The sequence below is a fragment of the Ensifer sp. GW101-20A05 genome, assembly GCF_059424735.1.
In genome coordinates this window covers 225,268-281,510 of sequence record NZ_JBWKZT010000008.1, presented here as the reverse complement: position 1 = coordinate 281,510, position 56,243 = coordinate 225,268, and the positions used below count along the sequence as shown (strand labels likewise).

The window sequence follows — 56,243 nt, the reverse complement described above, 5'->3', positions numbered from 1 at the left end:
CGCCGAGGCTTCGCAAGAACTCGTGGCAGCTGCCACCAAGGAAGGCACGCTGACAGTCATCGCACTGCCCCACGACTGGTGCAACTACGGAGAGGTGATCGCCGGCTTCAAGGCGAAATATCCGGGCATCGAGGTCAACGAGCTGAACCCCGATGCCGGCACGGCCGATGAGCTGGAAGCAATCCGGGCGAACAAGGGCAATACGGGCGCGCAGGCACCCGACGTCGTAGATCTCGGTCTGGCCTTTGCGCCCGCCGCCGCGCAGGAGGGCCTGCTTCAACCATACAAGGTGGCGACCTGGGACGAAATCCCGGACAACATCAAGGACGAGAAGGGCTATTGGTACGGCGACTACTACGGCGTCATGGCCTTCGGTGTGAACAAGGACCTGCTTGAGACCGCACCGGCCGACTGGTCGGATCTGTCGAAGTCTGAATACTCCGGGGCCGTGGCGCTGACCGGCGACCCGCGGTCCTCGGCGCAGGCGATCCTGGCGCTGATGTCGGCAGGCATCTCGCGCGGCGCCAAGCCTGGAGCGGAATCCGGCGGCAAGGGCCTTGAGCTCTTTGCCGAACTGAACAAGTCCGGCAACTTCGTGCCGGTGCTCGGCAAGGCCGGCACCATCGCACAGGGGCAAACGCCGATCGTCGCTGCCTGGGACTACAATCTGCTGGCCTGGCGCGACGCGCTGAACGGCAATCCGCCGATGGACGTGATCGTGCCGGCAAGCGGTGTCGTCGCCGGCGTCTATGTGCAGGCGATCTCGGCCTATGCGCCGCACCCGAACGCTGCCAAGCTCTGGATGGAATATCTCTATTCCGACGAGGGTCAGACCGGCTGGCTGAAGGGCTACTGCCACCCCGCGCGTTTCAACGCCATGCTGAAGGCCGGCAAGTTCCCGCAGGAGCTGCTCGACAAGCTGCCGCCGGCCGAAGCCTATGAAAAGGCAACCTTCCCGACAGTCGATGAACTTTCCGCCAACAAGACCGCGGTGGTCGAGGGCTGGGACAAGGTGGTCGGCGCCAACGTGAAATAACTCTCCCGGTCGGCGGGAGGCTTACCTGTCAGGAGGCCTCTCGCCAGCCTTTGGCGCAATTTATTCCAGGGACAAATCCGATGACGACAAGCGTCGCATCCCTGCCGGCGGCCTTCAAGCCGCGGCAGGTCCTCAGCTGGCTCGGGGTTGCCCCTTTCTTCCTCTTTGCCACGCTCTTCCTCATCCTACCCACTCTCAACATCGTGCTTGGCGCGTTCCGCGACGCTGAGGGACAGGTGACGCTTGAGAACCTTGGCAAGCTTCTGGCGCCCTCGATACGGTCGGCCTTCTGGATTTCGATCGAGCTCAGCCTGCTGACCGCGGTACTTGGATGTCTTTTCGGTTTCCTGATCGCTGCCGCCATCACCCTCGGTGGCCTTCCGCGCCCGTTGCGCAATGCCATCCTCACTTTCTCGGGCGTCGCCTCGAATTTTGCCGGTGTGCCACTCGCCTTCGCCTTCATCGCAACACTCGGCCGCCTCGGTTTCGTGACCATGCTGTTGCGCCATTGGTTCGGCATCAATCTTTACGGGGCCGGCTTCAACATCGTCTCGTTTCTCGGGCTGGCACTTACCTATCTCTATTTCCAGATCCCGCTGATGGTGCTGATCATCACGCCAGCTCTGGAGGGGCTGCGCCGCGAATGGCGGGAGGCGGCGGAAAGTCTCGGCGCCAGCGGTTTTCAATACTGGCGACTGGTGGCGTTGCCGGTGCTGTGGCCCTCGCTTCTCGGCACGCTCGCTCTGCTTTTCGCCAATGCCTTTGGTGCTGTTGCGACCGCAATCGCACTGACCGGCTCATCACTCTCGATCGCGCCGATCGTACTGTTTGCGCAGATCCGCGGCGACGTGCTCAACGATCCGCATCTGGGCTACGCCATCGCCTTTGCCATGATCCTGCTGACCGCCATTGCCAACGCGATCTACATCCTCCTGCGCATGCGTGCGGAAAGGTGGGTCAAATGACGGAGAGACGCCTCTGGTCCTGGCTCGCCGTCGCCTTGGGCGGGCTCTACTTCCTGCTGCCGCTCGTCGGCATGTTCGATTTCTCCATGCGCATGCAGCGCGATGGCTACAGCTTTGAAGCCTATCGTGTCGTGCTGGCCGATACGCAATTCCAGCAGACCTTCGGCTATTCGGTGGTGCTGGCGCTGCTGACGATCGTGCTCGGTATCCTGATCGTGGTCCCGACCGCCTATTTCGTGCGGCTGCGTTTTCCCGGGTTGCGTCCGATCGTCGAGTTCCTGACGCTGTTGCCACTGGTCATTCCGCCGATCGTCATCGTCTTCGGCTATATCCGCATCTACAACACGTCCTCGGTCCTGCCGCTGACGGGAAGCTGGTGGGGCACCAATCTCCTGCTTCTGTTCGGCTATGTGACGTTGTCGCTACCCTACATGTATCGCTCGGTGGACACGGGCCTTCGCACCATCGATATCGGCAGCCTGACGGAGGCGGCACAGAGCCTTGGGGCCGGCTGGGCGCGCATTCTCGCCGTCGTCATCCTGCCGAACGTCTTCGTCTCGGTACTCTCAGGGGCCTTCCTGACCTTCGCGATCGTCATCGGCGAATATGTCTTCGCCGCCTTGCTCAACGTCGGGTCCTTCGGTCCGTACATGGTCTGGATGGGCGGCAATCGCGCCTACGAGCCATCGGCGCTCGCGGTGGTGGCCTTTGCCATTACCTGGGCCTGCATGGGGCTGATCCAGCTTTTCACCCGCTTTTCCAAATTCTCTACCGTGAGGCGTTGACCATGGCCTTTCTCGACATCCTTCACCTGGAAAAGTCCTTCGGCGCGCAGCGCGTCGTCAAGGATTTCAATCTCGGCATCGAGAAGGGCGAATTCATCTCCTTCCTCGGGCCTTCCGGCTGCGGCAAGACCACGATCCTGCGTATGGTCGCCGGGTTCGAGACGCCGACGTCCGGCGCGATTTGCATCGACGGGCGCGATGTAAGCGGCCTGGCTGCCAACCGTCGCAACATCGGGATGGTGTTCCAGGCCTATGCACTTTTTCCCAACCTTACGGTTGAGCAGAACATCGGGTTCGGCCTGCGAATAAAGGGCGAGGGACAGGCAGCGATCAGCGCGCGTGTTGGTGAAATGTTGGAGATGGTTGGCCTGCCGAAACTCGGCGAGCGCTACCCGTTCCAGCTTTCCGGCGGCCAGCAGCAGCGGGTAGCCTTGGCGCGTGCGCTCGCAATCCGGCCGCAGGTTCTGCTGCTTGATGAACCTCTATCGGCCCTTGACGCGAAGATACGCGTGAGCCTGCGGGAGGAGATCCGCCGCATCCAGCGTGAGCTCGGGATCACCACCATCTTCGTGACGCACGATCAGGAAGAGGCGCTGTCGATGTCGGACCGCGTAGTGGTCATGCATCAAGGCATAGCCGATCAGGTCGGCACGCCATTTGAAATCTACAATCGGCCGGCGACGCGTTTCGTGGCGCAGTTCGTTGGGACACTCAATCTCCTCGACGCCCGCCTCCTCGACGCAGCCGCGGGGCGGGTAGGGTTGGGGGATATCCCGGTGGCGCTGAACCGGGAACTGCCGGGCCGGGTTGGTGACCGGTTGAGCCTGGCGCTGCGGCCGGAAACAGTGGTGCTGGGGCGAAAAGACGAGGGCGGCGTCGTTCTCTCCGGCCATATTGTGGAGGTGCATTTCCTGGGGTCGGTGATCCGCATCCGTGTCGCGGTTGCCGGTCAGTTCGTCTCGCTCGACACCTTCAACCAACCCGACACGCCGCCGCCTTCGGTCGGCACCCCGGTCGAGGTCAGTATTTCTGATCGTGACCTGCTCGTTCTTGCCGCCTGACGAAGCTCGCGAAGGAACCGGGATGGTGACCGATATGCCATGGGAAATGACGCACCGTCCGAACTGGAGGCAGAGGATAGAGGGGCTGTCGGCCGAAAGTCGCGCGCGGCTCGCTGCGCGGGCACGACGCGCGCCGCTGTTTGCCCATGCCTATGCCTTTCACCTGAACTTCCGCTTTGGCGGCATGAAACCCTTGGATCTAGTTGAATTCGCGAGAGAGCAGCGTCTCGCGGGCCTCAAGATTCATGTCGAGGACGGCGAGCAGGCAAGTCTCGCCAGAATGCCGGACGAGGCGTTGAGCGCCTTTGGCGCGGCGGTGAGCGGGTTCAATCTGGAGCTGCATGTCGAAACCAGCACGACGGAGCTTGCCGGGCTCTCGGATGCGGTGCGCATCGCGCTTTTGACCGGAGCCACCTCGCTTCGCTGCTATCCGCGTTACGAGGGGCGTATCTCGCAGATCGTCGAATGGACGATCGCAGATCTCCGGCGGCTCGAGAAACTCGATCCTGAAGGCAGGCTCCGGTTCACGCTTGAACAGCATGAGGATCTCAAATCAGAAGAGTTGATCCAAATCATCGAGGCGGTCGCTAACCCGCGCCTCAGCCTCCTGTTCGATTTCGGCAACATGATCAATGCGTTCGAAGCGCCGATGTCGGCTCTGGCAGCGCAGGCGCCATACATCACCGAGGTACATGTCAAGGACTGTCTCGTGCGGGCGGACCGCGGCGGTTGGGCGCATCTCGCCTGCCTGTCGGGAAGCGGCGATTTGCCGATGCTCGCGATGTTGATGGAACTCTTGCTGCTTGGCGGCGACAGGCCCCAGGTCCTGGCCTTCGGGCTGGAAGAGGAGGAGGGCTACTTCGCGCCTGCACTCCGCTTTGCTTCCGAGGCCCGGGACCCGTTCATTCCCGCCCGCTCGCCAAGCTTCACGACGATCGGAGCGGGCAATCAGGAGACGCGGCTGCGCCAGGAGATAGCGGCCGCCCACAGGCAGGTCGAAACCGTCCGAAGCCTGTTGCAGAAAATCATAACCCAAGCTGAGAAGGTCCACGAATGACGGCCGAACACGTCTGCCCGCCGGCGTTTCTGGCATTCGCCCACGAACTGGCCGATGCCGCCGCCACCGTTATACGCCCCTATTTCCGCCAACGGCTGGAGATCTCAGCCAAAGCGGACAGCAGTCCTGTTACGGAAGCCGATCGTCTTGCCGAAATGTCGATGCGACAGATGATCGAGACGTGCTTTCCTGACCACGGCGTTCGTGGCGAGGAGTTTGGTGCCACCAATGCGGATGCGGAATGGGTTTGGGTGCTCGATCCGATCGACGGCACGAAGTCTTTTGCTTCCGGCTCGCTGGCTTTCGGTACCCAAATCGCTCTCCTGCATCAGGGCACGCCGTTCCTTGGAATCATCGATCAGCCGGTAACAAACGAACGCTGGGTTGGCCAGTGCGGATGCCCGACCCTCTTCAACGGTGTACCGGTCCAAACGAGCGATACGGCCCGCCTCAAGGAGGCGATCGTCTATACATCGGCGCTGGAGCAGTTCGATCTCGATGCCAGAGAGCGTTTCTCGCGGCTGGCCGCCGGGGCGCGCTTCACGCGCATGTCGCACGATTGCTACGCTGCCGGCCTGCTCGCGCTCGGTAGCGTTGATCTCCTGGTCGAGAGCAACGTGTTCGATTACGACATCCTTCCGCAGATACCCATCATCGAAGGAGCGGGCGGTATCGTTACGGACTGGGAGGGCCACCCACTGGCTGACACGCACCGGTACGAGACAGTCCTCATGGCCGCAAACGATACGCTCCATACCGAAGCGCTCGGTCGGTTAAAGCGCGGGAAGGACCCGGCAGCGGCCAGTCGCATTTTCTAACGAGCGGGTTCGGTGGGATGATGCCCTTCGAATAGCGGGCGATGTTTCGCGAGCGCCTGGCCTGCAAACTCGGTAAAGGCGCTGACCCGGGCCGTGCGGCGCAGATCCTCGTGGGTGAGAAGCCAGAGTTCTCTCGTCATTTCAGCAACCGGCGGCCCGATGCGCATCAGGCCGGACGTCGTATCGCCGAGATAGCAAGGGAGAGCGGTAAGCCCGATGCCGGCTGCTGCCGCTTCGCGCGCCGTAACCAGCGAGTCACAGCGCAGCACTGCCGGCGCCGGCAGCGTCGCGCGCATCCATCGTGCGACGCTCGTGGAAGCAAGCGCGTCGCCGAGCCCAACCCAGCGTTCCCTCGCGAAGTCGATCTCGTCGACTGATGCCAAGCCGCGTTCGTGCAGGTAGGAAGGCGCCGCATAAACGGCGAAGGCAACACTCGCGATCCGGCGGCCAACGAGAGCGTCGGGGGAATCGACGGCTGGGCGAATGGCGACGTCCGCGTCGCGGTGGGAGAGATTTGCCAGGGCATTCGACGTGCTCACCTCAAGCAGGACGCCGGGGTGGCGCTGCTGGAAGGCAGCCAGTATGGACGGCAAAATCGAAGCCATGAGGGTATCGGTGGTGGTGATCCGCAGGCTGCCTTCCAGACGCAGATCTTGTCCCGTCAGGCGCCGTTCGAGTTCAGTGACCGTTTCGGCCATCTGCCGCGCCACCGCGAGCAGTTCCTCGCCCCCGGCAGTCAGCGTGTAGCCGGACGGGAGGCGATCAAACAGCCGAACACCCAATTTCTGTTCGAACGATCCGACGCGCCGGAGCACGGTGGTGTGATTGACGCCGAGCGCGCGGGCGGCAGCGGCCAGAGAATTCGCCTCCGCGACCGCCAGGACAAAGCGGAGATCTTCCCAATCGATTTGGTGGTGGCTGTGCATGATTGCACAAACTTACAACAGGGAAGCGGACCGGGCGAGCGAAGTTGCAGCGCTATCCCCGCCATTCTCGATCGGATCGGCAAAGCCGACCCCTCACGATCAGGCGCCTTGGTGTTTGGTCGGCGCGTAGTGGTTGGTGTGCAAATATGCAGCGTCAGACGGCAAAGAGACAGATCGCGCTGCGAGAAAGCACGGTCTAACTAAATAACCACGATCGGGCGGACCGGTCGATGGAGATACGCAAGATGACCCCCATCCAGCTTTACACCTACCAGACGCCGAATGGTCACAAGGCCTCGATCATGCTGGAGGAGACCGGACTGCCCTATGATGTTCACGTCATCGACATCGAGGCCGGCGACCAGAGGACACCGGAGTTCCTGGCCCTCAATCCCAACAACAAGATACCGGTTATCGTCGATCCGGATCAGGATCGCACCGTCTTCGAGTCGGGCGCGATTCTGCCCTATCTCGCCGCGCGATCCGGTGTGCTCTTGCCCGGCTCCGATACCGAGCGCATCCAGGCGCAAAGCTGGACTTTGTTCCAGGCAGCCCATGTCGGGCCGACATTGGGTCAGCTCTGGAACTACAAGGTTTTCGCACCGGAGAAGATCCCCTATGTCATTGGCCGCTTCGAGGCGGAAGCAAACCGTGTCTACCGGGTGCTCGAAGGGCAACTGGCGCGCTACTCCCACATCGCGGGCGAGGCATACGGCATTGCCGACGTGATGACCTGGCCATGGATCCATGCCGGTCTCACCAAGCTCGGCCTCACGCTCGACGCAACGCCTCATCTCGCCCGGTGGTACATGGCGGTCGGTGCCCGCCCAGCTGTGCTGCGCGGACTTGTCGTCCCGCGGCTGCCGGCCCGCGAGAGCATCAGCGCCTGATCCTTTCTCCCTATCCACGCTCAACGTCATTCTCATCAAGGAGGTCCGTCATGGAGACCCTGTTCGTCCCAATGGCTCTGGTTGCGGGCGGTCTGCTCGCCGTTCAGGCCGGCGCCAATGCGCAGCTTTCGAAAGCGGTCGGATCACCGTTCGCGGCGACCACGCTCCAGCTCGCGATTGGCACCGGTTTGCTGTTTCTCGTAGCCCTGTTCACCGGGACCCTCGCCGTGCTTGGCGCGGTTCCGCGGGCCGAGTGGTGGCATCTCATCGGAGGCACTGCCTCGGCCGTCTACGTCGTCTCGACGATCGTTCTATTCCCCCGCCTCGGCGCAGTGGTATCGGTCGGCCTCTTTATCGCCGGGCAGATGCTCGCTTCTCTCGCACTCGATAGCTTCGGCCTGCTTGGTGTGGCGCAAACCGGGCTTCGGGCCGGAGCCGCGGCTGGCACGCTTGTCGTACTCATCGGCGTCGGCATGGTCGTGTTCGGCCAAGGCGGAATGGACAACCTCAAAGCCGACAAGCTTGGATGGATCGCCTTGGCACTCGTGGCCGGCGCGGTCCTCCCGGTCCAGGGGGCCGTCAATGCGCTGCTGCGCCAGGAGCTTGGCGGTGCGCCGTTTGCGGTGGGCGCGATCTCGTTCTTCGTCGCCACGCTCGCCATGGCAGCAGTGATGCTGGTGGCGCTCGCCAGGCAGAAGACACCTCGCCCCAACATCGGCGGCGTGCAGACCATGCCCTGGTGGGGTTGGCTCGGCGGTTTCGCCGGAGCGACCTATGTCACCACGGTGTTTACTGCGATCCCGGTGATCGGCGCTGCCGCAGCCGTTGGTTTCACTGTCGCAGGTCAGCAGGTCGCAAGCGTATTCGTCGATCGTTACGGCTGGTTCCGCCTCCCGCAAAGGTCGGTGTCGGGCTTGCGTCTTGTCGGTGTGGTGCTGCTGCTTGCGGGTGTCGCTCTCATCAAACTCGTCTGAAGCAAGACGCACCTTATCGCAGTCGGCGATCCGCCGACTGCCTGAGAACTTCCATGTCACTCAGTCGCTTGGCTGGTCACACTCATTCCGAGCTGCATTTCCTGCACGGTGGCGCGCGTCGCCTCAACATAGGCATCAACGAGATGGCGATTCTTTGTATCGCGAAGCCAGCAGAGGCTGAGATCAGATGCAATGTTGGGGCGGAAGGGCCTGATCGTAAGGTGATCGCGCTGGCCGTAGGCGAACACCGGGTCGACAATGGCAATCCCGAGCCCGTTGGCGACCATTTCACACACCGCCGGCGCAAGGGTCGCGTCCATGATGTAATTCAGGCGGGTGCCGTAGCCATCAAGTGTGCTTTCGATCTTCTGCCGGATGCGGTTGTCGGCGGCAAAGCCGATATAGGGCTCGCCGTCGATGTCGGCCGGCTCGACCTCTTGTTTCGCCGCGAAGCGATGACCCGCCGGCGCTATGCAGACAAGGTCGCCGCCGCGTAGGGGAACACACTCGATATAGGGGTTGTCCGTATTGCGATTGATCAGGCCGATGTCGACCTGTTTGGAGAGCAGCCATTCAACGATGAATTGCGAACTGCGGATCACCACGGAAATATAGGCATCGCCATACCTGGCAAGAAAGCGCTTGTTGGTGTGGCTGATGAAGGGACCGGACAGGGCCGGCATCACGCCAACGGATATTTGCCCAAGCTCCTCGCGCCGGATGAGGTCGACGGCGCGCTCGATCTGCTTGATACCGGCAAAGACACGATCAATCTCCTTGTAGAGCCGCATCCCGTGTTCCGAAGGGATGAGCCGGCCCTTGACGCGATCGAACAGCGCAAGTTCGGTATCCTCTTCCAAATGCGCTAATAGCTTGCTTACCGCAGGTTGCGAGATATGCAATATCTCGGCTGCACGGCTGACCGTTCCACATTCGATCACGGCCTTGAGGGCCTCGATTTGTCGCAGGTTCGGTGCGCGCTTCATTCCATAACTTCTCAAAAGGGCGGCGGCCTGCAATCACCCTAGCGCCGTCACCGGATGTTGACAATGTGACCGCTCGCTATGCTGGAAAACACCGGCGCCCGGCGCCGCGACGCGAACTGCGATCCTATAACCTTTTGGAATAGAGGCAGACTCAAAAACAATTAGACGGGTCAAAATTGCTGCGCCTATCTATGTGCAGGCTGCAGTCGGATCTATCCGGTTGCGCGATTGGCGATCGGCCCGGTATTGCGCCACGCACGGACCGACGCTCATCAAGTCACGCTGGGAGGCGCGAGGAGGAACAAATGATTATCGGGCAGAAGATCAATCGCAGGAACGCACTCAAGCTGCTGGGAGCTGGCAGCGCGACGCTGCTCGCAGCGCCGTACATCATCCGGCCGGCCAGCGCGCAGAGCTCGGTTCTCAACATCACCACATACGACAAGTTCCTGCCGCAGGACTTCATCGAGCAGTTCCAGAAGGAAAGCGGCATTGAGGTGCGCATCCGTCTGACGGACGACCAGGGCAAGCAGTACAATCTGCTCACGGCAGAAGGCGCAAATCCGACCACCGACATCGTCACCGTTGCGGGCCATCGCTATGGCCAGTTCATCGGCTCGAAGCTGGTACAGGCACTGGACACAGCCAGGCTGCGCAATTGGTCGAACCTCAACCCGGCCTATCAGGACGCGTCCTGGGCGCGTTACGAGGGCAACCTGTGGGGGTTGCCGATCCTGGCCGGCTACGAAGGCCTGGTCCGCAATACGGACTACGTGCCGGAGGCCGACAGCTGGGGCATCATGTTCGACGAGAAATACGAGGGTCTGACCGCGTACCTGGCGGGCGACTTCATGTCGATCACCATGAAATATCTCGGCCACGATGGCGACTTCGTCACCTATACCGACAAGGCCGAAGAGGCCCGCAAGGCCGCAAACGAGGCGCGTGACTTCCTGATCAAGCACAAGCATATGGTTCGCAAATACTACGACGCAGCCAGCGAAGTGCAGCAGATGTTCATCAACGAGGATATCCACCTGGCGCAAGCCTGGTCTGGCCCGGCCGCCAAGTTGATCATGGACGGCGTGCCAGTGAAACTGTCCGTGCCGAAAGAAGGCACCTACGGGTTCTGCTACACGCTGAACATCGTCAACAATGCGCCCAACGCCGAGAACGCCTACAAACTGTTCGATGCTATCCTGGCCAATCCTGAGGTCGGAGCGGCGATGACGCGCACATCCGGTTTCAGCTCGACGATCTCGGGCGTCGACAAGCTGCTCAGCGACAAGGAGCGGCTGGCGTCGACGCTGCCGCAGGACGAACTTGAACGTGTCACCTTCTTCAGCTCGACTAACCGTTCGCTGAAAAACGAAATCATTGATCGCGCCGTCGCCGAACTGAAGGCGGCTTAAGCAACCACAGAGCGGCGACTGGCCCTGACCCCGTTAGCGACGGGGTCAGTACGACGACGCACGTCCGGTCGCCGCCAAACGGGTCAAGGTTTGGGACAATTCAATGGCCGTGGGAACAAGTACAGCGGATGGGGGTATCCCCGCCTATGCCGCTCAAATGAAGTACTCGACAGGCATTGCCCGGGTGATCCACTCGCCGGCCTATCGATATACGTTGGGCGCCGTTGCCGACTGGCGATACGGACGCATCCTTCTGTTGGCCGGCGTGCCGGTTGTCTGGATGCTGATGATGCATATCGGCCCCATCTACGAAATGCTGCGCATCAGTCTTCTGTCTAGCTACCCGCCGCAGCCTGGCGTGGAGGCCAATTTCACGCTCGACAACTACGCGCTGTTCTTCAGCGAGAAACTCTACTGGATGCCGCTGCTGCGTAGCTTCGTCTACGCCTCCATCGCAACTGCCGTAACCCTGATCGTGGTCTATCCGGTGGCCTATTATGTGGCAAAAGTGGTCTCGCCCGGGGGCAGGTCGCGAGCGCTACTCTTGCTCTTGGCACCGTTCTGGGCCGGCGAAATCATCCGCATCTTCTCGGTCATCATGCTTCTGGCCAATCGTGGTGCAGTCAACGTGCTTCTGCGGGAGATCGGGCTCACCGACCGTCCCATCCAGATGCTCTACACCTCATTCTCGATCAGCTTCGGCCTGGTCTACATGGTCTGCCTGTACATGTTGCTGCCGCTCTATTCGGCCATCGAGAAGATCCCGAAATCCCTGCTTGATGCGTCAGCCGACCTCGGGGCAGGGCCGTTCACGCGCTTCCGCCGCATCGTGCTGCCGCTTTCGCGCGACGGTATCGTCTCGGGTTGTTCGCTGGTCTTCCTCACCTGCATGGGCGTGTTTGCTGCCCCCATCCTGCTTGGCGGGCCGACCACCAGCATGTTCTCCGAGACGATCAGCAGCTTCTTCCACGGTGCCAGCAGCCGCTGGCCGGCGGGTGCCGCCTTCGCAATGATCATGCTGGCTGCATCCCTCGTGACCGTGGGTCTGTTCATGCGGGTCGTCGGCGGCTCGAAGCAAAGGACATTCTGATGCGCGCCATGTTTCTCGATTGGCCGGGGCTGGCTCTCAAGTCCTTCTACTGGCTGTTTGTCCTCTATCTGTTTCTGCCGCTGTCGCTCATGGTCGCTGTCAGCTTTAAGGATGCGAGCTTCATCTCGTTTCCGCTCGGAAACCTGACGATCGACTGGTACGCCAAGGTCATTCAGGACAAGCAGTTCCTGGACGCCTGCCTTTACACCATCATGATCGCCGCGGCGACGACAGCCATCGCAACGGTGATCGGGGTTTGGATCGCGATGTTGATCGGATCGCTGCGCGGTGCCGCTCAATACGTGGCCTTCGCCGTGGCCTGTCTGCCCGCCGTCGTGCCGGGCATGATCTCGGCGATCTCGCTGCGCATTTTCATCACGACCATAGATCTTCCGACCGGGACAGTGGCCATCATTCTCGGCCACGTCGTTCATTCCGTTCCTTTTGTGGTGGTCATGGTGCTCACCCGACTGCGTTCCATGCCGGGCAATCTGGTGGATGCCGCGCGCGATCTCGGTGCGGACAGCATCGTCACCTTTTTCCGCGTCACCCTTCCTTACCTGGGACCGGCGATATTCGGCAGCATGATCTTCTGCCTGCTGCTGTCGAGCGATGACTTCGTTCGCACCTTCTTCCTCGGCGGCTATCGCCCGACGCTGCCGATGCTCATCTTCGCCCGCGTACAGTCCGGCATGTCGCCAGAGATCAACGTCATGGCCACGCTCGTCCTGGTCGTGACGGCCGTGGTCGGGCTTTACGCAGAATATCTCACACGTCGTTCGAGGATCCGCTGATGGAACCGGTTGTTCAGTTCGAAAATGTCAGGAAGAGCTTCGGCAGCTTTGTCGCGGTCGATAATCTCAACCTCAACATAGAGCGCGGCAAATTCGTCACGCTGCTGGGCCCCTCCGGCTGCGGCAAGTCGACGACGTTGCGCATGCTCGGCGGGTTCGAGACACCCACGAGCGGCCGCATCCTGCTTTCCGGCCGCGACGTGACCCAGGTTCCGCCGAACCGGCGCAACGTGAACATCGTGTTTCAGGATTATGCGCTGTTTCCGCACATGACCGTCGCGAAGAACATCGCCTTCGGCCTGGAGTTGAAGGGGGTCGACAACCGGCAGGTGCAGAAGCGGGTATCGGAACTTCTGGAGCTCGTACAATTGCAGGAGTTCGCAAGCCGACTTCCGTCCGAGCTGTCGGGCGGTCAGCGCCAGCGTGTCGCTTTGATGCGGGCGCTCGCACCTGATCCTGACGTTCTCCTGCTCGACGAGCCGCTTTCTGCTCTCGATGCGAAGCTTCGCCAGACCATGCAGGTGGAGCTCAAGGCGATCCAGGAGCAGACCGGCAAGACGTTCATGTTCGTAACCCACGATCAGGAAGAGGCACTGACCATGTCGGATACGATTGTGGTCATGAACAATGGCCGGATCGAGCAGATGGGCGATCCGGCGACCCTGTACAATCGGCCGGGCTCCGCTTTCGTGGCGACCTTCCTGGGTGAAACCAATCTGTTGCGTTCCGATGTCGTCGGCACCGAGGCGGGCGAGGCCGCGGTGCGGTGGAACGGTGTGACGATCAAGACCTGCGCCGGCGCGCTGCATCCAAAGCCAGGCGACGCGATCTACGTCGTGTTGAGGCCAGAGGCAATCCAATGCTCGGCGCACGAACCGAGCGTGGCAAACCGGGTGCAGGGGCGGATCCGCCAGCGCGTCTTCAAGGGCAACCACACGTCGCTCAAGGTCGAGATCGGCGATGGACACTTGCTCAACGCGCTCGTCCATCCAAGCGAAGTGGAAGGCCTCAGCCGCGGCGACATCTGGGTTGGCTGGCCGTCCGAAGCGACCACACTCATCCCCTCCCGAAACGCGGCGTCATAGCCGCAGCGTCTTAACGACGGGCGCCTGGCGGCGCCCGTTACCCGATATCAGTTAAAATGGAAAACGACATGCGAGTAGGTATCGCGGGTGCGGGCTCTATTGCCTTTGGCACCGCCGCACTTCTTGAAAAACTGGGACACAAGGCAACGCTCTGGTCGCCATCCGGTACAGGGACGTTGGCGCTCACCGAGGGAGAAAGCCTGACGGCTGAGGGTGCCGTCGAAGGCGTGTTCGATCCGGCGGTCGCTCAGAGCGCAGCAGATCTGGCGAGCGGCGCAGATGCGATCGTCATCGCGCTGCCGGCCTACGGTCACAGGTTCGTGCTGGACGAAATCGCGCCCCATCTCGCTGCTGGGCAAGTGGTGATCTTCAGCTCGCACACTTCGTTCGCAGCGCTCTATCTTTCATCGCTTCTGGCCGCGCGCGGCATAAGTGTGCCGATCGTTGCCTGGGGTACGACGATCGTCAGCGGCAGGAAGCTCGGCCCGGCGCTGGTCCAGGTGAACACGATACGAAAGCAGGTTGATCTGGCGACCGTTCCGGCGTCGGAGAGCGCCCGGGGACACGCGGTTTGCAAGGCGCTCTTCGGCGAACATTTTGTCGATCGCGGCAGCCTGCTGGCGATCGCTCTGTCGAACCTGAATCCGCAAAATCACTTGGGGATCGCGCTTGGCAACATGTCGCGCATGGAACGCGGCGAGAGCTGGATCCAGGCCCAGAACGTCACCCCCAACATCGGCCGACTTCTGGAGACGCTCGATCGTGAGCGCCTCACCATTGCCGAGAAGCTGCAGCTGGAAGTGCGCGATATATTCCAGCATTTCCACCTGTCGTTCCATGTGCCGGTCAGCAACATCTCGCAAATGAACCAGGAGATGCATCAGGCCGGACACGGCGGCACCGGCCCCGCGACAGCGGACAGCCGCTATGTGACGGAGGATGTCCCGTTTGGCTTGGTCGTGACGGCTCAACTCGCGCGCCTGGCCGGATGCCCGGCGGTCCTGCATGAGTCGGGTATCCGCATCTTCTCGGCGATGTACGGTCGGGACTTCGAAGGCGAGAACAACATCCTTCCGGAACTGGGGCTCGAGCGACTGGATCTCGAAGGTCTCGATGCGCTCTGCCGCAGCGGCTTCCCGCCGGTCGCAGCCGAATTGCCCGCAGAGGCGGCGCATCGAGCCGAAGGAAGCGTCTGAATGACCGAACGCTTGCTCTCCCATCTTCGTTCTGAACTCGAGGGCCTGAAGACGGCCGGGCTTTACAAGTCGGAGCGTGTCATCACCTCGAAGCAGGCGGGCGCGATCGAGGTTGCCTCGGGCGACCGCGTGCTCAATTTCTGCGCCAACAACTATCTCGGCCTTGCCAACAACGCGGAACTGGCCGAGGCCGGCAAGAAGGCGCTCGACCGCTACGGCTACGGCATGGCCTCGGTGCGCTTCATCTGCGGCACGCAGGAGGAGCACAAGCAACTGGAGGCGCGCATCTCGTCGTTCCTCGGCCTGGAAGACACCATCCTCTATTCCTCCTGCTTCGATGCCAATGGCGGCCTGTTCGAAACGCTGCTGGGCGAAGAGGACGCGATCATCTCCGACGCGCTCAACCACGCCTCGATCATCGACGGCGTGCGCCTCTCCAAGGCCAAACGCTTCCGCTATGCCAACAACGACATGGCAGCACTGGAGGAGGAGCTGAAGAAGGCGGAGGGCAGTCGCTTCAAGCTGATCGCCACCGACGGCGTGTTCTCGATGGACGGCATCATCGCCAATCTCGGGGGCGTCTGCGACCTCGCCGACAAATACGGCGCCATGGTGATGGTCGACGACAGCCATGCGGTCGGCTTCGTCGGCAAAAATGGCCGCGGTTCGGCCGAACATTGCGGCGTCGAGGGCCGGATCGACATCATCACCGGCACGCTCGGCAAGGCGCTCGGCGGCGCGTCGGGCGGTTATACCTCGGCCAAGGCCGAGGTGGTCGAGTGGCTGCGGCAGCGCTCGCGCCCCTATCTGTTCTCCAACACGCTGGCGCCGGTCATTGCCGCCGCCTCGCTCACGGTCTTCGACCTGATCGAGAACGGCGATGCGCTGCGGCAACGGCTCTATGCCAACGCCGCACTTTTCCGCACCGAGATGTCGAAGCTCGGCTTCACGCTTGCCGGCGAGGGCCACCCGATCATCCCGGTGATGCTCGGCGATGCGGCGCTCGCGCAGGAGATGGCGGCGCGCATGCTGCAGAAGGGCGTCTACGTCATCGGCTTCTCGTTCCCGGTGGTGCCGAAGGGCCAGGCGCGCATCCGCACGCAGATGTCGGCGGCCCACAGCGAGAACGACGTACGCCGGGCGATCGCCGCCTTCGAAGCGGTCGGCCGCGAGCTTGGCGTGATCTGAGGGAGAGACTGATGACGAACATGATGAAGGCGCTGGTGAAATCGAAGCCGGAAGAAGGCCTCTGGATGGAGCGGGTGCCGGTGCCGGAGATCGGCCCGAACGACGTGCTGATCAAGGTGAAGAAATCGGCGATCTGCGGCACCGACGTGCACATCTGGAACTGGGACCAGTGGGCGCAGAAGACCATCCCGGTGCCGATGGTCGTCGGCCATGAGTTCATGGGCGAGATCGCCGAGGTCGGCTCGGCCGTCACCAAGTACCATGTCGGCGAGCGGGTGTCGGGCGAGGGCCATATCGTCTGCGGCAAATGCCGCAACTGCCGCGCCGGCCGTGGGCATCTGTGCCGCAACACGCTCGGCGTCGGCGTCAACCGCCCGGGCTCCTTCGGCGAGTTCGTCTGCCTGCCGGAATACAACGTCGTGCCGATCCCTGAGGACGTGCCCGACGAGGTTGCGGCGATCTTCGATCCGTTCGGCAACGCCGTGCACACGGCCTTGTCCTTCGATCTCGTCGGCGAGGACGTGCTCGTCACCGGCGCCGGGCCGATCGGCATCATGGGCGCGCTCGTTGCCAAGCGCTCGGGTGCGCGCAAGGTGGTGATCACCGACATCAACCCGACGCGGCTGGCGCTCGCCAAGAGCGTCGGCATCGATTACGTCGTCGACGCCTCGACGCAAAACCTCGCCGACGTGATGAAGGCGATCGGCATGACCGAGGGCTTTGACGTCGGTCTGGAAATGTCGGGGGCGGCACCGGCCTTCCGCGACATGATCGACAAGATGAACAATGGCGGCAAGATCGCCATTCTCGGCATTGCGCCGGCCGGCTTCGAGATCGACTGGAACAAGGTGATCTTCAAGATGCTCAACCTCAAGGGCATCTATGGCCGCGAGATGTTCGAGACCTGGTACAAGATGATCGCCTTCGTGCAAGGCGGGCTCGATCTTTCTCCCGTCATCACCCACCGCATCACCATCGACGAATTCCGCGACGGCTTCGAGGCCATGCGCTCCGGCAATTCCGGCAAGGTGGTGATGGACTGGTAGGCCAGTGAGGTGCCCGCACGACGTGATGCGTGGTCCCTGGAACGACCATAGATAGGCGTTCTGGTTTCAACAATCCGGCGTTCATATCGTGCGCAGTTTCGGACGCCGATCCAGATGTCCCGCCCGAAGCTGGCCTGGTCGTCTCGCAAACGCGGGGAGAGGGCGGGCAAGCCGCCCTCTCGTCGGCTCACTTTTGTCAGCGTTTGTGATGAACGCTTTGCAGGCCGTAGACCGGTGTCTGGATACCTTCCAATCGTGCCTTCAGTTGCAGCGAGAGATATTGCGAATAATGGCGCGACTGATGCAGGTTGCCGCCGTGGAACCAAAGCGCCTCCTGTTGCGTCGGCTTCCACATGTTGCGCTGCTCGCCCTCCCAGGGGCCGGGGTCTTTCGGCGTATCGGAGCCGAGCCCCCAGACCTTGCCGATCCGGTCGGCGGTCTCCTGGTCGATGAGGTCCGCGACCCAGCCGTTCATCGAGCCGTAGCCCGTCGCATAGACGATGACGTCGGCCGGGATTTCTTTGCCGTCAGACAGTTTTATGGAGGTCTCGGTGATCTCTTCCACCTGTCCCGCGGCAAGCTTCACCTTGCCATCGATGATCAGCTGTGAAGCGCCGATGTCGATGTAGTAGCCGGATCCGCGGCGCAGGTACTTCATGAAAAGACCCGACCCATCCGCCCCCCAATCCAGCTGGAAGCCGGCTTTCTCCAGCGCCGCGTAGAAGTCGGCGTCGCGCTCGCGCATCTTGTCGTAAAGCGGGATCTGGAACTCGTGCATGATCCGATAGGGCAGCGAGGCGAAGATGAGGTCCGCCTTGCCCGTCGTCACGCCATTTGCCAGCGCCTGTTCGGAATAGAGCCCGCCGAGGCCTATATCCATTAGCGTGTCGGACTTGACGATATGGGTTGTCGAGCGTTGGATCATCGTGACGTCGACTCCCGCTTCGTAGAGCGCGGCGCAGATGTCATGGGCCGAATTGTTCGAGCCGATCACGACAACCTTCTTGCCCTTGTAGCCATCCGGCCCCGGATGCTGCGAGGAATGATGCTGCTCGCCCTTGAAGCGCTCGCGGCCCTTGAAATCCGGGATGTTCGCCTTGCCGGACATGCCGGTTGCAAAGACGAGCTGTTTCGGCCGCAGCACCACGTCCTCGCCGTCGCGGTCGACCACGATCGTCCATTGCTTCGTGGCTTCGTCCCATTTGGCTGATTTGGCGGTGGAGCGTGTCCAGTAGTTCAGCTCCATCACCTTCGTATAGAATTCCAGCCAATCGCCGATCTTGTCCTTTGGCGCAAAGACCGGCCAGTTCTTCGGGAAATCGATGTAGGGCAGGTGATCGTACCAGACGGGGTCATGCAGGCAGAGCGACTTGTAGCGCTTGCGCCAGCTGTCGCCTGGCCGATCGTTCTTTTCAAGGATGATGGTGGGCACGCCCAGCTGACGAAGCCGAGCGCCGAGTGCAATGCCGCCTTGTCCGCCGCCGATGATCACGACATAGGGCTGGTATTCATAGCCGAGCGTGCGCTCCTCATGCTCGCGCTCCTCTTTCCAGGTCTTCGCGCCGACATTCTGGCCGTGCTTGGCGCCGAGGGGGCGGGTAAAGCCGGACTTTTCCTCGTGGCCCTTGAGTTCGGCCAGCGCCGTCAGCAGCGTCCAGATAAGGCCGTTCTTGATGCGCACGAGGCCATAGCCGCGCCCGGTCGCCGTCTCGAACGAGATCCAGCTTTCGAGCACGCCATCGGTCTCGGTCGCTTCCTCGCCGGCGGCGACGCGCCAATTGGAGGGCTTTGCAAAGGCGAGCTGCGCATCAAGCATGTCGCGCACCTGATCCCGGCCCTCGACCGTCTTGATATTCCAGGTGAAGGCGACGAGGTCGCGCCAGTAGCATTCCTCGGCGAAGAGCTTAGCTGCATCGTCGATGCGGCCGGTTTCGAGCGCGTCGCCAAAGGCATCAAGCAGCGTCTGAACGCGGGTGGTGGGGGTCTTCTCGAGCATCGTTTCTCCTCCTGCTCTGTGATGAAGAAGGGACGGCTCCTCAACCGTCCCGCAACGCGGACCGGCCTAACGCTTCAGGTCGATCAGAATTTTCAATTGGGTGCCGGCGGGATCGAGTAGCTTGTCGAACCCTGCCGAAACCGCCTCGCCGAGCGAGACATATTTGGTGACGATGCGGCGGGCCGGAATCTGGCCGCTGGCGATCAGGCGCGCGACACGCGGCCAGTAGTGGGTCGGGTAGGCCCAGGAACCGCGGATATCGATGTCCTTGAAGGTTACGTCGAACCAGTTCAACGGGTTTTCTCCGGGGTGAAGACCGGTCTGTACGACAACACCCTGCTTACGCACGGCGCTTGCGCAGGCCTTGAGCGCATGTTCGTTGCCGACGCATTCGATGGCGACGTCGCAGCCGACACCGCCCTCGGTCTCGGCCTGGACGACGTCGCTGACGTTTTCCATCTTCGGATTGATCGTGCGGACGTCGCCCAGCGCTTCCTTGGCCAGCGACAGTCGCGTCTCGTTGGGGTCGGAGAGGAAGATCTTCGAAGCGCCGGCGGCCCGCGCAGCCATCGCAACGAGAATGCCGATCGGCCCGGCGCCAGTGACCAGCACGCTGCTGCCGGCGGTGACGTCACCGCGGTCGCAGGCGTAAACGGCGACTGCCGTGGGTTCGATCAGCGCGGCCTCCTCATCGGACAGTGCATCGGGAATGGGTTGGACATTGTAGTCGTTGAGAAGGGCTGCTTCCGCCATTCCCCCGGAATGCCAGGAGAGGCCCGCAAGTGCGAGGTTGGCGCTCAGGTGAAACAGACCGCGATCGGCGTAATAGTCGCCACGGCGCGGCATGATCAGCGGTTGGACCGAGACCCGGTCGCCCGGCTTCACATGGCTGACCCCTTCGCCGACTGCCTTCACGATTCCGCCGAATTCATGACCAAGGATCTGTGGTCCATGGGCGCCGGTGAAGGGATGCGGCTCTTTCGGGATGAATATCGGCCCATAGGCGTATTCATGCAGATCGGTCCCGCAGATGCCGCAGAAACGGTTCTCCACCAGCACCTCGCCCGGCCCGGGCTGAGGCGGGGCCTCGACATCGTCAATGCGGAGATTCCTGGCGGCGTGAAAGCGCAGAGCTTTCATTTGTGTTTCCTCCTGTTGTTCTTGCACAGGAGGGGCAGCAAGCAGCATGCCAGATCGCCAAGTTGCCTATTTATTGAGAAATATCAATGGCTTAAAAATAATCGCAGCCGAAAGTCTCGGGGAATGCAACAGTTGCTGCGCAACAGGTGTTGCAGGCGTTGCGTCAGTTGAGACGCTTCAGGCGACGGTGGATGGTCGAGCGGTTGACGCCGAGCTTCCTTGCAAGTGCCGAGATGTTGTCGCCGCAGTCTCGCAGCGCCTGTCTCAATGCATCGTCCTCGCCAGGCAACGAACGGTCGGCGGCGGAGAAGAGACGTTCCGGCAGGCACTCGGTATCGATGAGGCCCCCTTCGGAAAGGGCGGCGGCGACCCGCAGGGCGTTGGAAAGCTCTCGCAGATTTCCCGGCCATTCATGCGCCAGCAAGGCCGCCCGGGCGGCCTTGTCGATGCGGTAGGGCTCGTTGTTCTCCTTCTCGATTCGAGCGAGCAATTGGTCGATCAGCCACCCGAGATCCTGGCGCTCTCGCAAGGCTGGCAGGCAGAGCGTTGCGGCGTTCAGGCGGTAATAAAGGTCTTCTCGGAAACGGCCTTCCTTCACCAGTTCCGCGAGATCGCGGTGGGAGGCGGAAACCACGCGCAGGCGGATCGGGCGCGCCTTCAGGGCGCCGACCGGCTGGACCTCATTTTCCGAGAGCACGCGCAACAGCCGGCTTTGCAGCGAGAGCGGCATGTCGCCGATCTCGTCGAGGAACAGGGTGCCGCCGTCGGCGTCCTCGATCAGGCCACGCTTGCCCTTCTGGCTGGCGCCAGTGAATGCGCCGGGCGCGTAGCCAAAGAGTTCGGACTCGATGAGATGCTCCGGGATTGCCGCGCAATTGACGGCGACGAAATTGCCGGTGTCGCCGCAACTGTCATGGATCGCGCGCGCAAGATATTCCTTGCCGCTGCCCGTTTCCCCTTGAATGAGAATAGGGATGTTGCGGGTTGCAAGTTTCGCCGCGCGGGTCTGCACCCGTTCCATTGCGGCGTCGCCGCGACTGAGATCGCGCAAAGCCCGTGGGAGGCGCGGTTCCGCGCCGGCAGGCGTGCGAAGGCTGACGACGGGCGCGATGGCGCTCGCGAAAAGGACAAGACCACTCTTGGCTCGAAGCAGGCGTTCGCCGTTCGGCCGGCCGCGCATGAAATTTGGCAGGTCGTCCACGTCGATATCGAAAATCTCCGAAACCGGAAGGCCCAGGAAATCGCGTGTTCTGAGGCCGCGAATGTTCATCGAGCGAGCGAGTGCGCCAAAACCACCATGGGTCATGCCGGTGATGCGCCCGCTGCCATCCAGGGCGATGGCGGCGTCCGGGTCGACATCAAGGAATTCCGGGGAGCGCGCAAGCCGCACGACCCAGTCATTGCGGGTACGGGTCATGAGATTGGCGAGCTCGATCCGCCGCGCAGTGGCGGACACCAGATGCAGCGCCAGTTGCTGGCTCGCCTTGGCGGCGGGTGACCGGAGCTGGGAGATGTCGAGCACGGCGGTAAGGTCGCCAAGCGTGTCGAAGACGGGCGCCGCCGTACAGGTCAATCCGATATGGCTGGCGTCGAAATGATCGTCCTGATGAATGATGACCGGTTCGCCGGAGACGATGCAGGCCCCGACGGCACAGGTACCTGCTCGGCTCTCCGACCATTCCGAGCCGAGATAGAGCCCCGCCTTGCGCAGCTGGTTGTCAAAGGTCGGATCCCCCATGAAATCGACGGTGACGCCACGCGCATCGGATAGCAACAAAACATAGTTCTGTTCGGCGACCTGGTTGAACAGCCCTTCAAGGCCGGAGCGGCCGATGCGGATCAGTTCTTCAGCCTGTTCGCGATGCTCGCGCAGCTTCGATCCCGGAACGATATAGGCTTCCTGCGCGATCGTCGGATCCAGCTTGTAATCATTGAGGCAGCGAAGCCAGGATTGGACCACGGGTGCATCGCGCGGGCTCGCAGCGCCCAAGCCAACACGCTCTATCTCACGCATATGCGACAGCGGCGTTATCATCGATCAGCCTCCCAAGCGGGAAGCTGACACACTCTCGGCCCATCGACAATTCATATCTATCAATAGGCAAAGCAGCGACGGGGGAACTTCCCACGAGGTATCGATCGGAATCCGCGCCATCGTGATGCTGCAGCGTGAGCGCTTTCCTTTCTCCATCCAAATATCGCGTCGCCAGCGCATAGGCTGCTTTCCGGCGGGCGCCTCGATCCCCACGGGAGCCTGTCGGCGGCCAGCTGCTGCATCACAGTTGAAGAATGCGCAGGGGCAAAAGAGTTGGAGGTGTGGGCGACAGGCCACAGTCAGAGATGCTAGGGGTGCTCACCGGGAAGGGGCACTCTATCAAGCAGGAGACTTCTCGATGAGCAGAACTGCCATGAACGCCCTAGGACAGCCGGTCTATTACAGCGGAAGTTCGACGGCATGGTATTCCGCAAGCGGATCCGGACCGAGCCTTTACGGCACGCCCGCCAACGATTCCATCTGGGGCGACAGTTCCGTCGACGTAACGATGGTCGGCGGCACGGGCGACGACATCTACTACCTTTATTCATCGACGAACCGGGCCGAAGAGGCCCCCGGCGAAGGCGTAGACACGATCGATACGTGGATGAGCTACACCTTGCCGGAGAATTTCGAGAACCTGACCGTCACCGGCAACGACCGATATGCGTTCGGCAACAGTGCCGACAATATCATCACCGGTGGTTCGGGCAGCCAGACCATCGACGGACGCGCAGGCAACGACGTGCTCATAGGCGCCGGTGGAGCCGATACTTTCGTGTTCGAACATGGCAACGGCAGCGACCTCATCGCCGATTTCAGCTCCAACGACACGGTCCGCCTCGATGGCTATGGCTTCACTTCGTTCGAAGAGGTCCTGGCCAATTCTGCCCAGGAGGGCGACGATCTCCGCCTTCATCTCACCGAAGGCGAAAGTGTGGTCTTCGCAGATAAGACAACCGACCAATTGCAGGAGAGCCAGTTCAAGCTGAGCCTGGACCGGTCCGCCTTCACGCAGACTTTCTCGGATGATTTCGACACGCTTCAACTCCGCAGCGACACAGGCGGTGTCTGGGATGCGAAATACTGGTGGGCGCCGGAAGAGGGGGCAACGCTAACCGAAAACGGCGAGCTGCAATGGTACGTCAATCCGAGTTATGAGCCGACCGCTTCCATCAATCCATTTTCGGTTGAGGACGGCGTGCTGACGATCACCGCCGAGCGCGCCTCGGAAGAAATCCAGTCCGAGATCGGTGGCTATGATTACACGTCCGGGATGCTGACGACCTATTCGTCCTTCGCCCAGACCTACGGCTACTTCGAGATGCGAGCCGACATGCCGGACGATCAAGGCGCCTGGCCCGCTTTCTGGCTGCTACCCGCCGACGGCTCCTGGCCGCCGGAACTGGACGTCGTCGAAATGCGCGGGCAGGACACCAATACCGTGATCACCACCGCCCACTCCAACGAAAGCGGCGAGCACACCGTGAGCCGAGACGGAGTGCAGGTCGCCGATACTGATGGGTTTCACGACTATGGCGTGCTTTGGACGGAGGATGAGATCGTCTGGTACTTCGACGACACGGAGATCGCCCGCACGGACACGCCCGCGGATATGCACGAGCCGATGTATATGCTCGTCAATCTCGCGGTTGGAGGGATGGCCGACACGCCTAATGACGACTTTGCCGACGGCGCGGAGATGAAGATCGACTCCATCGAGGCGTACTCGCTGGACTCCGACTGGGATATCTAAGCGGACGACGAAGGGTCGGCCGCTTCCGGAGCGGCCCACCCTGCCAAACAACCATGACCATGCGCAGCGTCTGTACGGATGGGCTCCGCCTTCGTCGGGTTCCGTGGCGAACCGGATGTCACTACCCGACGCAACGGCCAGGACGCGAGGGACGGCCACATCAGCGCCAGTCTGTGCTTCCGGTTCCTCTATCGTCTTGCAGGGTTTCGAGAAGCAAGCTCATTTCCCCGAGCGCAACGGTTTGGGACATGGCAATGTCCACAAGCGCGTCTCTGAACCGGCTGCGCTGCGAGGCGTCGCGTCGCTGCAAGCCTTCGAAACGCGCTGGGCAAAGGTCACTCTCTGGGTGCAGCACGATTGCTCACCTCCTGCACCACGCCGGACGAATGGCGAACCTGGCGCGCTTGTCGTAGCAGATAGGAACCCAACTCTGCGGCTGCGGCGATATCGGCGAAGAGCAGGCCCGCCTCAGCCATGGTGCCGTCGTCGAGCGTATCTGTTTCCTCCGGGTCGAAATCATCCAGCAGTTCGAGAAGTGCCGCGATCCTACGCCGTTGTTCGCCGGCAGCTGCCAGCAGGCTCCGCTCGACCCGCTCGCGCTCCAGCCTCTCAAGGTCGCGCAGGGCCTCGCCCACGCGGTCACGGCATTCGCAGTCGACGGCGCTGCTCAAGACCGCGCCGTGCATCCGTGCGATCGCACGGCTGATGTCCTCATTTGTCTGGGCCAATGTCGATGTCATCGCGGGTTGGGCTGCTCGCATTACGTTTGTTCCACGTCCAGAGTTGCGTAGCGGCATCTTTCGGCGCTGCGCAATCACGATCCGGCATTTCGACCTCCAGCCTAAAGGCAAGTGCCAGCGGGTTGTTTGAACCAGCGCAAACACTGACGGTTTTCTATTGAAGTGCGGGCCACGGCCGGGGGCCTGGCACCGAAAGCGGGGTGATGCATAGGCGCAACCCCATCGTCGGCGGGAAGCGAGCACCTGGGGGAGGTAGCTGGGAGGGCCTCGACCAGCTAGAGCTTGAGCCCGGCCGCAAACCGCGGCCGGGCAGCCAGGAGGAAGCTATTGCGTCCACTTCCTCCTCGCTCGCGTTAGTCATCCTTGCGTGTCGGCCGGCGTCACTTTCCCGAACCGAGAACGGAGGTGATGGCGCCTGAGGCGGCGTTCACGACGATGTCTGCCTCTTCCTTCGTCAGGCAGAGGGGCGGCGCGAAGCCGAGGATGTCGCCTTGGGGCATGGCGCGGCCGATGACGCCGCGTTCCAGGAGGGCGACGGCGATCTGTGGGCCGACCTTTTTTGCCGGGTCGAAGAAGGCCCGGTCGTCCTTGTCCTCGACGAACTCGACCGCCGCCATCAATCCGTCGCCACGCACCTCGCCGACATGCTTGTGGTCGGCAAGCGCTTTCGCCAGTTCCGAGCGGAAATAGGCGCCGGTTACGCCGGCGTTCTCGACAAGGTCCAGCTCGTCGATCAGTTCGAGATTGGCAACGCCCGCGGCCGCGCAGATCGGATGGGCGGAATAGGTCCAGCCATGGCCGATCGCGCCCAGCTCGTCAGAACCCTGCACCAGCACCTGCCACATCTTGTCGGAGACGATCGTGCCGGAAAGCGGCGCATAGGCAGAGGTCAGGCCCTTGGCAATGGTGATGAGGTCGGGCTTCATGCCGTAATGGTCGGAGCCGAACATCGTGCCGAGACGGCCAAAGCCGGTGACGACCTCGTCGGCGACGAGCAGGATGTCGTATTTTTCGAGCACAGCCTGGATCTTCTGCCAGTAGCCCTTCGGCGGCGGCACGATGCCGCCGGTACCGAGAATCGGCTCGCCGATGAAGGCGGCGATCGTCTCCGGTCCTTCGGCCAGGATCATCTCTTCGAGCTTGTCGGTGCAATGTTGCGAGAACTGCTCTTCATCCATCGACCGGTCCGGGCGGCGGAAGAAGTAGGGCGCTTCCGTGTGCAGGATCGGCGCGCGCGGCAGGTCGAAAGCGTTGTGGAAGAGATGCAAGCCGGTCAGCGAGCCCGTCATGACGCCGGAACCATGATAGCCGCGCCAGCGTGAGATGATCTTCTTCTTTTCCGGCCGGCCGAGGATGTTGTTGTAGTACCAGATCAGCTTGATGTTGGTTTCATTGGCATCCGAGCCTGAAAGACCGAAGTAGACACGGCTCATGCCCTGAGGCGTGCGATCGATGATCATCTTGGACAGCCTGATCGAGGCTTCCGTGCCGTGCCCGACATAGGCGTGGTAGTAAGCGAGGTTCTTGGCCTGCTCGGCGATCGCGTCGGCGATTTTTTGCCGGCCGTAGCCGACATTGACGCAGTAGAGGCCGGCAAATGCGTCGAGGCTGGTGTTGCCGTGGGTATCGGTAATGTAGACGCCTTCGCCGCCGCCGATGACCCGGGTCGGCGTCTCGCCGCGGGCATGCATGCCCATATGCGTAGACGGGTGGAAGAAGTGATCACGGTCCCAGGCGCTCAGTTCGTTGCTTTTCTCGAGCATGGTCTTTCCTTTCGCGTATGAAATCTGGCGCCCGCCCTCAGGCGGCCGTGTCGATGCAGAGATATTTGAGTTCCGTGAAGGCTTCGATGCCGTGGCGGGAACCTTCGCGGCCAAGGCCCGACTGCTTCCAGCCTCCGAAAGGGATGGGTCCGCCGGTGATCTTCACGCGATTGATCGCGACCATGCCGTACTCAAGCGCGCGTCCAAGACGCATCTGGCGCGCCCCGTTCTCGGTGACAACATAGGCGACGAGGCCATATTCGGTGTCGTTGGCACGGGCGATCACTTCGTCCTCGTTGTCGAAGGCCGTGACGGCCGCCACCGGACCGAATGTCTCCTCGCGCATGATCAGTGCCTCGTCGGGCACGTCGGTCAGGAGCGTGGGCTCAAAGAAAAGTGGCCCGGCGAGGTGGCGTCGTCCGCCGACTGCAAGTTTGGCGCCATGCCGCAAAGCGTCCGCAACCTGGTCTTCAACCTTGGCGATCGCTCGTTCGTGCATCAGCGGCCCGATTTCGCTGTCGCAGTCGAGCCCGACGCCGACCTTCAAGCGCGCGATCCGAGCGGCAAAGGCCTCCTCAAAGGCCCTGAGGATCGGCCGCTCGACATAGATGCGATTGGCAGCGAGGCAATCCTGGCCAGAGGTCGCGAACTTGGCGGCGATTGCGATATCGGCTGCCTTCTCCACGTCCGCATCGGCGAAGATGATCAGCGGCGCATGGCCGCCGAGTTCCATGACCAGCCGCTTCATGGTCTGAGTGCACTGGCCGGCAATCAGCTTGCCGATCTCCGTCGACCCGGTGAAGCTCATGGCGCGGATGCGCTTATCGGCAGTCATGCGGCCGACAATTTTGGCGGCGTTCCCTGTCACCACGTTGAAAATACCTGAGGGCAGGCCGGCCCGCTCGCCGAGTTCGGCAAGTGCAAGCGCTGAAAGCGGCGTCTCGCTGGAGGGATGTGCAACGACGGTGCAGCCGGCGGCAAGGGCTGCCGCGGCCTTGCGGGTGATCATGGCGGAGGGGAAATTCCATGGCGTCACGATGCCGACGACGCCGAGGGGCTCGCGGCGCACGATCATCTCGGCTCCGGTAAGATGGCTGGTGACGCTTTCGGCGTTGAGGCGCCTTCCTTCCTCGGCATACCATTCGATGAAAGAGGCGGCGTAGTCGATTTCGCCGCGCGACTCAGCAAGCGGTTTGCCCTGTTCCAGCGTCATCAGCAGCGCAAGATCTTCCCGGGCCTCCAGCATCAGGTCATGCCACTTGCGCAGGATCGCGGCGCGCTGTTGCGGCAGCATGCTGCGCCAGGCGGGCAGCGCGTCGCTCGCGGCCGAGATGGCCTCCCCGGTCTGTTCGGCATCAAGAGCGGCGACCCAGGCGAGCGTCGCCGACGAGGCGGGATCCGTAACCTTGAAACCGGCACCGTGATGGCCGGAAATCCAGCGGCCGCCGACATAGGCGAGTTCCCTGAGCAGGTGCGGATCGGCAAGGCGGGCGAGGGCGTCGTGAAAGGTCGTGCGGGCAAATACGGCGGTCATGGCGGCCTCCTCGGGTTGTCTGGAGGAAGTCTGCCAGAGAGCGGGCGACAGATTGTCTATTGCCGGCGCCGGCACCAGAGACATTGTCCAAAGGCAACGCTGACCGTAGACAATCTCTCTATTCGGAGGCAGGAAGCAGCGTCTCGAGCGGCAGCACGGTCTCCTCCTTCACTGTCTTGGTGACGATGTAGGTGAAATAGCGGTCGATGCCGAGTTCGCGGTCGAGCAGGCTGTCGACAAGGCGCTGGTAGGCATCGATATCGGGCGCCATGAACTTCAGGATGTAATCGACGCCGCCGCCGACCGACCAGCAGGCGACGATTTCGGGCGTTGTAGCAACCGCCCGCTCGAAGCGTTCGAAATCCGCCTGGCGATGATTGGCGAGCGTCACTTCCATCATTACGCTGGCGACCGGTGCCAAGCGTCGCACGGCAACACGCGCGTGATAGCCCGTGACGATGCCCGCCTTCTCAAGCTTGCGCAGGCGCAGCCAGCAGGGGGTCGGCGAAAGGCCCGCTTTTTCCGCCAGCGCCAGCTTGGTGATGCGCCCGTTTTCCTGGATCGCTTCCAGGATGCGCAAGTCGATGGCGTCGAGCTTCATGAGGGCCGCCCTCCGGGCGCAGATCGTGTCAAAGTGGAGGAAAAGACAATGGGAAACCATTTTGGCGTTGTCAATTGAACTGATTTTGAGCACTGTTGAAATCATGACAAATTGGCGACCCGACATATCCCAATTGCGCCGGCCGGCCTATCTCTCCCTCGCCGAGCAGATCGCCCGCGCCATTCAGGAAGGCCATTTGCCGAACGGGACGCGTCTCTTGCCCCATCGCAAGCTCGCCGACAACCTGAAACTCTCCGTGCAAACCGTCAGCCGTGCCTATGACGAACTGATCCGGCGCGGGCTGATTTCCGGCGAGATCGGGCGCGGGTCTTTCGTGCAGACAAGGCCGAAGGAGCCTGAGCCACCCTACCTGCCGGAGCGTCTTGGTGAATTGGTCGATCTCTCGATCCTGAAGCCTGTCTGCGACCAGTTGCACTTGGAGCGCATGCGCGAGGCTTTTGGGTGGCTGGCGGAGAACCTGCCATCGAGTTCGGCGCTTTCCTTCCGGCCGAACATGGTTTTCCCGCGCCATCGCAACGTCGCCGCCGAATGGCTGGGGCGCTGCGGCCTTGATGTGTCGCCGCTCAATATCAGCCTGACGAACGGCGCCACCTCGGGCATGACCGTGGCGCTGATGAGCGTCGCTCCGCCCGGTTCCACCATCGCGACGGAGGCGATCAGCCACCACACGCTGGTGCCGCTCTCCACCTATCTCGGCCTTCATCTTGAAGGTTTGCCGATCGACCGCGAAGGAATGGTCCCGGAAGCCCTCGATGAGGCTTGCCGTACCGGCGTCATCCGCGCCGTCTTCCTGCAGCCTTCAGTGATCAACCCGACTGCGGCGTTGATGGGGCCAGAGCGCCGGCAGGTGCTTGCCGAAGTCGCGCGGCGCCACGATATCGCGATCATCGAGAATGACATCCTGGGACCGCTGGTGGAGGACAGGGCGCCGCCGATTGCGGCCTATGCGCCGGAGCGCACGCTGTACGTCACCAGTTTCACCAAGATCACGGTGCCGGGCCTGCGGATCGGCTATTTGGCCGCGCCGGACCGCTATGTCGCGGCTGTCGCCAACCGCCATCTTGTCACCAACTGGATGGCGACGCCTTCGATCGCGGAGATCGCGACGCTCTGGGTCAGCGACGGCACGGCGATGGAACTCGTCAACTGGCAGCGACGCGCCCTTGGCGTTCGCCACGCGATCGCGCAGGAGGCGCTCGCAGGCTTGCCTTACTGCGCCCATCCACAGAGCCTGCATGTCTGGCTGCCGCTGCCGGAAGGACATACGGAAGAAGGTTTTGTTTCTCAGGCTCGCCTGCGCGGCGTTGCGATTGCGCCTGGTTCTTCCTTCCGCACTGCGGAGCAAGGCTGGCAGCCGGCGGTGCGCATCTCCCTGGGCTCGACGACCGAGCAGGAACTCCGCACGGGCCTCGGCATCCTCGCCTCGCTGGCCAGCGGAAATCCGGAAGCGCTGCTGCTCGCGATTTGAAAGAATTGCTCGCCAATTGGGCAGCGCAGCAATAATTGTACTGATATTATTATTCGGATTGACATGATTTTGATAGCCGCGCATCGTTGCGCCATCACTTGTCTCAATAGGGAGAGACATGCATGGCAGCGCCGATCATCCGCATTGACAACATCACCAAACGCTACGGTCCGCTGACCGTACTCGACGGTCTGTCGATGGACGTGCTGCCTGGCGAAAAGCTGGCGCTTATCGGCCCCTCCGGCTCGGGCAAGACGACGATCCTGCGTATTCTCATGACGCTCGAGGCGATCAGCGGCGGCCATATCGAAGTCGACGGCGATCAGCTCTACCACATGCCGAAGAACGGTAGTCTCGCGCCGGCCGACGACCGTCATCTGCACAAGATGCGCGAGAAGATCGGCATGGTCTTCCAGCACTTCAACCTGTTCCCGCACAAATGCGTACTCGACAATGTCACGCTGGCGCCGAGGCTGACGAAAGGCGTCGCAAAGGCGGCGGCCGAGAAGCGGGCGATGGAGCTTCTCGACATGGTGGGCATGGCCGACAAGGCGAAGAACATGCCGGCGCAATTGTCCGGCGGACAGAAGCAGCGCGTGGCGATTGCCCGCGCGCTCGCGCTCTCGCCAAAGATCATGCTGTTCGACGAAGTGACCTCCGCGCTCGACCCGGAATTGGTCGAAGAAGTGCTGAACGTCATGCGCAAGCTCGCTGTCGAAACCGACATGACCATGCTGCTCGTCACCCATGAGATGGGCTTCGCCCACGATTTTGCCGATCGCATCCTCTTCTTCGACCGCGGCAAGATCGTCGAGGAAGGCAGGCCGGACGAGATATTCCGCAATCCCAAGCAGGAACGCACACAGACCTTCCTGCGCAAGATCATCGCGGCAGGGCACCGCGTCTGAGTGGCTCTGCCGCCCGGAAACAAGGCTCCAAACAACAACCAGGGACAGCCAGAGGAGTTCGGAACAATGAGCATGAGGACGTTATTGACCATGGCCGCCAGCGCGGGCGCCCTGACGGCAGCCGTTGCCGCAGCACCGGCTTGGGCCGACGGCAAACTTGAGGAGCTGAAGGAACAGGGGTTCGCCCGTGTCGCCATCGCCAACGAACCGCCCTTCACCGCGGTCGCCGCCGACGGCAAGGTTTCCGGCGCAGCACCGGATGTGGCGCGCGAAGTCTTCAAGCGCCTTGGCGTTGAAGACATCGTGGCGTCGATTTCGGAATATGGCGCGATGATCCCGGGTCTTCAGGCCGGCCGCCACGATGTCATCACCGCCGGCCTTTTCATGAAGCCGGAGCGCTGCAGTGCCGTCGCCTATTCCGAGCCGATCCTCTGTGACGCCGAAGCCTTCGCACTGAAAAAGGGTAATCCGCTGAAGCTCAAGAGCTACAAGGATATCGCCGACAATCCGGACGCCAAGATCGGCGCCCCGGGTGGCGGCACGGAAGAGAAGCTTGCGCTTGAGGCCGGCGTGCCGCGCGATCGCGTCATTGTCGTGCCGGACGGCCAGAGCGGCCTGAAGATGCTGCAGGACGGCCGTATTGACGTCTATTCTTTGCCGGTACTTTCGATCAACGATCTTGTCGCCAAGGCGAACGATCCCGGCGTCGAAGTCGTGGCGCCGGTTGAAGGCGCTCCAGTCTATTGCGACGGCGCGGCCTTCAAGAAGGGGGAGGAAGCCTTGCGCGATGCCTTCGACGTCGAACTCGCAAAGCTCAAGCAGTCGGGCGAGTTCGCCAAGATCATCGAGCCCTACGGTTTCTCTGCCGCCGCCGCGATGTCGACGACGCGCGAAAAGCTCTGCGCCGCCAAGTAAGCGCTGATCCAAATCGGCCTCTCCCCGACCCGGGGAGAGGCAGTCATCTCTCGCTCGTATATGGAAGAACGATGACCGACTGGTCCGGTTACATAGGGCTGATCCTGCAAGGCGCGCTCGTGACGCTTGAGCTCACCGTGCTCGGCTCCGTGCTCGCTCTCGTCATGGCGTTCGTCGCCGGCCTCGGGCGGGTCAGCGGCTTCCTGGCGGTTCGCGCCCTCGCCACTACCTATATCGAATTCTTCCGCGGCACCTCGATCTTCGTTCAGCTCTTCTGGGTCTATTTCGTGCTGCCGCTTGCCGGCCTCACGCTGTCGCCGCTCCAAGCCGGCGTCCTGGCTCTGGGGTTGAATGTCGGAGCCTATGGAGCCGAAGTCGTGCGCGGTGCGGTCAAGGCGATCGGCCGCGAGCAACGCGAGGCCTGCATCGCTCTCAATCTCTCCCGCTATCAGTCGATGCGTTACGTCATCCTGCCCCAGGCACTGCCGCTCATGCTTCCGACCTTCTGCAACAACGCGATCGAACTTTTGAAGGGCACCGCCGTCGTCTCGCTAATCTCGCTCACCGATATGACCTTCCAGGCGCAGGTGGTGCGGGCCCAGACCGGCAGCACGCTCGTTCCTTTTGCAACGATCCTCGTGCTCTACTTCCTGATGGCGCTCGCCATCTCCCATGGCATGCGCTGGCTGGAACGCCGGGTAACGCGCGGCCTTGATGGCGTGAGGACCTGACGATGGAATGGGACTGGAATTTCGTCTGGGAAATCATGCCGACCCTCATCGAGGGCCTGAAGATCACCATTCTGGCGACCGTGTTCGGCGCAGCACTCGCCGCCGTCATCGGCCTGGTCTTTGCCATCCTGCGCATGACTGCGCCGAAGCCGATCGCGCGGGCCACAGCCTTCATCGTCGAGTTCATTCGCGGCACGCCGCTGCTCGTCCAGCTCTATTTCATCTTCTACGTCCTGCCGGACATCGGCATTCGCCTTCCGGCAATGCTAGCGGGCATCATCGGCCTTGGGCTGCACTATGGTACCTATGCGGCGGAGGTCTATCGTGCCGGCATCGAGAATGTGCCGCGCGGCCAATGGGAGGCGGCGAAAGCGACGAACCTCACCGGCCGCCAGACCTGGATCCATGTGATCCTGCCGCAGGCGATCCCGCCGATGATCCCGGCGCTCGCCAACTATCTGATCGCGATGTTCAAGGAGACGCCGCTGCTCTCCGCCATCACCGTGCTCGAGTTGATGAACCAGGCGAAAAGCGTCGCCAACAGCAGCTATCGCTATATCGAGCCGATGACGCTGGTCGGCGTCTTCTTCCTGATCATGAGCCTGATTTCTGTCGTCTTCCTGCGCTGGCTGGAGGAACGTTACGCACGGGTGGAGGAACGCTGATGCAGACGTTCGACCTTATACTTGCCTCACGTGCACCCAAACTGGACGACCGTCCGATGGACAAACGCATCGGCCTGATCATCCTTGCGACCGATCACACGACCGAAGTGGACTTCCAGCGCATGGTGGCGAGCGAGCGGATCGGTGTCTATGCGACCCGCATTCCCTATGCCAATCCGGTGACGCCGGAGAACCTGCGTGCCATGCAGCCGTCCCTGACATCAGGGGCGGCGCTCATCCTGCCGGACGAGCCTCTCGATGTCGTCATGTATTCCTGCACCTCCGCCTCCGTCATCATCGGTGACGCCGAAGTGAAGGCGGCCGTGCGCGCCGCCAAGCCGAGCGCTGCCGTCGTCACGCCTACTGCCGCTGCCGCCTCAGGCCTCAAGGCATTCGGCGCGAAGCGGATTTCCGTGTTGACGCCCTATACCATCGAAACCAGCAAGCCGATGGCCGACTATTTCCTGGCGCGGGGCTTCGAGATCGCCCGCTTCACCTGCCTCGGCCTCACTGACGACCGGGAGATGGCGCGCATTTCTCCGGACGAAATCGTAACCTTCGCGAGACAAGCGACTGCGCCCGATAGCGACGCGCTCTTCATCTCCTGCACGGCGGTGCGGGCGGCGGGCGTGGCGGCTGAGATCGAGGCCGCCATCGGCAGGCCGGTCGTCACCAGCAACGTTGCCACCGCCTGGGCCTGTCTGCGCCTCTGCGGCGATGAGACGGCGCGGCCGGGTCTCGGCCGTCTCATGACGCTCGCCTATTCGGACCAGTAGCTCATGCCGAACCTTCCCGTGACATTGGCGGATATCGAAAAGGCGGTTCGACGCATCGAGGGCCGGGTGCTGCACACACCCTTGGTGCCTTCATCTTCGCTCTCCGAACGCTGCGGGGTGGCTGTCGGTCTCAAGCTCGAACACCACCAGACGACCGGGAGCTTCAAGCTGCGCGGCGCCACGAACGCTGTGCTTTCTTTGAACCCCGAAGAGCGGGCAAGAGGTGTCGTTGCCGCCTCGACCGGCAACCACGGCCGGGCGCTTGCCCATGCCGCCAAGGCCGAAGGATCGGTTGCGACGATCTGCATGTCCAGGCTCGTGCCCGACAACAAGGTGTCGGAAATCCGCCGGCTTGGCGCCGATGTCCGCATCGTCGGCAGATCGCAGGATGAGGCGCAGCTCGAGGTAGATCGGCTGGTGGCAAAAGACGGTCTCGTCATGGTGGCGCCCTTCGACAACCGGGCGGTCGTTGCCGGCCAGGGCACACTCGGCCTGGAGATCGTTGAGGCTATGGCGGATGTGGCGACAGTGCTTGTGCCGCTCTCCGGCGGCGGGCTCGCAGCCGGTGTCGCCGCGGCGGTGAAAGGACGCTCCCCGAAAACCCGCGTCATCGGCCTTACCATGGATCGGGGCGCGGCGATGAAGGCGAGTCTTGACGCCGGGCGGCCGGTGCAAGTCGAAGAGGTGGCAAGCCTTGCCGATTCCCTCGGCGGCGGCGTCGGCCTCGACAACGGCGTGACCTTCGAAATGTGCCGGGTGCTGCTGGACGACATCATCCTGCTTTCGGAAGCGGAGATCGCCGCCGGCATGCGGCATGCCTATGCCGAGGAGCGCGAGGTGATCGAGGGGGCAGGAGCCGTCGGCATTGCTGCCCTGCTTTCCGGTCGCTTTGGCCAACTGGGCGGGCCGGTGGCGGTGATCCTCTCCGGTCGAAACGTCGACATGGACCTCCACCGGCGCGTCATCAATGGCGGGACCGACCCGTTTGCAGAGGCAGCGGCATGACCACAATGAAGATCCTTACCGAGGCGGAACTCAGGCGGATCGTTCCGCTCGATCTCGATGCCATCGCCTGCGTCGAGGATGCGTTTCATGCGCTCGCCACCAAGGCGGTCTCCATGCCGCCCATCCTCAGGCTCGACATGCCCGAAGAGCGAGGCGAGGTGGACGTGAAGACGGCCTATGTCCCGGGTCTTGACGGTTTCGCCATCAAGATCAGCCCGGGCTTCTTCGACAATCCGAAGCTCGGCCTGCCGAGCACCAACGGCCTGATGGTGCTGCTTTCGACGAAGACCGGCCTGGTGCAGGCGGTGCTGCTCGACAACGGCTATCTGACGGATGTGCGCACGGCGGCGGCCGGCGCCGTTGCGGCTCGACATCTTTCGCGCCCGGATGCCGCGGTTGCCGCCATCTTCGGCGCCGGCATGCAGGCAAGGCTGCAGCTTGAAGCCTTGCGCCTCGTGCGGCCGATCCGCGAGGCGCGCATCTGGGCGAGGGACGCCGCAAAGGCCGAAGCCGCTGCAGCGGAGCTGACGGAAGGGCTCGGCTTTCCGGTCCGCGCGGACGCGGATGGTCGGGCGGTAGTCGACGGCGCCGATATCATCGTCACCACGACGCCTTCCGAAACGCCGGTGCTTCGGGCCAATTGGCTTAAGCTTGGCCAGCACATCACGGCCATGGGGTCGGACGCGGAGCACAAGAACGAGATCGAACCTGCCATCATAACCGGCGCCAGCCTCTATGTCGCCGACAGCCTGAAACAGACGCGCAGGCTCGGCGAGCTGCACCATGCCATCGAGGTGGGCCTCGTGACGGAGAGCGCGATCTTCCCCGAACTCGGCGAGATCATCGCCGGGCGCAAGCCGGGTCGCAGCGGCCCCGACGACATAACCGTGGCGGACCTGACCGGCACGGGCATTCAGGACACGGCCATCGCAACGCTTGCTGCCGCCCGCGCGGCAGTGGTGGGCACCGGCACGATCTTCGAGAGTTGAGACCGGCTTTTCGCCGGGTATAGAGGAAAAACCGATGAAACAAGCGAACCTGAAGTTCTCACTTCCGGAGTATGAAACGCGCCTTCAAAAAACGCGCAATGCCATGGAATCCAAGAGGATTGACGTGCTGATCGTCAGCGATCCCTCGAACATGAACTGGCTGACGGGCTATGACGGCTGGTCCTTCTACGTGCACCAATGCGTCGTCGTGCCCCCATCGGGCGAGCCGATCTGGTACGGTCGCGGGCAGGATGCCAACGGCGCCAAATTCACAGCCTTTCTGAAGCACGAGAACATCATCGGCTATCCGGACCATTATGTGCAGTCCACGGAGCGCCACCCGATGGACTATCTCTCGGCCAAGCTCGCCGAACGCGGCCTCGACAGGCTGACGGTCGGCGTGGAAATGGATAATTACTGGTTCTCGGCTGCCGCCTTCGCCTCGCTCGTGAAGCATCTGCCGAACGCTCGCTTTGTCGATGCAACCGCGCTCGTCAACTGGCAGCGCGCGGCGAAAAGCGAGGCGGAAATCGGCTACATGCGCAACGCCGCAAAGATCGTCGAAAAGATGCATCAGCGCATCTTCGACAAGATCGAGGTTGGCATGCGCAAATGCGATCTTGTCGCCGAAATCTACGATGCCGGTACCCGCGGCGTCGACGGCATCGGCGGCGACTATCCGGCAATCGTGCCGCTGTTGCCTTCGGGCGTGGAGGCTTCCGCGCCGCACCTGACCTGGGACGACCGGCCGATGAAATCCGGCGAGGGCACCTTCTTCGAGATTGCCGGATGCTACAACCGTTACCATGTGCCGCTGTCGCGCACTGTCTTCCTCGGCAAGCCGACACAGGCCTTTATCGACGCCGAGAAGGCAACGCTGGAAGGCATGGAAGCGGGCCTCGAAAAGGCGCGGCCCGGCAACACCTGCGAGGATATCGCCAACGCCTTTTTCGGCGTGCTCAAGAAATACGGCATCGTGAAAGACAACCGCACCGGCTACGGCATCGGCGTTTCCTATCCGCCGGATTGGGGCGAGCGCACGATGAGCCTGCGTCCCGGCGACCGCAGCGAACTGAAGCCGGGCATGACCTTCCACTTCATGACGGGCCTCTGGCTCGAGGACATGGGCTTCGAGACCACGGAAAGCATCTTGATCACCGAGACCGGTGTCGAGTGCCTCGCCAACGTGCCGCGCAAGCTGCTCGTGAAGGATTGAGCCATGCGTCAAGCAACGCTTCGTCCTTCGCCGATCAACCCCACGGTCGATTTTTCAGCCGATGGCGTTCAGCACGGCTTCCTGCGTCTGCCTCACAGCCGCGACGACTCCGCCTGGGGCTCGGTGATGATCCCGCTGACGGTCGTCAAGAATGGGGGGGGGCCGACGGCCCTTCTCACCGGCGGCAACCACGGCGACGAATATGAGGGGCCCATCGCGCTCTTCGATCTTGCCCGCGGCCTGAAGGCTGAAGACGTTACCGGCCGCGTCATCATCGTGCCGGCGATGAACTATCCTGCCTTCCTCGCCGGCACGCGCACCTCGCCCATCGACAAGGGCAATATGAATCGCAGCTTTCCGGGGGCGCCGGATGGCACGGTTACTCAGAAGATCGCCGATTATTTCCAGCGCACCCTGCTGCCGCTCGCAGATATCGTGCTCGACTTCCATTCCGGCGGAAAGACGCTCGATTTCTTGCCCTTCTGCGCCGCTCACATTCTGCCCGACAAGGCGCAGGAGACAAAAGCCTTCGACCTCGTCAGTGCTTTCGGCGCCCCATGGTCGATGAAGATGCTCGAGATCGATGCGGTCGGGATGTATGATACGGCTGCCGAAGAGATGGGCAAGGTCTTCATCACGACTGAACTCGGCGGCGGCGGGACGGCCACGGCCAGAAGCGCCGCCATCGCCAAGACGGGCGTTGCCAACGTGCTGAGAGCGGCAGGTATCCTGAAGGGCACGGTCGAGGGCGTGGAAACCACGTGGCTGAACATGCCGGACGGCAACTGCTTTTGCTTCGCCGAGGACGGAGGTCTTATCGAGCCATTCGTGGATCTCGGCGATGCTGTGAAGAGCGGGCAGATTGTCGCCCGTGTCTATCCCGTCGGCCGCACGGGTGCTGACCCGCTGGACGTGCGAGCGAAGATGGACGGAATCCTCGTCGCCCGTCATTTCCCCGGCCTCGTCAAATCCGGCGACTGCGTCAGCGTTCTCGCGACCATTGTGACGAAATGACCCTTGGCGCGGGCCTACTGGTCCTTCCAGGTGTGAAAGACTGCGGCCTGGCCGACACAGGCGCCGTCGGAGCGCACAAGCTGCCAGACAGTCGCCTCTTCGATCCAGAACCGGCGTCCGGATTTCGCGATCCGAACGCCGCGATAGTTGTCGATGAAACCCTTGGCAGAGACGCCGTCTAGAAGGCGCTGCCTTTCTTCGCGGTCTGGCGCCTCGGCAGAAAGGCGCGACGGCATACCGATGAATTCCTCCCAAGAATATCCGAAACAGGCCTGGGCCGTCTTGTTCGCGTATATGAAACGGGGATCCTCGGACCGGTCATGTGCGAGCAAGGCGAACGGGGCGGATTCATAGAGCCACCTGCCGTCCACGGAAGGATCACCTAAGCTTCTGCCCGTCAACTGGCGGAAGCTTGAGATCATCAGTGCGGAAATCTCTTCGACATCACGCTCGCTCATCATGCCGTTCCCTTTTTGCTGTCGTCGCCATTGGCCGCATCTTGCAGACATCGGCCATGGTGGAGGCGAGAGTCCGCTGTCGCTGCTCCCTTGGTTTCCGGCCAGCCACCTGGATCGCGTGGTGTTCCTGAAGGCGGGCGCCCGGCGAAGAATTCTACGATATCCAGGCTGAGCGCCTCTGCCGATGATTTCTCGAGACTACGTGCGCCTTAGGCGGTCAGTCGTGGATGGCCATCTGCAATTCGGCATCGCGGCCGAGTGTCCTCATCCATTCGGTGAACTCGGGGCGGCTCTTGATCTGCCGACCATAGTGGCGGCCAAGCGCCGCAGTGAGATCACCCCGGCGACCGAGCTGTTCGTCGGCAAAGCCAATCATCTGGGAATTCGGCCACGCTTGCGGGCGGATGGCGACAAGGCGGGCAAAGAGGCTTTCGCCGGGTTCATCCGGGTTTGCCTGCGCCATGAGGGTCAGCATGGCCGCCGTCGAGCGCGATACGCCCATATGGCAGTGAACCAGCACATGGCTCGCGGCTTCCCGATCCTGCCGCATCAGGAAATCCGTACCGAAGCGAAGAACGGCCTCCACGTGTTCCGGGCGGGGCATCACCCGGTTCGGCACCGCGGCAATGATATCGTGGAAACGCAGCGTCGTGCGGTGGTGCTCGCCATAGGCGCCGAAAGCTTCCAGTTCCGGGAGTTCCGGATCGACGATCGACAGAACGTGGGTCACGTTTCGGCTGCTCTGCCCCGGAAGTTCCTCGATACCGCAAACGGTCAGCACGGGAGAAAAGGTCGTTTCCATGTCCACTATCCTTGCATCGGTTTCATGAAGCATCTGCCCGCATTGCGCACGAGCAGGGCAAAAAGCACGTCGAGCATCATACATCGGGGTGCCGCAGATGGGCACGATGAGGGGTGGATCGACGTGCGGCAGGCGTTGAGAATGACGTTTTCATCGGCGGGAGGCGACGACGAAGCCGTCGGGAGAGATGGAAACTATACGTGCGCCGGCCTTCTTGGCAATCTCGATATTCGAGAACAGGGTAACTCTTGCGCCCCAAAAAGGAGAGCACGAAAACCACGCCCTTTCCCGTCAGGCGGGGGACCGCAACCATCTGCAAGGTTGGACATTCACGATACCGGAAGATGCCGTTCTCCAGCCGCTCCACCAACTGGGGGGGCGCCGCGATGGGGTCTGCTCTACGCGCAACAAGGAAGGCGTCGTTCAATGCCCGGTTTAATTAGAAGTTGGCGCGTTACCAGTTGCACCCGTCATCGAATGTGCAATGATTTCCGAATTAAACGACGCCGAATAGCTGCAATCTCGAGACGCCTTTGCGCGACGATCCGTGTCTAGTGCAACTTCCAGCCAACAGGACTTGAACACATCTACACACCAATGAAGGAATGTGATCATGCGTAGAATTCTTGCCTACCTCACGGTCGCTTCGTTCTTCTCGACCTCTGCTTTTGCGGACCCCGCCGTCCTGACGGCAAATGTGAATTTCAGGGTGGGCCCAGGCACGGGATTTGACGCGATACGCGTCATCCCCCAGGGCGAGGAAGTCGATATCAAGGAGTGTGATTCGGAAGCCAGCTGGTGCGCCGTGAGCTATTCCGGCGCTAATGGTTTCGTCGCGGGCAAATACCTCAACCAGTCCGATGCCACCGCGCCCGCCTGGCCAAGGGTATTCACCACCGAAAAGGGCGCGACGATCACGCTCTTTCAACCGCAGATAACGTCCTGGAAGGATTTCAAGGAACTCGAGGCTCTTGTTGCCACCGAGCTTAAATCGTCGTCCGCCGATGCGAAGCCGGTCTACGGTGTCATCGGCCTTTCAGCCAAGACTGTCGCAGACGATGCCTCAGAGAATGTCACGCTGACGGATGTCCGCACCACCCGGCTCGACTTCTCGACGCTGGACCGCCAGCAACTTGCCGATCTCGCGCTCGAAATCGGCAAGCTTGTTCCGACCGATCCGATCGTCGTGTCACAGCAACGGCTGGCCGCAAGCCTTGCGGATTTCGAGCGCCTCGCGGACGTTCCCAATATCAAGGCCGATCCGCCCCCGATCTTCGCGAGTGAGACACCAGCGATCCTGTTGCAGACGGACGGCAAGGCGGTTACGGCCCCGGTCAAGGGCGTTGAGGGCCTGTCGTTCGTGGTCAATACGAACTGGGACCTGTTCAAAGTCGAGCAATCGGGCGATTACTATCTGCGAAGCGATAAGAACTGGCTCACCTCGAAGACACTGGAGACCGGCTGGGCCGAGACCGAAACGGTTCCAGACCTGTTTTCCAAACTGCCTGACATCGAGAACTGGAAAGGGGTAAAGGCCTCCCTTCCGCCAACGCGCTTCAACGAGAACGAAATCCCGAAGGTTCTCTATTCCGAGAAGCCGGCGGAGCTTTTGATCTTTGACGGAAAGCCTGTTCTGGAACCGGTTGCGGAGACTGGGCTTGACTGGGTTACCAACACCACCAGCGCCGTCTTTTTCCATCGCGCCAGCAAGAACTGGTACACCCTTCTCTCCGGGCGATGGTTTTCGTCGGCATCGCTCGAAGGACCCTGGAGCTTTGCCACTCCCGATCTCCCGGAAGATTTCGTGAACCTGCCTGACGACGCGGCCTATTCGGCAGTGCGCGCCTCCATCCCTGGCACGTCAGAAAGCGCGATGGCGCGTCTGAGGGCGAGTATCCCAAAGCTTGCGCGGGTTTCGACCGACGGGTCGTTGAAGATGGATGTACACTACAATGGCGAGCCGAAGTTCGAGCCGATCGAAGGCACGTCCCTGTTTTATGCCGTCAACGCGAATGAGCAGGTGATCAAGGTCGCGGACAAGTATTTCGTCCTCAAGGATGGCATCTGGTTCGTCGGCGATACGCCGACCGGACCTTTTGCCGTTGCGCGCGCGGTTGCCGATGAGATCTACACGATCCCCTCGTCGTCTCCGGTCTATAACGCCACCTATGTTCGCGTTTACGACACGGAGCCGGACGCCGTCTGGTACGGTTACACCCTCGGTTATCTCTACACCTACCTCGCCTGGGATACCGTCGTCTGGGGCTCGGGTTGGTACTATCCGCCCTATTGGGACTATTACGACGACGACTGGCCCTATTATCCGCCTCCGATCAGCTATGGCTTTGGCGCTTCATACAACCCGGCTTACGGAACCTTTGGCCGCTACGGCTACGCTTACGGACCCGAGAGAGGTCTGGCGTTCGGCGCGGCCTATAACCCGGTCACCGGGACGCGGTTCCGCGCTGGGGCGGTGGCGGGGCCGGGCGGCGAACGAGGGTTCATTTCCGCCTATAACCCACGCACCGGGAATGCGATGGTCGCGCGCGGTGGGCAGAATGTCTACGGTGCCTGGGGCAGTGTTGCCGTCAAGCACGGCGGAGAATTCGCGCGTATCAGCGGCGGAACAACGGGCAGTGCCGGCGGTCTGCGCTGGCGCAACACGGAAGGCAACAAGGGCTTTATTGTCGGCAGCAAGGGCGGCGACGTCTATGCCGGTCGTGACGGCAGCGTCTATCGCCGCCAGGACGGGACGTGGCAGAAGCACACTCCGGATGGCTGGCAACCGGTTCAGCGGCCTGACGGAGAGAACCTCCGGAATGCCGCAGCCAACAGACCTCAAGCCGTGCAACGTATTCAGAACCGGGCCGAGACGAGACCCGTGCCGCGCCGCAACCAGCAGGTTCGTCAGCGGGCGCCCGATCATCTTTCCTTCGACCGGGCCGGACGCCAGTTCGGCAACCAGAATGAGCTGAGCCGCAACTATGGCCGCCTCTACCAGGAGTCTGGCCGCAACTTCCAAGGCTTCGACGGCGGCGGTGGCTATCGCGGCGGCGGCTTCCAGGGCGGCAACCGCGGCGGATACCACGGCGGTGGCGGTCGGGGCGGTGGGGCAGCCATCCGTAGTGGCGGTGGCGGCCGGGGCGGCGGGGGAGGCTTCCGCGGTGGCGGTGGTGGCGGACGTGGCGGTGGCGGTCGGCGCTAGGTGCGCAGACGAAACGACCACAACCTCCTTCGTCCAGTCCGATATGTTCCGGAGGAAGCCGCCGGATGCGGCTTCCAAACGACGGAGCGTTAAGCCGTCTGATAATGCAGGTCACACGACAGCCGATGGACAGGATGCGTCGGCTAGAACGGCGTCGGGACCGCGTGGCCTGCGGTTCTGATCATCGGCGAGGCACAAGCGCGCGAATTGTGCTCCTGAGAAGAGCCCATGGGGCGGCGATGTCACTCTGCTCTCGACATGGCACATTTCGCCAGCAAGGCCAGCAAAAAGGGAGACTTAAGATGCGGTTCAGCCGAAACAAGCTAGCAGTGCTTACTTTCATCTGTCTGGCGTCGCCTGCATTTGCCGGCACGACCGTCAAGGTTGTCGAGAGCGGCGAGACGGGCGGCAAGATGACCCTCACACTGGATCAATCGACCATCAAGGCCGGCGAGACGACCTTCATGGTCCACAACGACGCAATGACAGAAGAGCACGAGATGGTGCTGATCAAGCTGAAATCGGCCGACCAGAAGATCGATGTCGTCGCGGCCAAGCACCGCGTCAACGAAAAGCAGCTGAAAAGCCTTGGCGAGGTGTCCGACCTGAAACCGGGTGCCGATGGCCAGATGAAGGCCAAGCTCACGCCAGGGTCCTATGTACTGCTCTGCAATATCAAGGGACACTTCGAAGCCGGCATGCATGCGACGCTGACGGTCACGAAGTAGCCCGCCTCTGACGCAGAGATGACCAATTGCACCGGCGGGTATCGCATGGCCGCCGGTTGCGCAGTGAGATTGGGCAGTGGCAGTTCAGTCGTTGCCTATGCAGACCACTGAAAACGAAAGCGAGGCAGGCGCTTGGCGTCAGCCGGGAGCCAGTTCGTGCTCGACAAGCCCCTCGCGTCGCCCGAAGGAAAGCAGTTCTCGGGTGTAGGGATCGGCCGGCGCGCCGATCACTTCTTTCGTTCTGCCGAATTCGATGACGTCGCCGTGCCGCATGACCAGAAGCGCGTCGGAGATATGTGCGACGACCTTCAGATTATGGGTTACGAAGAGCATCGACAGCCCGCGGCTTTCCTTCAGGTCCGAAAGGAGATTGAGAATCTGCGCCTGCACCGAGACGTCGAGCGCCGATGTCGGTTCGTCGAGGATGAGGAGACTCGGCTCCAGCGCCAGTGCACGGGCGATCGCCACGCGCTGGGCCTGACCACCGGAGAGTTCGCTTGCGCGTCGGTCGAGAAAATCGGCCGGCAGCCCGCAGTCGCAGAGTAGGCCCGCGATCTTCTTCCGCATGGCCGCGTCTTGTCGGCCGCCTTGCGCCAGGATCGGCTCGGCAAGGATATCGGCGATCGTCAATCTTGGGCTTAGCGAGAGGAAAGGGTTTTGCAGCACGACCCCGATCTTCTGGCGTTCTCGGCGCAACGCGCTGCCCCGCAGCGCCAGCCAGTCCTGTCCTTCGAGCCGGATCTGCCCGCTTTCCACCGGAAGGAGCCGAAGGATGGCGCGCAGGAGGCTTGTCTTGCCGGAGCCGCTTTCGCCGACGATGCCGATGGTCTCGCCCTTGGCAAGGCGGAAGCTTGCGCCGTTGACTGCGGGTTTTGGGCGCGCCGCGAAGAGACCGGCGCGGTAGCGGATCACGAGGTTGTCGACGTCGAGTATCGGGGGCGTGGTCATGCAGCGTCCTCCGGCAGGTGGCATAGCCAGCGATGCGCAGCACGGCTGCGCTCCGGCGGTGGCGTGACTGCGCACTCATGGAGCGCCCGGGGACAGCGCGTGGCAAAGGCACAGCCGGCAATTGCCGAGCGCGGCGGCGGTATGGAGCCCTCGATGGCCGCAAGCCGTGCCCCATGCGGTGCAGCGTCCGGAAGCGCGGCGAGCAGGGCACGGGCGTAGGGGTGCCCGGGACTTTGCAACACCGCATCGACGGGGCCGGTCTCGACGGAGCGGCCCGCATAGAGCACGGTCGCACGATCGCAGGCCTCGGCGATGACGTCCATGTCGTGGGTGATCATCAAAACGGTGAGGCCGCGCTCGGTCACCAGCTTGCGCAGAAGCGCCAGAACTTGGGCACCGACCGAGACGTCGAGCGCTGTGGTCGGCTCGTCGGCGATCAGGAAGTCCGCGCCGGTCGCCAGCGCCTGGGCGATGACCACACGCTGCTGCATGCCGCCGGAAAGCTGGTGCGGATAGCTGCGGAGCACTCTTTCAGGATCAGAAAGTCCCGTTGAGGCCAGCAGATCGATCGCCTCCGAGCGCCTCGCCCGATGCGGCAGGTCGCGATGGGCGCGGATCACATCGTCCATCTGGGTGGCGATGCTGAGCACGGGATTGAGGGCGGCGGCAGGATCCTGGGCGATCATGCCGATCCGCCGGCCACGCAGTCGCACCGCATGCTCCCGAAGATCCTCGCCGTCAAAATGGAACCGGTCGGCAACGATGCGGGCACCCTTCGGCGCCAGGCCAAGTGCGGCCATCCCGGTCATGGTCTTGCCGCAGCCGGATTCGCCGATGACGCCGTGGATCTCGCCGCGCTCGACCTCAAGGCTGACCGCACGCACCGCGTGAACGTCGCCTTCTGACGTCGGGATGCTGACCGACAGGTTGCGGATATCAAGCAGAGGCACGGTCAGTCCCTCCTTTGCGCTCGCGCAGGGCGTCGCCAAGGACGCTGAAGGCGAGCGCGATGGCGAAGATGGTGAGGCCCGGCATGGCCGAATACCACCAGCGTGCGGGGAAGAATTTTCGACCGGCATCGACCATCTGGCCCCAGTCGGCGGTCGGCGGCAACACGCCCAGGCCAAGGAAGGAGAGGGCAGCCGCGGTAAGAAGTGCCGGCCCGACATCGAGGGCCGCCTGCACGGTCAGCGGCCTGCCTGTCGCCGGCAGGATGTGGCGCAGGATGATGCGCCAATGCGAGACGCCCGCAATCTGTGCCGCCTCCACATAGGGCTGCCCACGCAGCACCAACACCTCCGCGCGGGCCAACCGCGCATACCAGGGCCACCAGGTGACAGCGACGGCGATGACGCTGTTCAAAAAGCCCGGTCCGAGGGCGGCGGCCATCAGCACCGCCAGCAACAGTGCAGGGAAGGCGAGGAAGACGTCGGTACCGCGCATCAGCGCCTCGTCGACCCAACCGCCGAAGTAGCCGGCGGCAAGACCGATCGGCAGGCCGATCAGCAGCGAGAAGGCGACGATCAGCATGCCGTTCGTCAACGAGACCCGGGTGCCGTAGACGATGCGGCTCAGAATATCCCGACCGAGATGATCGGTTCCCAACCAATAGTCCGCCGAGGGTGGCGAGAGCTTGGCCGCGACATTCGGTCCGCCGGCCCCTTGCAAGGGATAGGGTGCGATCCACGGCGCGAAGAGTGCGACGAGCACGAAGAGAAGGACGATGGCAAGCGCGAGGGTGCCAGGCCAGCCGAGGCGTTGGAGGAGCTTTTTCATGACAGCGCCACCCGCGGGTCGACAAGGGCTTGGGTGATATCGATCAGTAGGTTCATCACCACATAGCAAATGGTGACGACCATGGTGACGGCGGCGATGACCGGAAAGTCCTTGGCGAGGATCGCTTCGGAGACGTAACGGCCGAGACCCGGCCAGGCGAAAATGATCTCGACGAGCACCGCGCCGGTCAGGGCATAGGCAAAGGAGAGACCGATCACCGTCAGTGCCGGCCCCATGGCATTCGGCAGCGCGTGACCGAAGAGGATGCGCGGCTCGGAAAGGCCGAGTGCGCGAGCGGCAACGATATGGCGGCGCTCAAGGATTTCGATCACGGCCGAGCGCGTCAGCCGCATGGCGACGCCCGCAGGATAGGAGGCGAGCGTCAACGCCGGCAGGATCAGATGCGTCAGGGCGTCGCCGAGTGCGTCGAGGCGGCCGGCGATGAGCGCGTCGATCAAGTTGAAGCCGGTCACCATCGGCAGCGGCGCGGAAATCGCGATCTCTCTGGAAAGTCGGCCGGAAAGCGGAAGGATGCCCAGCCATTGCGCAAAGATGAGCTGCAGGATCATGGCCAGGAAGAAGGTCGGCATGGCGACGGCCGCGATGGAGCCGAAACTGCAGAACCGGTCCGCCCAACCGCCTTGCCGCGCCGCGGCGATGACGCCGAGCGGAATGCCGATCAGGAGCGCAAGGCCGGTCGAAAATATCGCGAGCTCCAGGGTGGCCGGAAGATAGGCTCTGAGATCCTCCGCGATGAGGCGCCTGGACTTGTAGGAAATGCCGAAATCGGCGGACGCCATGGCGCCGGCGAAAGTCGCGAAACGGGCCGGAAGAGGCGCGTCGAGATTAAGCTCCTGGCGTGCCTTCTCGATTTGCTCGGCCGTGGGACGCGGGCCCGCATAGAGCGCTGCGGGGTCCGACGGTACGACCTGTGCCACCACGAAGACCAGGAAGGTCACGCCGACCAATACGAAGGCGGAGAGAAACGTGCGGCGCAGGATGTAGCGTAGAAGTTCCATCAGACCCCCGCGTGCCCTACCGGCTCAGATCGTTGACAAAGGCGATGTGCCCGTAGGCCGGATTGTCAGCATAGCCCTTGATGTCCGCACGGATGATATGGACGTTCGGCTGGTCGAGCATGAAGATGGCTGCCGCATCCTTGATGATCTTGCGCTGCGCTTCGATGAACAGCGCCTCGGCGCGCGGGCGGTCGGTGCCCGAGAGCTTGGCCGCTTCATCGATCTTGGCGTCCACCTCCCGGTCGGAATAGTAGCCGAGATTGAAGTTCGGCGTCTCTTCGCTGTGGAACAGGTTGACGAGGTAGTCATAGGGGGTGACGAAGGTCGGCCACCAGAACATGACGAAAATGTCCTGCGCCATCTCGGGGTTCGATTTGCCGAGCTGCCATTGCGCCTCCCATGCCATCGGCTGGAGCTTCAGCGTGATGCCGAGCGTCTCCAGATTGGCCTTCCAGAGTTCTCCTGCGACCGCCTCGATCGCCTGGGACGTGGAATAGGTCATGACCAGTTCCAGGCCAGGCTCAATGCCCTCTTCGGCAAGAAGTGCCTTTGCGCCTTCCAGATCGGTCTTCGGGATCGGCGCATTGGCGTCGTGGCCCCAGATGCCGGCCGGGACGACGCCCTTGGCGCGGGTGCCGAAGCCGCTCGTGCCCGCGGCGATCACGTCGTCATAGGGAAAGGCGAGCGACAGGGCCTGACGCACCTTGACCTTGTCGAGCGGCGCCCGCTTGACATTGTAGAGGCCGAACAGCGTTTCGAAGGAAGGGTTGACGACCACGTTCAGGTCGGGATTGGACTTCAACGCCTCGAGATTTTCGTAAGGGAGGCTGTAGGTCCAGTCGGCCTGGCCGCTCTCGATCATGTTCTGAGCGAGCGTCGCATCCTCGACGATCTCGAACGAGATCGTCTGGAAGGCACCGTCCGGCACCTTGCCCCAATAGCCTTCGACCCGGTCGAGAACGGCGCGCTGACCGGGCTCGTAGCGCGAAATCTTGAACGCCCCGGTCCCTGCATCGTTGCCGGCGTTGAACCAGGACGCTTCCTTGTCATGCGAGGAAGGCGCGTAGATCCAGGCGGCGAAGCCGGCCGATGCGATGAGGTCCAGGGGCTGCGGTTCGGAAAGCACGAAGACCACCTTCAGCGGTTCCGGCGTTTCGATGGACGAAACGGGGCCCCAGACGAAGGACGCACCGCCGCCGATTTTCTTGGTCCGCTCGATCGAGCCCTTGACCGCCTGCGAGGTCAGCGGGCTGCCGTCATGGAACTTCACGCCATCGCGAAGGGTGAAGGTCCAGGTCTTGCCGTCTGCGCTCACGTCCCAGGAGGTGGCAAGCAGAGGCTCGATTTTGGCTTCGGCCTTGTCGGTCGCGGGAATGTAGCGCGTCAGCCCTTCGTAGACATTGGCAAGCACCGCGCCGTCGTTGGAAAACGAGGTGGCGGGGTCGAGGTCCGGAAAGCTCGTCGGATAGGCTAGCGTGAAGATGCTGCTCGTGCCCTCGGCCATCGCAAAATTCCAATTCGATGCGGCAGCTGTGGCGAGAGCAGTGAGGGCGGCGGTTTTCAAGAAATTGCGGCGGTTCATGTCAGGCTCCCAATCGAGTTCTGGAGGTGCGGACGCTTAGGCGTCTTCTTTGTAGTGGGGTACGGCAGGCGCATCCGCAGACACGCCCATCGGCACGAAGTCGAAATCGTAACCAAAGGCACGCGGGCCGACGGAGGCGAGCGCGATCTCGCTGCGCAGCAGCACCGGTGCAGGCATGGACAACACGTCGATGCGCAGGCCGTAGCGCAGCTCCTCCGTGCCGATCGCCCGACCGGTTTCCGAATCCACGATGCAGATCAGGTCCGGCACCATGGTGATGATTTCTTCGCCTTCGCGCGCGACCAGATATTCGTTCTGAATGTCGACCGTCAGTGTGCGCCCCGCGTCCGCATCCAGGCCCGCAACGGTGAGCTTGCCGCGGGTGAAGCCCGCCATGACACGGCGGCTGATATCGGTCACCTTGCCACGCATCAACCGCACACCACCGGATTGCTTCAAGATGGCCTCGACCGGATCCTCCTTGGCCACGCGCGCGTTCATGACAGCGTCCCCGAGGCTCCAGGCCTGGCTGGTGGTGTGGGGCACGCCGAAACGGCGGACGAATTCACCGGACATCGGCGCGGTCGTCATCAGTGCCGTGCATCCCATGGCAATGGTGCTGGCGCGCAATAGCTTCTCCAGCATCTTCGGCGTCGTCGCCTCGGTGACGACGAGCACGTTGCCGTCCGCATCGGCAAGCGCCGCGGGCCGTACCGCCTGGCCGTGGATAAAGAAGGTCGTCATCTGCACTTCCGGGAAGGCCCGGCCCATGCCGTCTGCATCGACGACAGGCAGGTCGACCATCGCCGCCGTCAGCATCGGCGCAATGCCATTGCCGCCACCAACTTCGTCACCGAGCAGCGCATCGACCTTGCGGCCCATATGCCGTTCGAGCGCGTTCAAAAGCCGGACGCCCTCACTGCCTTCCGGGATCTTCTCAATACCCACGGTCGGGGCACCGATGCCGCCGATACCGAGAATCTGGGCATCCGGTGCCATGTCGGCCGGCCGCACCATGCGGATGCGCTTGCCTTCGCGTAAGAGCGCCTTGGCACGCAGCAGACCGTGATAGGTGCTGCCGCCACCGCCGGTTCCCAGAATGCCGCAGCCGATGGCGATGCGATCGATATCCGCTTCGCTGAGCGTCCAGTATTTCATGCCCGCAACTCCCCAATCACTTTCGCGGCGACGCGAACGGCATTGCCCGGCAGGTAAGCCAGCGGCGTTTCTTCGATTTCGGCAAGGGTGGTCGTATCGGCATCTGCGCCGGCCTCGACGGCGCGCGCCCGAGCCTCCGCGACGATGGATTCCAGTGCGATTTCCCGCGTGGTGCCTTCAAGCGAAACCACGCTGTCCACCTCGCCGGAGACCTGCGCGATTGCCGCGCCGATTGCGTTGGCGGAACCGAAATGATCAGGCTTGAGTGAAACGGATGTTCCCTCCAGCAGCCCCTCGACCAGCACCGAACCGCCGCCAACGAGAATGGCGGGGATCGGATCGGCGCTTGGTTTCATGCGGTCCAGCACCGTTTCGATGCTGGCCTTCATCTGCGCCAGCATCTGCTGCGCAAATTCTGGCGTGATGTGGCTGAGGCGGCTGCGGTCGCCGAGGTCGACGAGGTCGGCAGCCACGGCGATGTCGGTCGCCGTCAGCGTGTCGCCGCCGAAGCACAGAGCCTTTTCCGGCAGGCGGAAACCAACCGAATCCGGACCGATCGTCGCAGACGCACCCGGGCGCACGATGCTGCCGCCACCAAGCCCGAAGGAATAGACATCCGGCACGCGGAAGTTGGTCGGCACGCCGCCGATCATCGCGCCTTCGCTGCGGGTGCGCGGGAAACCAGCGACCAGCATGCCAATATCCGTGGTGGTGCCGCCGATATCGATCACGGCCGCGTCGGAGAGCCCGGTGAGGAAGGCCGCGCCGCGCATGGAGTTGGTCGGTCCCGACGCGATCGTGAAGACCGGATAACGTTCGGCGAATTCGGCGGCCATTAGCGTGCCGTCGTTCTGCGTGAGGAAGAGCGGGCAGGTGAGGCCGAGGGCGGCAAAAGCCGAGCGGAAGGCGCCGACCGTCTCGCGTCCGAGCGTGTGGAGGCTCGCATTGAGGATCGTTGCGTTTTCGCGGGGCAGAAGGCCGGTGCGGCCGACGCGGTGCGACAGGCTGATTGCCGCGCCGGGCATTTCCTCGGCGACGATTTCTGCTGCGTCGTTTTCCATTTTCGGGTCGACCAGGGCGAACACCGAGCAGATCGCGACGGCAGAGATGCCACGCGCACGCCAGTCGCGGCATGCCGCGCGGATGGCCACATCGTCGAGCGGTGCAATCTCCGAACCATCGTAATTGACGCCACCGCCAACCAGGGCGGCACCACCGTCGACGACGGGGCGGAGCGTGTCCGGCCAATCGATCATCGGTGGCAGCGAGCGCGTTGCAGCGCCGCAAAGTCGGAGAACGCCAACCTTTTCAAGATGCCGACCCTCGACGATCGCATTGAGAAAATGCGTGGTGCCGATCATCACCGCATTGACCGCGCTGGCAGAAACGTCTGCTTCGGAAAGGACGGTGCGGATCGCCGCGCTGACGCCCGATGTCACGTCTGCGGTGGTCGAGGATTTTACCGTGGCCAGGACCTCGGCACCGCGCAGCAACGCCGCGTCCGTATTGGTTCCGCCGACATCCACTCCGATACGAAGCATGGTCTATCCCTTTTTCTTGCTGCCGAGGTCGCTACCGCGGCTGATCGCGGTCGTCCTCGTGCCGAATACCTTATAGAGACGCAGCACGACCGAGCTCGTGACGCGCTTGATGCCAGGCAGTTTGCCCAGCTCCTGATCGATGAATTCGAGCAATGCCGCATGGTCGGCGACGAAGAGCGAAGCACTCAGGTTTGCCGTGCCGCTCGTGGCGGCGAGGTAGCCAATCTCGTCATACTCGGCGAGCAGGATGGCGACGTCTTCCTGCTTGCCGGGCTCGACCTCGATCAGAAGCTCGACCTGGACATCGCGTCCAAGCGCGACCGGGTCAGGAATGGCGCCGATGACGATCATCTTGGCCTGGAGCAATCCGGCAATGCGGTTGCGGATCGTGCGTTCCGAGGCGCTGCCGATCCGGCCGGCGATCTCGGCCGCCGAAAGGCGCCCGTCTTCGGAGAGATAACGGATAATCTCGCGGTCCAGATCATCGACGAGGTAGCGTTGGGTCATCACCGTTTCCGTTTCAGCCTTGATAGGCAGAGTAAATTTCCGAAACGGAATTGTGTCAAGAATATTTCAATCCAATTGGGCAGTTATTATCAAAAATTGCCCGTTTTAGGCATGTATTCATTCATAAGTTGCCGAATCGGAAATTGCGATGCGGTGAGAAGGTGACCTATGCGGCTATGCGGGGAGGCAGCATGCATGGCTTCCGTTCGGCGTGGCCTCGCGCCCGAAGTCTCTCGTCTAGCGCCTGAAGACCGTACGCGCTGACGAACGGTCGAGAGGGGGGCGTGTTGATCTTCAGCCGAATGCCAATCTGATGATCGGGCTGAGCATCCCGATCAAGACGGAGGACTGCGCAACGAGCGCTTGAGGTTAGCGGTGGTGCTAGGTTGGCGCTGTGGAGCAGGAACTGGCTCTGTTGCAAAACACAGCGGCGTGGGAGGGTTCGCCACGATTACCGATGTCTGGATCAAGCAGACCGCGCTGCCGCAGGCAAAGGTCGCAAGGGCGACCGCCTACAGCGATACGCTCGTCGCCACAGCGGGCCTGGCATTCGCGATGGGAAGACCGACGAACCACAATGCAGTCAGTCGTTTCTGGGAAAGTAGCTGAGTGTGCGTTGCTGTTTGCGAGCCGTTAGCCGCCCTGCCGCAGGGTCAGTGGTACTTTTCCTGCTCGCGAACGAGGATCGCCGGAGCGTTCAGCCCGGCGATCGGTTGTTTGACATCCGTCGGAATGTCCCCGGTCAGTTGAAGGTCGAGATAGCGCGCGCAACAGACCCTCAGAAACGAAGTGAAGTTCCCAAGATCGTGGCCGGCATCGATGGACTCATGATGCAGCTTGGTTATCAACTGCGTGACGTTCATGCGATCGCGATGGGCGATCTCCTCGAGCTTCGACCAGAAGAAGTTCTCTAGCCGAACGCTTGTCACCATGCCATCGATGCGTAGCGAACGCGTTGCGCTTTCCCAGAGCCTTGCGTCCGCCTTTATGAACAATTCGCACATCGCGGTCCTCCCTTGTCCGCTTCCTCAGGCGGCGTCCGTTTGTAGCAGGGCGGAGGCGTCGAGCACAGCCATGAACTGCCGCAGCCACGACGGGTGCGCCGGCCATGCGGGGGCGGTGACGAGGTTGCCGTCCGAGACCGCGTCATCGATCGCGATATCGGCATAAATGCCGCCGGCGAGTTCGACTTCCGGGCGGCAGGCGGGATAGGCCGAACATGTGCGCCCTTTCAGCACGCCGGCCGCTGCAAGAAGTTGGGCACCGTGGCAGATGGCCGCCACCGGTTTCCCGGCCTCGAAGAAATGCTGCACGGCCTTGATGACGTCGGGGTTGAGGCGCAGATACTCGGGCGCGCGGCCGCCCGGGATGACGAGCGCATCGTAGTCCTCGGCGCGAATACTGGAGAAAGTAGCGTTGAGGGCGAAGTTGTGGCCGCGTTTCTCGGAATAGGTCTGGTCGCCTTCGAAATCATGGATCGCGGTCGCGACCGTCTCTCCGGCCTTCTTGCCGGGGCAGGCGGCATGGACGCTGTACCCGCAGGCAAGCAGCGTCTGAAACGGGACCATCGTTTCATAGTCCTCGGTGAAGTCACCGGTGATCATCAGAATTTTCGAAGCTGTCATCTGTTCCTCCCAAAACCAATGGAAAGAGCCTAGCAGGGCAGGCGAGCCAGAAGGTACTAACGGAATACTACAACGAAAATTCCAGGCGGGACCGATTGGTGGCGGAGCGATCGCCATTCCGGTCCTGGTTCCTGTCAGTCAGTCTCGTGTGTGGCCCCCGATACGGCCCGAACAGCTACTCGCTGAGGGAAAAACAGGGGTGCAATGATGGCGTCTCCCTCGTTTCATTTTGCAATCACTCATTGCGAGACGGGCCGTCACATATCTGTCATAAACGCGAACAAGATTCTGCTTCAAATCCACCGGAACCGAGAGAGATGTCCGAGCAATTCTCGCTACTATGCGAAATGCTGCCCCAAAACTCTGCTCGTTCAACGACATGTGTCCAGCAGGCTGGCGCGATTTGTTTTCGGACCTCAGCAGATAGCCTTCCTGAAGTCTTGCTCGTCACGAGCCGCCGCAACGGCCATTGGGGAATACCAAAGGGGCGTATAGAGGCAGGGGAGACGGCGCGCGCCGCAGCCGCGCGCGAAGCGATGGAAGAGGCTGGCGTTAGAGGCCGGGTATCGAGCGATGCCATTGGCTCGTTCGTTTATACCAAGGATAGCATTGACCTCAGCTATCACCTCAACGTGCATTTGCTCGAAGTCGAGGAAATTCTGGCGGACTTCCCCGAGAGGCAAAGCCGGAGACTACAATGGACTCCGCTTGAAGCCGCCGTCCAGGAAGTCTCTGAGCCAAAGCTCCGTGAACTGCTGTTGCTTCTGGCTGCAGAAAACGGGCTATGTGTCGGGTTTGAACTCCAGGCCCGGTAGCGCTGCCGGCATCATGCAGGGAAATCACTTTGCGGTTTTCGCTCTTTGCAGAAGAACCTGCATCTCCTGAAATCGTCTCTTGCGTTCGGGATCGTCCTCATCGGCGGCGTAACAGATGCGTGAAACGCAGAAGCGCAGGATTTTTGTCGGCGCGTTCGCATTGTCGAACTCGCAGTCGAAGGTGTCCGTCATATCTGACTTCTTTGTGTCGGCTCTTTCGGAATACTTAAAGCGTGCACCGGGCGGTGCAATCTCGGGAAAGGACTGCACCACCCCGACGTTGAGCGTGTCGACCAGGAAGAAATTCTTGGCGACTGCCATGCAGGCCGTCTCCAGGCCGGGGCTTTGCGCATATGCGGGGCCTGCCGCGATACATAGAACTGGGAGAAGCCATTTCATCGCATACTCCATCCGACCTTGCCATCCGATCGGCTGCTCCGACAACACGCGAAGGTGGAAATTGTTCCCTCGCGTGGCGATCAGGATGTTGGTGCGGTCGTGAAGCGAGATCCTGCTGGCTCAATTGATCGCAAAGCGCGGTTTCAGATACCGTATCGGCTATGAGCGCTTGGCCAACTGGTGTTCGCGCCAGATCGTGAAAAGGCCCGCGCCGACCACGACCAGGGCGCCGATGATCATGTTGTGGGTGATCGTTTCGCCAAACAACAGGACGGCAAACATCACGTTGAGAACCAGCTGAAAATAAGTGACCGGCTGAACTTCCGCGGCAGGCAGCAGCCCATAGGCCCGGATAAGGAAGTAGTGGCTAAGCGTGCCGCAGACGCAAAGAGCTGCCAACGCGAACCAATCGGTGGGGACGACTTCGGTCCAGTAGAACGGGCCGATCAGCGAAATCGCCAGTGCCCCAACCACACCCGCGTAAAAGAGACTCGTCACCGCGGAATCCTCGCGGCTGACTGCGCGCGTGGCGATGCTATAGAGCGCGAACAGCACGGAGGCGACAAGCGGCAGAAGCAGCGACATGTCGAAATGAACGTCCACCGGATTGATGATCACCAGAACGCCGACAAGACCAATCAGTACTGCAGCCCCGCGCCGCCATCCGACTACTTCTCCGAGAAGCGGTATCGACAGGATGGTGATGATCAGCGGTGTTGCCTGGAAGATCGACTGGCTCATGGCGAGCCCGGCGTGGACATAGGAAAAGACGATGACGACGATCTCTGCGACCAGCAGAAGGCCACGAACAACCTGCAGCCAAGGGTGTCGCGTTTGAATGGATCGGCGAATGCCACCGGGAGACGACGCGGCAAAGGCAAATACGAAGAGGGCGAACGCCCAGAACCGGATCATCGTTATGAAGAGCGCCGGATAGCGATCACCCAGATACTTGGTTATCGCATCCTGGCCAGCGAAGATGCAGATGGCGAGGAACGCAAACAAATAGCCGCGGGTCTTGGGGCTCATCACACTAAAAACTCAGAATCGTTGACCATTTGATTAGCATAGACTTTTCGGAAGCGCTCGAACCAAAGC

At 62.2% G+C, this 56,243-nt stretch carries 53 protein-coding genes (1 of these 53 running past the window's edge); 30 read left to right on the top strand and 23 right to left on the bottom strand.

Translation table 11 applies throughout. The annotated features are described in order from the left end of the window. The 6 genes from AC070A_RS21230 to AC070A_RS21205 all read left to right on the top strand — a co-directional run. A protein-coding gene (locus tag AC070A_RS21230; RefSeq protein WP_492384343.1) for an ABC transporter substrate-binding protein crosses the window boundary here: on the top strand, positions 1-1,036 show its 3' portion. The gene continues 83 nt to the left of window position 1, outside the view; the window shows 1,036 of its 1,119 coding nt (coding positions 84-1,119); its start codon lies off the left edge, out of view; the stop codon is at positions 1,034-1,036. An 80-nt stretch (positions 1,037-1,116) separates the two neighbouring features. Continuing rightward, positions 1,117-2,001 carry an ABC transporter permease gene (locus AC070A_RS21225; protein WP_110879611.1) on the top strand — a complete coding sequence of 295 codons (885 nt, stop codon included), beginning with the start codon at positions 1,117-1,119 and terminating at the stop codon, positions 1,999-2,001. After that, complete coding sequence (locus tag AC070A_RS21220) at positions 1,998-2,786, top strand: ABC transporter permease (RefSeq protein ID WP_492384342.1); 789 nt, start codon at positions 1,998-2,000, stop codon at positions 2,784-2,786. Before AC070A_RS21225 ends, AC070A_RS21220 begins: the two co-directional genes overlap by 4 nt. Positions 2,787-2,788: 2 nt before the next feature. Further along, the gene (locus AC070A_RS21215) at positions 2,789-3,847 is read left to right on the top strand and encodes an ABC transporter ATP-binding protein (protein ID WP_492384341.1); all 1,059 of its coding nucleotides are present in this window, start codon (positions 2,789-2,791) and stop codon (positions 3,845-3,847) included. A 34-nt stretch (positions 3,848-3,881) separates the two neighbouring features. Then, positions 3,882-4,904 (top strand): sugar phosphate isomerase/epimerase family protein, encoded by a 1,023-nt coding sequence (locus tag AC070A_RS21210; protein WP_492384429.1) that lies wholly within the window; start codon positions 3,882-3,884, stop codon positions 4,902-4,904. Beyond that, the gene (locus AC070A_RS21205; protein WP_492384340.1) at positions 4,901-5,722 is read left to right on the top strand and encodes an inositol monophosphatase family protein; all 822 of its coding nucleotides are present in this window, start codon (positions 4,901-4,903) and stop codon (positions 5,720-5,722) included. Before AC070A_RS21210 ends, AC070A_RS21205 begins: the two co-directional genes overlap by 4 nt. Here AC070A_RS21205 and AC070A_RS21200 read toward each other — a convergent pair. Continuing rightward, complete coding sequence (locus tag AC070A_RS21200) at positions 5,719-6,648, bottom strand: LysR family transcriptional regulator (RefSeq protein WP_093235069.1); 930 nt, start codon at positions 6,646-6,648, stop codon at positions 5,719-5,721. The genes AC070A_RS21205 and AC070A_RS21200 overlap by 4 nt on opposite strands. 245 nt (positions 6,649-6,893) lie before the next feature. On the opposite strand from AC070A_RS21200, the gene AC070A_RS21195 reads away from it, so the two are divergent. Together AC070A_RS21195 and AC070A_RS21190 are read left to right on the top strand one after the other, a co-directional pair. Further along, on the top strand, positions 6,894-7,538 hold the full coding sequence (locus tag AC070A_RS21195; RefSeq protein ID WP_494773581.1) for a glutathione S-transferase family protein: 645 nt from the start codon (positions 6,894-6,896) through the stop codon (positions 7,536-7,538). A 50-nt stretch (positions 7,539-7,588) separates the two neighbouring features. Further along, complete coding sequence (locus tag AC070A_RS21190; RefSeq protein WP_492384427.1) at positions 7,589-8,512, top strand: DMT family transporter; 924 nt, start codon at positions 7,589-7,591, stop codon at positions 8,510-8,512. A 56-nt stretch (positions 8,513-8,568) separates the two neighbouring features. On the opposite strand, the gene AC070A_RS21185 is transcribed toward AC070A_RS21190, so the two are convergent. Further along, positions 8,569-9,498, bottom strand: a complete 930-nt coding sequence (locus tag AC070A_RS21185; protein ID WP_492384338.1) for a LysR substrate-binding domain-containing protein — start codon at positions 9,496-9,498, stop codon at positions 8,569-8,571. Between the two features lie 305 nt (positions 9,499-9,803). Here AC070A_RS21185 and AC070A_RS21180 point away from each other — a divergent pair, with 305 nt between their 5' ends. The 7 genes from AC070A_RS21180 (at position 9,804) to tdh (ending at position 17,309) form a co-directional block, all read left to right on the top strand. Continuing rightward, positions 9,804-10,910, top strand: a complete 1,107-nt coding sequence (locus tag AC070A_RS21180) for an extracellular solute-binding protein (RefSeq protein ID WP_492384337.1) — start codon at positions 9,804-9,806, stop codon at positions 10,908-10,910. A gap of 103 nt (positions 10,911-11,013) precedes the next feature. Further along, complete coding sequence (locus tag AC070A_RS21175) at positions 11,014-12,000, top strand: ABC transporter permease (protein WP_492384336.1); 987 nt, start codon at positions 11,014-11,016, stop codon at positions 11,998-12,000. Beyond that, positions 12,000-12,794, top strand: a complete 795-nt coding sequence (locus AC070A_RS21170) for an ABC transporter permease (RefSeq protein ID WP_492384335.1) — start codon at positions 12,000-12,002, stop codon at positions 12,792-12,794. The genes AC070A_RS21175 and AC070A_RS21170 overlap by 1 nt, the downstream gene beginning before the upstream one ends. After that, the gene (locus AC070A_RS21165; RefSeq protein ID WP_492384334.1) at positions 12,794-13,879 is read left to right on the top strand and encodes an ABC transporter ATP-binding protein; all 1,086 of its coding nucleotides are present in this window, start codon (positions 12,794-12,796) and stop codon (positions 13,877-13,879) included. The genes AC070A_RS21170 and AC070A_RS21165 overlap by 1 nt, the downstream gene beginning before the upstream one ends. A gap of 68 nt (positions 13,880-13,947) precedes the next feature. Continuing rightward, entirely contained in the window at positions 13,948-15,075 is a 1,128-nt protein-coding gene (locus tag AC070A_RS21160; protein ID WP_492384333.1) for an NAD/NADP octopine/nopaline dehydrogenase family protein, read from the top strand. Beyond that, positions 15,076-16,263: a glycine C-acetyltransferase gene (locus AC070A_RS21155; RefSeq protein ID WP_492384332.1), complete on the top strand. Its 1,188-nt coding sequence runs from the start codon at positions 15,076-15,078 to the stop codon at positions 16,261-16,263. Positions 16,264-16,274: 11 nt separating this feature from the next. Next, entirely contained in the window at positions 16,275-17,309 is a 1,035-nt protein-coding gene (tdh, locus tag AC070A_RS21150) for an L-threonine 3-dehydrogenase (RefSeq protein ID WP_492384331.1), read from the top strand. Positions 17,310-17,505: 196 nt separating this feature from the next. Here tdh and AC070A_RS21145 read toward each other — a convergent pair whose 3' ends face one another. From AC070A_RS21145 to AC070A_RS21135, 3 genes are all read right to left on the bottom strand, one after another. Then, positions 17,506-19,305 (bottom strand): NAD(P)/FAD-dependent oxidoreductase, encoded by a 1,800-nt coding sequence (locus AC070A_RS21145; RefSeq protein ID WP_492384330.1) that lies wholly within the window; start codon positions 19,303-19,305, stop codon positions 17,506-17,508. Between the two features lie 66 nt (positions 19,306-19,371). Next, entirely contained in the window at positions 19,372-20,445 is a 1,074-nt protein-coding gene (locus AC070A_RS21140; RefSeq protein WP_492384329.1) for a 2,3-butanediol dehydrogenase, read from the bottom strand. A gap of 163 nt (positions 20,446-20,608) precedes the next feature. After that, complete coding sequence (locus AC070A_RS21135; protein ID WP_492384328.1) at positions 20,609-22,480, bottom strand: sigma-54-dependent Fis family transcriptional regulator; 1,872 nt, start codon at positions 22,478-22,480, stop codon at positions 20,609-20,611. A 358-nt stretch (positions 22,481-22,838) separates the two neighbouring features. Here AC070A_RS21135 and eglC point away from each other — a divergent pair, with 358 nt between their 5' ends. Then, positions 22,839-24,236: an endo-1,3-1,4-beta-glycanase EglC gene (gene eglC, locus AC070A_RS21130; protein WP_492384327.1), complete on the top strand. Its 1,398-nt coding sequence runs from the start codon at positions 22,839-22,841 to the stop codon at positions 24,234-24,236. Between the two features lie 335 nt (positions 24,237-24,571). Here the strand turns inward: eglC and AC070A_RS21125 are convergent, their stop codons facing one another. From AC070A_RS21125 to AC070A_RS21110, 4 genes are all read right to left on the bottom strand, one after another. Continuing rightward, complete coding sequence (locus AC070A_RS21125; RefSeq protein ID WP_492384326.1) at positions 24,572-24,997, bottom strand: hypothetical protein; 426 nt, start codon at positions 24,995-24,997, stop codon at positions 24,572-24,574. Positions 24,998-25,356: 359 nt separating this feature from the next. Beyond that, positions 25,357-26,739 carry an aspartate aminotransferase family protein gene (locus AC070A_RS21120; RefSeq protein WP_492384325.1) on the bottom strand — a complete coding sequence of 461 codons (1,383 nt, stop codon included), beginning with the start codon at positions 26,737-26,739 and terminating at the stop codon, positions 25,357-25,359. A gap of 37 nt (positions 26,740-26,776) precedes the next feature. Beyond that, entirely contained in the window at positions 26,777-28,273 is a 1,497-nt protein-coding gene (locus tag AC070A_RS21115) for an NAD-dependent succinate-semialdehyde dehydrogenase (RefSeq protein WP_492384324.1), read from the bottom strand. Between the two features lie 118 nt (positions 28,274-28,391). Beyond that, a complete protein-coding gene (locus tag AC070A_RS21110; RefSeq protein WP_093234572.1) occupies positions 28,392-28,874 on the bottom strand; it encodes an Lrp/AsnC family transcriptional regulator in 483 nt (160 codons plus the stop codon). A 103-nt stretch (positions 28,875-28,977) separates the two neighbouring features. On the opposite strand from AC070A_RS21110, the gene ehuR reads away from it, so the two are divergent. The 10 genes from ehuR to doeB all read left to right on the top strand — a co-directional run bounded on the left by ehuR (position 28,978) and on the right by doeB (position 38,582). Then, complete coding sequence (ehuR, locus tag AC070A_RS21105) at positions 28,978-30,363, top strand: MocR-like ectoine utilization transcription factor EhuR (protein WP_492384323.1); 1,386 nt, start codon at positions 28,978-28,980, stop codon at positions 30,361-30,363. Positions 30,364-30,485: 122 nt separating this feature from the next. Next, positions 30,486-31,271 (top strand): ectoine/hydroxyectoine ABC transporter ATP-binding protein EhuA, encoded by a 786-nt coding sequence (gene ehuA, locus AC070A_RS21100; protein WP_113478311.1) that lies wholly within the window; start codon positions 30,486-30,488, stop codon positions 31,269-31,271. 72 nt (positions 31,272-31,343) lie between these two features. Then, positions 31,344-32,186 (top strand): ectoine/hydroxyectoine ABC transporter substrate-binding protein EhuB, encoded by an 843-nt coding sequence (gene ehuB / locus AC070A_RS21095; RefSeq protein WP_492384426.1) that lies wholly within the window; start codon positions 31,344-31,346, stop codon positions 32,184-32,186. 71 nt (positions 32,187-32,257) lie between these two features. Further along, entirely contained in the window at positions 32,258-32,917 is a 660-nt protein-coding gene (gene ehuC / locus AC070A_RS21090; protein ID WP_492384322.1) for an ectoine/hydroxyectoine ABC transporter permease subunit EhuC, read from the top strand. 2 nt (positions 32,918-32,919) lie between these two features. Continuing rightward, the gene (gene ehuD, locus AC070A_RS21085) at positions 32,920-33,582 is read left to right on the top strand and encodes an ectoine/hydroxyectoine ABC transporter permease subunit EhuD (protein ID WP_093234568.1); all 663 of its coding nucleotides are present in this window, start codon (positions 32,920-32,922) and stop codon (positions 33,580-33,582) included. After that, the gene (eutA, locus tag AC070A_RS21080; RefSeq protein WP_113478310.1) at positions 33,582-34,358 is read left to right on the top strand and encodes an ectoine utilization protein EutA; all 777 of its coding nucleotides are present in this window, start codon (positions 33,582-33,584) and stop codon (positions 34,356-34,358) included. The genes ehuD and eutA overlap by 1 nt, the downstream gene beginning before the upstream one ends. Positions 34,359-34,361: 3 nt before the next feature. Continuing rightward, positions 34,362-35,363, top strand: a complete 1,002-nt coding sequence (eutB, locus tag AC070A_RS21075) for a hydroxyectoine utilization dehydratase EutB (protein ID WP_492384321.1) — start codon at positions 34,362-34,364, stop codon at positions 35,361-35,363. After that, a complete protein-coding gene (gene eutC / locus AC070A_RS21070; RefSeq protein WP_492384320.1) occupies positions 35,360-36,352 on the top strand; it encodes an ectoine utilization protein EutC in 993 nt (330 codons plus the stop codon). The genes eutB and eutC overlap by 4 nt, the downstream gene beginning before the upstream one ends. A gap of 34 nt (positions 36,353-36,386) precedes the next feature. Continuing rightward, complete coding sequence (gene doeA, locus AC070A_RS21065) at positions 36,387-37,568, top strand: ectoine hydrolase DoeA (RefSeq protein ID WP_492384319.1); 1,182 nt, start codon at positions 36,387-36,389, stop codon at positions 37,566-37,568. A gap of 3 nt (positions 37,569-37,571) precedes the next feature. Beyond that, on the top strand, positions 37,572-38,582 hold the full coding sequence (gene doeB / locus AC070A_RS21060) for a N(2)-acetyl-L-2,4-diaminobutanoate deacetylase DoeB (protein WP_492384318.1): 1,011 nt from the start codon (positions 37,572-37,574) through the stop codon (positions 38,580-38,582). Positions 38,583-38,596: 14 nt separating this feature from the next. Here doeB and AC070A_RS21055 read toward each other — a convergent pair whose 3' ends face one another. Together AC070A_RS21055 and AC070A_RS21050 are read right to left on the bottom strand one after the other, a co-directional pair. Then, positions 38,597-39,040, bottom strand: a complete 444-nt coding sequence (locus tag AC070A_RS21055; RefSeq protein ID WP_492384317.1) for an MEKHLA domain-containing protein — start codon at positions 39,038-39,040, stop codon at positions 38,597-38,599. 217 nt (positions 39,041-39,257) lie between these two features. Beyond that, positions 39,258-39,842: a tyrosine phosphatase family protein gene (locus AC070A_RS21050; protein WP_492384316.1), complete on the bottom strand. Its 585-nt coding sequence runs from the start codon at positions 39,840-39,842 to the stop codon at positions 39,258-39,260. A gap of 613 nt (positions 39,843-40,455) precedes the next feature. On the opposite strand from AC070A_RS21050, the gene AC070A_RS21045 reads away from it, so the two are divergent. Next, complete coding sequence (locus AC070A_RS21045; protein WP_492384315.1) at positions 40,456-43,047, top strand: SH3 domain-containing protein; 2,592 nt, start codon at positions 40,456-40,458, stop codon at positions 43,045-43,047. A 302-nt stretch (positions 43,048-43,349) separates the two neighbouring features. Further along, positions 43,350-43,775 (top strand): plastocyanin/azurin family copper-binding protein, encoded by a 426-nt coding sequence (locus AC070A_RS21040; RefSeq protein ID WP_492384314.1) that lies wholly within the window; start codon positions 43,350-43,352, stop codon positions 43,773-43,775. 138 nt (positions 43,776-43,913) lie between these two features. Here AC070A_RS21040 and AC070A_RS21035 read toward each other — a convergent pair whose 3' ends face one another. From AC070A_RS21035 to AC070A_RS21000, 8 genes are read right to left on the bottom strand one after another with little or no spacing between them, the layout of a single operon-like run. Further along, on the bottom strand, positions 43,914-44,723 hold the full coding sequence (locus AC070A_RS21035; protein ID WP_492384313.1) for an ABC transporter ATP-binding protein: 810 nt from the start codon (positions 44,721-44,723) through the stop codon (positions 43,914-43,916). Further along, positions 44,720-45,673, bottom strand: coding sequence for an ABC transporter ATP-binding protein (locus AC070A_RS21030; protein WP_492384312.1), 954 nt, complete (start codon positions 45,671-45,673; stop codon positions 44,720-44,722). The genes AC070A_RS21035 and AC070A_RS21030 overlap by 4 nt, the downstream gene beginning before the upstream one ends. Next, complete coding sequence (locus tag AC070A_RS21025) at positions 45,660-46,499, bottom strand: ABC transporter permease (RefSeq protein WP_492384311.1); 840 nt, start codon at positions 46,497-46,499, stop codon at positions 45,660-45,662. The genes AC070A_RS21030 and AC070A_RS21025 overlap by 14 nt, the downstream gene beginning before the upstream one ends. Then, positions 46,496-47,518 (bottom strand): ABC transporter permease, encoded by a 1,023-nt coding sequence (locus tag AC070A_RS21020; RefSeq protein WP_492384310.1) that lies wholly within the window; start codon positions 47,516-47,518, stop codon positions 46,496-46,498. The genes AC070A_RS21025 and AC070A_RS21020 overlap by 4 nt, the downstream gene beginning before the upstream one ends. A 16-nt stretch (positions 47,519-47,534) precedes the next feature. Then, positions 47,535-49,100 carry an ABC transporter substrate-binding protein gene (locus tag AC070A_RS21015; protein WP_492384309.1) on the bottom strand — a complete coding sequence of 522 codons (1,566 nt, stop codon included), beginning with the start codon at positions 49,098-49,100 and terminating at the stop codon, positions 47,535-47,537. Between the two features lie 36 nt (positions 49,101-49,136). Continuing rightward, complete coding sequence (locus AC070A_RS21010; protein WP_492384308.1) at positions 49,137-50,258, bottom strand: DUF917 domain-containing protein; 1,122 nt, start codon at positions 50,256-50,258, stop codon at positions 49,137-49,139. Then, a complete protein-coding gene (locus AC070A_RS21005) occupies positions 50,255-51,799 on the bottom strand; it encodes a hydantoinase/oxoprolinase N-terminal domain-containing protein (RefSeq protein WP_492384307.1) in 1,545 nt (514 codons plus the stop codon). Before AC070A_RS21005 ends, AC070A_RS21010 begins: the two co-directional genes overlap by 4 nt. Before the next feature lie 3 nt (positions 51,800-51,802). Further along, on the bottom strand, positions 51,803-52,306 hold the full coding sequence (locus AC070A_RS21000) for an Lrp/AsnC family transcriptional regulator (RefSeq protein WP_492384306.1): 504 nt from the start codon (positions 52,304-52,306) through the stop codon (positions 51,803-51,805). A gap of 432 nt (positions 52,307-52,738) precedes the next feature. On the opposite strand from AC070A_RS21000, the gene AC070A_RS20995 reads away from it, so the two are divergent. Continuing rightward, positions 52,739-52,915: a hypothetical protein gene (locus AC070A_RS20995; RefSeq protein WP_492384305.1), complete on the top strand. Its 177-nt coding sequence runs from the start codon at positions 52,739-52,741 to the stop codon at positions 52,913-52,915. A gap of 44 nt (positions 52,916-52,959) precedes the next feature. Here AC070A_RS20995 and AC070A_RS20990 read toward each other — a convergent pair whose 3' ends face one another. After that, the gene (locus tag AC070A_RS20990; RefSeq protein ID WP_494773580.1) at positions 52,960-53,310 is read right to left on the bottom strand and encodes a ribbon-helix-helix domain-containing protein; all 351 of its coding nucleotides are present in this window, start codon (positions 53,308-53,310) and stop codon (positions 52,960-52,962) included. 24 nt (positions 53,311-53,334) lie between these two features. Next, complete coding sequence (locus AC070A_RS20985) at positions 53,335-53,931, bottom strand: DJ-1/PfpI family protein (RefSeq protein WP_057249374.1); 597 nt, start codon at positions 53,929-53,931, stop codon at positions 53,335-53,337. A gap of 317 nt (positions 53,932-54,248) precedes the next feature. On the opposite strand from AC070A_RS20985, the gene AC070A_RS20980 reads away from it, so the two are divergent. Continuing rightward, positions 54,249-54,746 carry an NUDIX hydrolase gene (locus AC070A_RS20980; protein ID WP_492384303.1) on the top strand — a complete coding sequence of 166 codons (498 nt, stop codon included), beginning with the start codon at positions 54,249-54,251 and terminating at the stop codon, positions 54,744-54,746. Positions 54,747-54,770: 24 nt separating this feature from the next. Here AC070A_RS20980 and AC070A_RS20975 read toward each other — a convergent pair whose 3' ends face one another. Both AC070A_RS20975 and AC070A_RS20970 read right to left on the bottom strand, forming a co-directional pair. Then, the gene (locus AC070A_RS20975; protein WP_057249412.1) at positions 54,771-55,145 is read right to left on the bottom strand and encodes a hypothetical protein; all 375 of its coding nucleotides are present in this window, start codon (positions 55,143-55,145) and stop codon (positions 54,771-54,773) included. 159 nt (positions 55,146-55,304) lie between these two features. After that, on the bottom strand, positions 55,305-56,174 hold the full coding sequence (locus AC070A_RS20970) for a DMT family transporter (RefSeq protein WP_494773579.1): 870 nt from the start codon (positions 56,172-56,174) through the stop codon (positions 55,305-55,307). Positions 56,175-56,243 lie beyond the last annotated feature (69 nt).

Bases quoted from the DNA above. Each gene is read 5' to 3' on its own strand.
- AC070A_RS21225 (WP_110879611.1), top strand. From the start codon at position 1,117: ATGACGACAAGCGTCGCATCCCTGCCGGCGGCCTTCAAGCCGCGGCAG.
- AC070A_RS21220 (WP_492384342.1), top strand. From the start codon at position 1,998: ATGACGGAGAGACGCCTCTGGTCCTGGCTCGCCGTCGCCTTGGGCGGG.
- AC070A_RS21215 (WP_492384341.1), top strand. From the start codon at position 2,789: ATGGCCTTTCTCGACATCCTTCACCTGGAAAAGTCCTTCGGCGCGCAG.
- AC070A_RS21210 (WP_492384429.1), top strand. From the start codon at position 3,882: ATGCCATGGGAAATGACGCACCGTCCGAACTGGAGGCAGAGGATAGAG.
- AC070A_RS21205 (WP_492384340.1), top strand. From the start codon at position 4,901: ATGACGGCCGAACACGTCTGCCCGCCGGCGTTTCTGGCATTCGCCCAC.
- AC070A_RS21200 (WP_093235069.1), bottom strand. From the start codon at position 6,648: ATGCACAGCCACCACCAAATCGATTGGGAAGATCTCCGCTTTGTCCTG.
- AC070A_RS21195 (WP_494773581.1), top strand. From the start codon at position 6,894: ATGACCCCCATCCAGCTTTACACCTACCAGACGCCGAATGGTCACAAG.
- AC070A_RS21190 (WP_492384427.1), top strand. From the start codon at position 7,589: ATGGAGACCCTGTTCGTCCCAATGGCTCTGGTTGCGGGCGGTCTGCTC.
- AC070A_RS21185 (WP_492384338.1), bottom strand. From the start codon at position 9,498: ATGAAGCGCGCACCGAACCTGCGACAAATCGAGGCCCTCAAGGCCGTG.
- AC070A_RS21180 (WP_492384337.1), top strand. From the start codon at position 9,804: ATGATTATCGGGCAGAAGATCAATCGCAGGAACGCACTCAAGCTGCTG.
- AC070A_RS21175 (WP_492384336.1), top strand. From the start codon at position 11,014: ATGGCCGTGGGAACAAGTACAGCGGATGGGGGTATCCCCGCCTATGCC.
- AC070A_RS21170 (WP_492384335.1), top strand. From the start codon at position 12,000: ATGCGCGCCATGTTTCTCGATTGGCCGGGGCTGGCTCTCAAGTCCTTC.
- AC070A_RS21165 (WP_492384334.1), top strand. From the start codon at position 12,794: ATGGAACCGGTTGTTCAGTTCGAAAATGTCAGGAAGAGCTTCGGCAGC.
- AC070A_RS21160 (WP_492384333.1), top strand. From the start codon at position 13,948: ATGCGAGTAGGTATCGCGGGTGCGGGCTCTATTGCCTTTGGCACCGCC.
- AC070A_RS21155 (WP_492384332.1), top strand. From the start codon at position 15,076: ATGACCGAACGCTTGCTCTCCCATCTTCGTTCTGAACTCGAGGGCCTG.
- tdh (WP_492384331.1), top strand. From the start codon at position 16,275: ATGACGAACATGATGAAGGCGCTGGTGAAATCGAAGCCGGAAGAAGGC.
- AC070A_RS21145 (WP_492384330.1), bottom strand. From the start codon at position 19,305: ATGCTCGAGAAGACCCCCACCACCCGCGTTCAGACGCTGCTTGATGCC.
- AC070A_RS21140 (WP_492384329.1), bottom strand. From the start codon at position 20,445: ATGAAAGCTCTGCGCTTTCACGCCGCCAGGAATCTCCGCATTGACGAT.
- AC070A_RS21135 (WP_492384328.1), bottom strand. From the start codon at position 22,480: ATGATAACGCCGCTGTCGCATATGCGTGAGATAGAGCGTGTTGGCTTG.
- eglC (WP_492384327.1), top strand. From the start codon at position 22,839: ATGAGCAGAACTGCCATGAACGCCCTAGGACAGCCGGTCTATTACAGC.
- AC070A_RS21125 (WP_492384326.1), bottom strand. From the start codon at position 24,997: ATGCGAGCAGCCCAACCCGCGATGACATCGACATTGGCCCAGACAAAT.
- AC070A_RS21120 (WP_492384325.1), bottom strand. From the start codon at position 26,739: ATGCTCGAGAAAAGCAACGAACTGAGCGCCTGGGACCGTGATCACTTC.
- AC070A_RS21115 (WP_492384324.1), bottom strand. From the start codon at position 28,273: ATGACCGCCGTATTTGCCCGCACGACCTTTCACGACGCCCTCGCCCGC.
- AC070A_RS21110 (WP_093234572.1), bottom strand. From the start codon at position 28,874: ATGAAGCTCGACGCCATCGACTTGCGCATCCTGGAAGCGATCCAGGAA.
- ehuR (WP_492384323.1), top strand. From the start codon at position 28,978: ATGACAAATTGGCGACCCGACATATCCCAATTGCGCCGGCCGGCCTAT.
- ehuA (WP_113478311.1), top strand. From the start codon at position 30,486: ATGGCAGCGCCGATCATCCGCATTGACAACATCACCAAACGCTACGGT.
- ehuB (WP_492384426.1), top strand. From the start codon at position 31,344: ATGAGGACGTTATTGACCATGGCCGCCAGCGCGGGCGCCCTGACGGCA.
- ehuC (WP_492384322.1), top strand. From the start codon at position 32,258: ATGACCGACTGGTCCGGTTACATAGGGCTGATCCTGCAAGGCGCGCTC.
- ehuD (WP_093234568.1), top strand. From the start codon at position 32,920: ATGGAATGGGACTGGAATTTCGTCTGGGAAATCATGCCGACCCTCATC.
- eutA (WP_113478310.1), top strand. From the start codon at position 33,582: ATGCAGACGTTCGACCTTATACTTGCCTCACGTGCACCCAAACTGGAC.
- eutB (WP_492384321.1), top strand. From the start codon at position 34,362: ATGCCGAACCTTCCCGTGACATTGGCGGATATCGAAAAGGCGGTTCGA.
- eutC (WP_492384320.1), top strand. From the start codon at position 35,360: ATGACCACAATGAAGATCCTTACCGAGGCGGAACTCAGGCGGATCGTT.
- doeA (WP_492384319.1), top strand. From the start codon at position 36,387: ATGAAACAAGCGAACCTGAAGTTCTCACTTCCGGAGTATGAAACGCGC.
- doeB (WP_492384318.1), top strand. From the start codon at position 37,572: ATGCGTCAAGCAACGCTTCGTCCTTCGCCGATCAACCCCACGGTCGAT.
- AC070A_RS21055 (WP_492384317.1), bottom strand. From the start codon at position 39,040: ATGAGCGAGCGTGATGTCGAAGAGATTTCCGCACTGATGATCTCAAGC.
- AC070A_RS21050 (WP_492384316.1), bottom strand. From the start codon at position 39,842: ATGGAAACGACCTTTTCTCCCGTGCTGACCGTTTGCGGTATCGAGGAA.
- AC070A_RS21045 (WP_492384315.1), top strand. From the start codon at position 40,456: ATGCGTAGAATTCTTGCCTACCTCACGGTCGCTTCGTTCTTCTCGACC.
- AC070A_RS21040 (WP_492384314.1), top strand. From the start codon at position 43,350: ATGCGGTTCAGCCGAAACAAGCTAGCAGTGCTTACTTTCATCTGTCTG.
- AC070A_RS21035 (WP_492384313.1), bottom strand. From the start codon at position 44,723: ATGACCACGCCCCCGATACTCGACGTCGACAACCTCGTGATCCGCTAC.
- AC070A_RS21025 (WP_492384311.1), bottom strand. From the start codon at position 46,499: ATGAAAAAGCTCCTCCAACGCCTCGGCTGGCCTGGCACCCTCGCGCTT.
- AC070A_RS21020 (WP_492384310.1), bottom strand. From the start codon at position 47,518: ATGGAACTTCTACGCTACATCCTGCGCCGCACGTTTCTCTCCGCCTTC.
- AC070A_RS21015 (WP_492384309.1), bottom strand. From the start codon at position 49,100: ATGAACCGCCGCAATTTCTTGAAAACCGCCGCCCTCACTGCTCTCGCC.
- AC070A_RS21010 (WP_492384308.1), bottom strand. From the start codon at position 50,258: ATGAAATACTGGACGCTCAGCGAAGCGGATATCGATCGCATCGCCATC.
- AC070A_RS21005 (WP_492384307.1), bottom strand. From the start codon at position 51,799: ATGCTTCGTATCGGAGTGGATGTCGGCGGAACCAATACGGACGCGGCG.
- AC070A_RS21000 (WP_492384306.1), bottom strand. From the start codon at position 52,306: ATGACCCAACGCTACCTCGTCGATGATCTGGACCGCGAGATTATCCGT.
- AC070A_RS20990 (WP_494773580.1), bottom strand. From the start codon at position 53,310: ATGTGCGAATTGTTCATAAAGGCGGACGCAAGGCTCTGGGAAAGCGCA.
- AC070A_RS20985 (WP_057249374.1), bottom strand. From the start codon at position 53,931: ATGACAGCTTCGAAAATTCTGATGATCACCGGTGACTTCACCGAGGAC.
- AC070A_RS20980 (WP_492384303.1), top strand. From the start codon at position 54,249: ATGTCCGAGCAATTCTCGCTACTATGCGAAATGCTGCCCCAAAACTCT.
- AC070A_RS20975 (WP_057249412.1), bottom strand. From the start codon at position 55,145: ATGAAATGGCTTCTCCCAGTTCTATGTATCGCGGCAGGCCCCGCATAT.
- AC070A_RS20970 (WP_494773579.1), bottom strand. From the start codon at position 56,174: ATGAGCCCCAAGACCCGCGGCTATTTGTTTGCGTTCCTCGCCATCTGC.